The organism is Streptomyces sp. NPDC059009 (genome assembly GCF_042740175.1).
Taxonomy (GTDB): domain Bacteria; phylum Actinomycetota; class Actinomycetes; order Streptomycetales; family Streptomycetaceae; genus Streptomyces.
Genome location: NZ_JBHYJB010000027.1, coordinates 52,856 through 108,792 on the forward strand (window position 1 = coordinate 52,856; position 55,937 = coordinate 108,792).

A 55,937-nucleotide genomic window follows, 5' to 3' on the forward strand; every position below is an offset into this window, starting at 1 on the left:
CGCGCAGGACGTGGCGCGCGAGCTGACCGAGTCCGGCGCCCGTGCCCTCGCCGTACGCGTCGACGTCACCGACCCCGAGTCGGTGCGCCGCGCGGTCGAGGCCGGTGTCGAGGAGTTCGGCGGGCTGCACCTGGCCGTCAACAACGCGGGCATCGCCGGGGCCTCCGCGCCCACCGGCGAGTACAAGGTCCAGGACTGGCAGCGGGTGATCGACACCAACCTCAACGGCGTCTTCTATTCGCTGCGCCACGAGCTTCCGCACCTCCTGGCCGCGGGCGGCGGCGCCGTCGTCAACATGTCCTCGATCCTCGGCACCAACGGCTTCGCGGGCTCCCCCGCCTACGCGGCCGCCAAGCACGCCGTGGTCGGTCTCACCAAGACGGCCGCCGTCGAGTACGCCGCCCAGGGCGTCCGGGTCAACGCGGTCGGCCCCGGCTTCATCGACACCCCGCTACTCAAGGGGGACGAGGCGCAGCGCGCGCAGCTGGTCTCGCTGCACCCGCAGGGCCGCCTCGGCACCGCGGCCGAGGTCGCCGAGCTCACCCTGTTCCTGCTCTCCGACCGCGCCTCCTTCATCAACGGCAGCTACCACCTGGTCGACGGCGGCTACGCGGCCCGCTGACCGACTCCGCACCGGAGCGGACCGGACCACCAGCAGGAGAACGAGGAGGTATCCCAAGTGTCCACACCACACGTCGAGTTGCCCGCCGAGATGCGGGCCGTCCAGTACCGCTGCACGCGCGCGGCCGAGTTGGGGATCCGCCCGCCCGGTCTGGGGGCGCCCGGCGCCATCGCCGAGTACCTGCTCGTCGACGACGCGCGCCACCTCGTGCCGCTGGGCTCCCTCGACCCCGTGACCGCGGTGCCGCTCACCGACGCGGGCCTGACCCCGTACCACGCCATCAAGACGTCGCTGCCCAAGCTGACCCCGGGCAGCACCGCCGTGGTCATCGGCACCGGCGGCCTCGGGCACGTCGCCATCCAGCTGCTGCGCGCGCTCACGTCCGCGCGCGTGATCGCCCTCGACGTCAGCGACGAGAAGCTGCGCCTGGCCCGTGAGGTCGGCGCCCACGAGACGGTCCTGTCCGACGAGCGGGCGGCCGCCGCGGTGCGCGAACTGACCGGCGGCCTGGGCGCCGCGGCGGTGTTCGACTTCGTCGGCGCCCCGCCGACCGTGGCCACGGCGACGGCCTGCGCAGCCGTCGAAGGGGACGTCACCGTCGTCGGCCTCGGGGGCGGCGCCGCGGCGGTCGGCTTCGGCACCACGGCGTACGACGTCGCGGTCCGCTCCCCGTACTGGGGTTCGCGGTCCGAGCTGATCGAGGTGCTCGACCTGGCCCGCGCCGGGGCGATCCAGGTCCATGTGGAGACGTATGCGCTGGAGGACGCGCCCAAGGCGTACGAGCGGATGCACGAGGGGCGGATCAACGGGCGGGCGGTCATCCTGCCGAACGGCTGAGTTCGGCTGAGTTCGGCCGAGGACGGCCGAGGACGGCCGAGGACTGATGCGGACGGCCGAGGACTGATGCGGACTCATGCGGACCGATGCGAGCGGATGGTTAACAGCGACGAAATGTCCGATTCGCTTACGTTCTGAGGGTCAGCGCAGGACCCCCAGAGCAAAGGGAATTCCGATGAACATCAGCAAGCGCATCGCCCTCACCTCCGCCGTCGTCCTCGTCGGCTCGTTCGCCCTCGCGGGCGTCGCCAACGCGACGACCGGCGGCCACGACGGAGCGGGCCGGAGCCAGGGCCAGAACCAGAGCGACGAGAAGGGCACGGAGCACCGGTCCGGCAAGGCCGAGAAGGCCGCTCCCGGCGCCGAGTCCACGCCCACCAAGGACCTGCGGATCAGCAAGGACAGCAAGGGGAACCTGTACCTCGAGACCGTCGAGGCCCCCGCCGGCACCGACCACGTCCCCGCGCACCGGGCGACCCGGTGACGTACCCCACCGAGCTGCGCAGGCGCGCGGTGCGGAGGGTCGCCGAGGTGCGGCCGGAGCACGCCACGGAGTGGGCCTCGCTCAAGGCGGTCGCCGCCGAGCTGGGCATCGGGACGACGCAGACGCTGCGCAAGTGGGTCCGCCAGGACCTTCCCGCCGCCGGTGGCCCGTCCGGCGCACCCTCCCCGCAGGCGGCCGAACTCAGCCGCCTGCGCCGGGAGAACGCCGAGCTCCGGCGGGCCGTCGAGGCCCTCCGGGCCGCTTCGGTCACCCACCGGCTGTGACGATGACGGCTCAACTCCCCCGCGCACCACAGCGGTTGCCGCACAGGCGCCTGGACCAGCCGCTCGCGCCCCGGCTCAGCGCTCGTCCGCCAGGACGTCGTCGAGGTGGGGCAGGACGTGCTGCGTCCAGGCGTCGCCGTGGCCCCGGGCCGCGGTCTGGTTGTAGAACCCGGCGTGGGTCAGCCACAGCCGTGTGCCGCCGTCCGCGGCGGGCTCCAGCTTGACCGTGACGATGGTCTCGGCGCCGTCGGTGCCCAGGGCGCCGGTGACCCAGGTCAGCTTCACCAGGCGGTTCGGCTCCAAGGCCAGGAATCTGCCGTAGTGGGGGTGCAGGGCCTTCTCGTGGCGGGTGACGAAGACGAAGGGCTCCCCCACCACGGCCCGCATCCGGATCATGCCCGGCTCCGCGAACCAGGCGTCGACCTCCTCCGTCCACGCCCGGTACACCGCCTCGGGCGGCGCCTTCATCACGCGCTCCACGGTCACGCCGTGCGGGCGCGCCCCGAGATCGGGGGCGGGCAGGGGCACAGGGCTGCTGCTCTCGGCGTCTCTCACCCTTTCATGGTGCCCATCCGCGTCGAGCGGCGCGAGGTGGCGGGGGCAGCGGCTTGCGTACACCGGGGATGAGGAACGCTTGGGGGGACGTTGACCACGGCCAGGGGCAAGGTTGACCGCGGCCTGATCCAGTCCCCGCCCGTCCGTAACTAGCCTCGCGCACATGGCACTTCACCCCCCGCCGCTGCCCACGCTGCCCTACCGCAAGCCCACCCGCGGCCGCGACTACTGGATACTCGACGACGTCCTGCCGGACCCGGACGCCGTACGGGAGCGCTGTCTCGCCCGGGACGACTGGACCGAGGGGTATCCGCACCGGCCCGAGAGCTGGCCGGGTCTGCGCACCATGCCGGGTCTTGATGGCGGTGAACTCGCGCGGGTGGAGCGGCTGGTCGGCAGGGCGACGGGGGCGTCCCGGCTGTGGACGCGGCCCCCGGCGGGCGGTGGCACGTTCAACCACAACTGCGTGCAGGTCGTCGGCGCGGGCGAGTGCGAACCGCGGCCGCACACCGACTCCCGCAGCCTGTGCCGTTACGCGGCGGTGCTGTACCTCAACCCGCGGGTGCCGAAGGGATGCGGGACCAGCTTCTACCGGCAGCGCCTGCCCGGCGGGGCCCTGGGCGGCAATCAGGTGGCCGCCCCGCACAACAATCTCGTCGACGCCCTGGGCACGCGGTTCGTGTCTCCGGACGCCTTCGTCGAGGACGTCCGCGTCCCGCACCGCGCGAACCGGCTGCTCCTGTACTCCGCCAACCTCATCCACACGGCCTCCGCCTACTGGGGCCGGACCCTGGAGGAGAAGCGGATGACAGCTGTCTTCTTCTGGATGGCCTGACTTCGCCGTCCGCAACCTTCCGGACGGCGCGACCTCGGTCCCCGGCGCCCGGGCCCAAGTACCCTGCTGCGCATGCCGGACATGCCGCAGCACGCGCACATCGCCACGGCCGTCCGCTACCACGAGGCAGTGGCGCGCGGTGCCGTCGGCGAGGAGCTGGCCCGCTTCTTCCATGCGGACGCGGTGCAGCACGAGTTCCCCAACGCCCTGTTCCCGGACGGCGTACGGCGGGATCTGAGCGCCGTCCTGGAGAGCGCGGAGCGGGGCCGCGGCGTCATCAGCCACCAGCGGTTCGAGGTGCACAACGCGGTCGCGAGCGGGGACCAGGTGGCCCTGGAGGTGACGTGGACGGGCACGCTCGCCGTCGGCCTCGGCGGCCTGCCCGCCGGGCGGGTGCTGCGCGCCCACATCGCCGTCTTCCTCGAATTCCGCGACGGACGGATCGTCTCCCAGCGGAACTACGACTGCTACGACCCGCTCAACTCTCCCTGAACAGCAGCCCGCTGAGGGCGCGGAACACCTCCTCGGGGTCCCGGCCCCCCACGGGCCCTTCCAGATTGTGGCTCAGCAGCAGCGTGGCGAAGCCGTGGGCCAGGGACCAGGCGGCGGTCCCGGCAAGGCGGGCGTCGGTGCCGCGCTCCGCCGCGGCGAGTCCGCCGACCCCGGCACGCAGCCGGCCGCTCGCGCGCTCCCGTGCCGCGACGAGGTCCGCGTCGTCGGCGCGGAGCAGTTCCGGCGTGAACATCACCTGGAAGTGCGCGGGGTGGTCCAGGGCGAACCGCACGTAGCGCACGCCCTGTTCGCGGAATCCGGCGGCCTCGCCCAGGGACTCGGCGAGCAGCTCGTAGCCCTCCGCCGCGACGGCGGTGAGCAGGCCGGTGCGGTCCTTGAAGTGGTGGGCGGGGGCGGCGTGCGAGACGCCGGCGCGGCGGGCCAGATCGCGCATGCTCAGGGCGCCGGGGCCGTCGGCCGCGATGACGTCGAGGGCCGCCGCGAGCACGGCGCGGCGCAGGTCGCCGTGGTGATAGGTGCGCTGGCTGTCCATGCCAGGCACCTTACGCAGAATCTAGGCATTGACAAGTTCGCCTCGCGAGCGCAATCTAGCCAGTGACAAGTTGCGTGCCCGGCCGATGGCCGACCAGCGGCCGATGACCGGACCACCGGAGGGAACCGTCATGGCGCAAGGACAGGTACAGGAGCCCGGAGCGAACCACGCGGCAGCGCACGCACACGAGGTTCCGTCGGGGCGGGTGCGGCAGCTGTGGCACCTGCTGGAGCCGTTGCACGCCGTCCTCTACTACGCCCCCGAGGCCCTCGACGAGGCGGCGGCGCTCGGCTTCAAGACCGGGGAGCGGTGGCCGAGTTACTTCGCCTGGCGCGCGGCACCCCTGGGCGCGGCCAGCCGCGAACTGGTGACCGCCACGTTCTACAGCTTCCACCCGGACATGGTCGGCGCCCACATCCCCGCCGCCTGGGACCTCGCGGCGCCCGAGGCGGTGCTCGCCGCGCGCCTGCGTGCGGTCGACCGCACGTACCGCGCCGTGCTCGGCGACCACGTCGACAGCCCCGAACTCGCCGAGGCCGCCGCTCTCGCCCGTACGGCAGCGGAAGCGGCCGACACCGCGGGGCGGCCGATCGCCGCCGCCAACGCGGCGCAGCCCTGGCCCAGCGAGCCGCACCTGGTGCTCTGGCAGGCTGCGACGATCCTGCGCGAGCACCGCGGCGACGGACATGTGGCGGCGCTGCTCGCCGCGGGTCTCGACCCGGTCGAGTCGCTCGTCTCCTTCGCCGCCATCGGAGCCGCCCCGACCGAGGCGTTCGCCGGCCGCGCCTGGAGCGAGCAGGACTGGACCGCCGGGCGCCAACGGCTCCTGGAGCGCGGCCTGTTGAACGCCGAGGGCAACGCGACCGAAGCGGGCCGCGCGCTGCGCGCCGAGGTCGAGCTCCGCACCGACGAGCTGGCCGCCCGGCCGTGGCGGGCACTCGGCACGGACCGCGTCGAGCGGCTCTCCGAGCTCCTCGGCACGTACTGGGTGGCGGTTCTGGGCTCGGGCCTGCTGCCCGCGCAGAACACACTGGGCATCGGGAAGGTGTGAGGACAGGCCCCGTTCCCCTTTTGCCCTCCCTTTCTGCGCTCCCTTTCCGCCCTCCCGTCCCTCCCTCTGTGCCGCACCCGGCGCTGTGCGATGGTGGTCGGGTGACGTCGTTGGAAGACCTCGTCCGGCTGCGCCGGGCCCGTGACCTGATGGACCGCGAGTACGCGAAGCCCCTCGACGTCCCCGCCCTCGCCCGCTTCGCCCTCATGTCGCCCGGCCACTTCTCGCGCAGCTTCCGCGCCGCCTACGGCGAGACCCCGTACAGCTATCTCATGACGCGCCGCATCGAGCGCGCCAAGGCGCTGCTACGGCGGGGCGACCTGTCGGTGACAGAGGTCTGCTTCGAGGTGGGCTGTACCTCTCTGGGGTCGTTCAGTTCACGCTTCACCGAGCTGGTCGGCGAGAGCCCGAGCGCCTACCGGGCCCGTGACCACGAGGAGGGCGCGGCCATCCCGGCCTGCATCGCCAAGATCCATACGAGGCCGGTCAGGAATGGACCGGTCAGGAATGGAGAAGCGAAGTCCGACCCCCGCGCCTAGCGTGGAGCGCATGGACATCACACTCTCCACCTGCTTCATCGCCGTCGACGACCACGACAAGGCGCTCGCCTTCTACCGCGACGTCCTCGGCCTGGAAGTGCGCAACGACGTCGCATTCGAAGGGATGCGCTGGGTGACGGTCGGCTCGCCGTCGCAGCCGGACGTGAGCATCGTCCTGGAGCCGCCGCTCGCGGACCCGAACGCCTCGGACGCGGACCGGCAGGCCATGGCCGAGCTCCTGGCGAAGGGCCTGCTGCGCGCCGTCATCTTCACCACCGACGACTGCGACGCCACGTTCGAGCGCATCCGTGCCGCGGGCGGCGAGGTCCTCCAGGAGCCGGTCGACCAGCCCTACGGCGTCCGCGACTGCGCCTTCCGCGACCCCGCGGGGAACATGCTGCGCTTCAACCAGAAGCCCAAGGAGTGAGCCCACTCCGCTACGAGGACCAGCGCATTCAGGCCCCCTTCCTCCCAAGCTCCGTGCCACAACGGCACGTTGAAGGGAGAGAGGGGGCCTGAGGCCGACCAGAGTCCGACCGGAGGACGATCAGAACTCGGTCCGCGCTCGGTCAGCGCACGGTCACCGCGAAGACCGGCGAGTAGGTCTTGCCGCTGACGACCCGCAGCTCGTTCTTGCCCTTGAGGCCCAGCTTGACCCGCAGGCTGTAGGCGCCGGACTTGTTGACGGCCGTGCTCGCGGGCAGCGCCTTCCAGGTGCCGCGCTGCTTCTGCTGCAGGGTGACCTTGCTGCCCGCCTTGATGCCCGTCGCCTTGCCGTTGACGCGCAGCTCCTGCCACGCCTTCACCGTGGTGGCGGACGGCTTGGCGGTGAGCGCGGCCTTGGCCTTGGGCGCGGTGGGCTTGGTCTTCTGGGTGCCCAGCGACTTGCCGGTCTTCGCGTCCCAGATCGCGTACGGCACGCCGCCGCCCTGCGTCTTGCTGTAGACGCGCTTGCCGTCGGCGCTGTAGTAGACGTAGATGCCCTTGTCGTAGACCTGGCCGGGCTTCAGCGTCTTGCCGTCGAACGTGGCCTTGCCGCCCTTGACGGTCACGGACACACCGGCGCCGATGTCGATCGTGACCGGCTTGGCGGGCTTCGCGGGCTTGCTCGTCGCGGCGGCGACGCCGACGTGCGCGGCGGGGGCGTCCGCCATGGCAGCCGCAGCCGGGATCAACAGCGCCGATCCGGTGAGGGCGGCGATGGCGGCGGTACGCAGTGCTCCGTGGCGGTTGGTGGTACGCATGGCGGTGGTGGTCCCCTTCACTGTGTGGTCGTTCGCGCGCCTCCCCGTTGGCGCAGGAGGACAGCGAACCCCCTGCCCCGAGGAGGGGCGTTCCCCCTGCCCTGCAGGGAGGACATAAACGTATGCACCGGGCATTGCAGCCACTGCAAGATCATGTAACGGCCGACCATAGGTCCTTGCACGAGACGGCTACGCTGGGAATCGGTCATCGCGAGCAGGCGCGGGAGTGAGCCCGCCGACGGAGAGGAAAGGAGGCGGTATCGATGGGCAACAGTCCGAGTCCGAGTCCGACACCACGCACCCGACCGCCTCTTCCCGGTACGCACTGACGGCTTTCCAGGCATCCGCCTGTCCGTCCGTGCCGCCGCCCGAACTCCGGGAGGCCGCCATGGCTTTCACACACCAGACCCCCAAGGAGCCGGTCATCCGGCTCACCTTCGACGGCAACTCCACGACGTATCTGCTCGACACCCCGGACGCGCGGCCGGGCGAGAGCGAGTGCGCGGTCTACGACCCGCGGGTCCACGCCGCGTACGTTCTCGCCCAACAGGGCCACCGGACGAGCTGGTTGGCCGCCCACCTCGGTCTGCCGCGGACCGTGGTGCGGCAGATCGTCGCGCTGGCCCGCCCGACTCCCCCGCCCACTCCCCTCGCCGACCGGTCCTTCGGGGTCCACTACTGAGGCACCGGGGCCACGGTCCGCCGCAGCGCCAGCACGCCCCCGACCCCCGGGACGACGGCGCGCCATCGGGCGCCCGGCGCCGTGGCCTGCGGCAGGGCCCAGGCCGAAACGATCACGGCGAGGTAGGCGGTGCCGTGCAGCGGGCCCAACAGGGCGGAGAGGGACGGCACATGCGCGGTGAAGAGATTGACCAGGAGGGCCGCGAGGGACCCGGCCTCGGCAATAGCCGCGATGCGCAGGGGGCGTGGGGGCCGCAAGGTACGCGGGGGCCGCAGGGTGCGCACGGGATCACGCCCCCGTCGTGGAGCCGGGGCGGACGATCATCAGGACGACGACCACCGCCCAGAGGACGTTGAAGATCCCGGTCAGCATGGCGAGCCGGGCCGCCAGGGGCCGGAGCGCGACCGGCTCCGCCGTCGCACCCGGTCGCGGAGCCGCACCCGGCTGCGAAGTCGTACCCGCCTCCGCCGTCGCACTCGGCTCCGCCTTCCCCTCCTGCCCGCTCCCGGCCCGGCTCAACAGCCGCTCCTGCGCGGGCAGGACGCCCAGGCCGAGGAGCGCGGCGGCGACGGCGGTCAGGACGAGCGAGGCGATGAGCCACGCGTCCCCGAGCACGCCGAGCTGGACGGCGGTGGCCAGGCCGAACACCGGGACGGCGAGCCCGGCGACGGCGTACCCGCGGCAGACGCGGTGCAGCAGCGCCGCGATCCCGGCGGACCGCCCGTCCCCGTCGTCGGCCCCGGCGGCGCGCACCGCGTAGCGCGGAAACATCGAGGCGGCGACGGTGATCGAGCCGACCGCCAGGATCGCCACGAGGACATGCACGGACAACAGCAGCTTGGTCACTGCGGACCTCCAAGCCGGAACAGGAGCTGAATATGTTGGCTGCCAATACATACACTGCCTACACCCACCTTGTGTAGGCTGCCTACCCATGAAGGCGGATGCGGTGCGAGGGCACCTCGATGGACTGCTGCTGGCCGTGCTGGAGCCGGGCCCGCTGCACGGCTACGCGATCATCACCGCGGTGCAGCGCCGCAGCGGTGGCGTACTGGAGCTGCGCACCGGGACGATCTACCCGGCCCTGAACCGGCTCGAGCGGCTCGGCCTGCTGAGCAGCAGCTGGCAGTCCGAGGGCGAGCGGCGGCGCCGCGCTTACGAGCTCACGGACGCGGGGCGCGCTTCGCTCGCGGGCGAGCGGACGGCGTGGAGCGAGTTCACGCAGGCGATCGGCTCGGTCCTCAACCCCGGCGCGCAGCCCGGGAGTTCCGGCACCCGGCCCGGGCTCGCGACATGAGCGGTCCAAGGCCGGGGGCGGTCCCCATGAGCAAGCAAGCAGCGGACCCCGTCGAGGAGCACGTCGCGGCCCTGAGCGCCGCCCTGCACGGGCCGCCCCGCGCCAAGTCCCGGCTGGTCGAGGAGCTCCGCGACGGCCTGGTGGACACGGCCGCCGCCCACGCCGCCGAGGGCATGCCCCACGAGGCGGCGGCACGGGAGGCGGTACGGGAGTTCGGCGCCGTCGACGAGCTGGTGTCCAGCTGCCAGCGGGAGTTGACGATCGCCCAGGCCCGGCACACCGCCCGCGCCGTGGCCCTCACCGCGCCCTTCCTCGTCGGCTGCTGGGCCCTGGCCTGGAACGCCGGCCATCCGCAGGCGTCGCCACTACCGCGCACGGCTCAGCTGATGGCGGTGCACCTGGCGGGTGTCGCGCTGGTCGCCGCGCTGCTGGCGGCGGTGACCCTGGCCGTCACGGGCACGCTCGCCCGCCACCTCCCCACGCCGCGGGGGCTGCCGCGCGTGGTCGCCTGGGCCGGGACCACGGCCAGCACCGCCATGGCGGTCACGGCCCTCGTGCTCGCCACCGGCGCGGCCCTCGCCACCAACTGGCCGCTGCTCGCCTTCGCCGGGGTGCTCGCGGCGGCCTCGCACGCGGCGGTGGCGGCCTCCGCGCGCGCCTGCCGCCGCTGTGCACGGCTGCCCCAACTGCTCTGACGGCGGCGGACGGTCGGCCCGGGTCCCGTGATGCAACGGTTACGGGCCCGTGAGCGGTTCGCCGTCCCCACCTGCCAAGACTTGCTCCATGCCGGATGAAGATCGTCTCCACGGGAGCCATAGGAACCATGGGAGCCATGGGAGCCATGGGAGCCACGGAAGTCGCTGGGGCCAAGAAAGCCCTGGGAGCCTCCGGGACCGCTGGGCCCGGCGGACCTCGCGGCTCCAGCGGCTCCGGCGGCTCCGGCGGCTCCGGCGGCTCCGGCGGCTCCGGAAGCGTCTCCTCGTACCGAGCCTCGCGCTCCTCGCCGCCGGGGCACTGCTGCTCGCCTCCGGTTGCACGGGCGAGGGCGGGCACGGCGACGACCGGGGCGAGCGGACGGCCGCGCTCGGCCTCTGCAAGGCCACGCCGAGCGCACGCCCCACACCGACCGGCACGACCACCCCGGCCCGCGACCGGTCCGAGCCCCCACGCAAGACCAAACCCAAACCCAAGCCCAAAGCCGAAGCCGAGCTCAAAGCCGAAGCCGAGCTCAAAGCCGAAGCCAAACCCAAGCCGTTCAACCGGGACGACTTCAACGGCGACGGACGCGGCGACCTCCTGCTCGGCGAACTCGGCCCCGACACCGACCAGTTCATGCTGCTCGGCTCCCCCGCCGGTGCCGCCGCCGGTGCCGCCACCGACCGCCGTGTCCCCGTCACCGGCCGTTTCCCCGAACTGGACAAGACCTCGTCGGGCGACGGCGCGTACAGGTACGAAGTGGCGGAGACCGCCGACTGGGACGGCGACGGCAGCGCAGACATCCTGTACCGGGCGCAGATCAAGACTCGGGACGACGGCCGCCGCACCCCGTACAAGGAAGGCATCCTCTGGGGTGGCAAGGACGGCAAAGGCGGCAAGGAGGGCGTGAGCGGGTCCTTCACCCGGCTTCCCGTCTCGGACGCGCCGCCCGTCTCGGCGGGTGACTTCGACGGCGACGGCCACGCCGACCTGGCCTCCGGCCCCTTCGAGGCGACCAAGGATGCGGACAACGACGTGCGGTGCGCGGCCATCGACTACGGCCCGTTCGACCGGAGCGGCCGCCCCGCCGAGCGCCGGTACGTGGACATCACCCGGCGCGGCACGGTCTCCGCGTACACCTTCACCGCGGGCGACTTCGACGGCGACGGCCGGGACGAGTTCTTCACCACCGGATTCCGAGCCGTGGGCGAGGAGGTCACGGACGAGACGTCGCCCGACGTGTACGTCGACGCCTCGTACTACCGCGTGGGCACGGACCGTTCCGTCGAGCGCGTCGGGGACCTCAAGGCCCTCGGGCACGGCGCGGACACCCACTACGACCCGGAGGGCAGCGACGACGGGCCCGCCGCGCTGGGGCCGTCCGGCTCCCTCGACGCCTACCTCACCGCTGACTTCGGCGGCAACGGCCGCGCCGACGTCATGGTCCCCGGCAAGGACCGGCGGACCGGCAACCCGCACGTCCTGTACGGCGGCGCGGGCGGACCCGGCACCGGGCGCGCGGCCACCGAGGGTCCGCTGCACGACAGCGTGGCCGTCGGCGACGTGAACGGCGACGGCCGCGACGACCTCGTCACCGGCGACTTCGGCGACCCGCTCCACCAGGCCGGGAGTGTGAGCGTGTTCCTGGGCGGCGGGCGTGGCCTCGCCCGGCAGGCCGCGGTCACCTTCGACCGTACGGATGTGGGCATGGCCGACGTCCGCCCGCAGGGCGACGCCGACCGGGACCGGTTCGGCAGCGGACTGCGACTCGCCGACCTGGACGGCGACGGCTGCGACGAACTGGCCGTCCACACCGCTGACTTCAAGGGCCGCAGCGGGCAGCGCGGCTACTACGTCATCCCCGGGAGCGAGGACGGGCTCCGCGTCGAGCGGGCCCTGCACGTGCCGAGCTGAGCCTCTCGGGCAGGCGCCCGGCCACCACCCCTGCCACCACCCCTGTCGCCGCCCCTACCTGCGCCCGCCGAACTCCCAGTCGTGGACCTCGATGTCGGCGTACCGCTCCGGGGTCAGGACGGCACGGGCCGCCCGCGCGTCCGGAGCCTCGACGAGGGCGGCCGTGCCCAGCCAGGCCGTGCCGTCGTCCGACAACAGCGGGCCGTACGCGATGAGTTCAGCGCGGCCGTCGGGCACCTCGACGTCAGCGGGCTCGCCGGAGCCGAGGCCCAGCACCAGGTACCGGTTGCCGCCGGTCGGGCCCCCGGGGAAGTCCCACATGGTGCGCCCCAGGAGGTTCCGCCACCGGCGCACGAGCACGTCCCGGTAGGCGCCGGCCTGGTAGTTGGGCTCGTCGAAGGCGAATGCGCGGGCGGCGGCGGGGTCCGGCAGGTCGACGATGTGCACGCTGCCCGAGGGGGTCTCGCCGTCCTCGGCGAAGGTCGGGCCGCGCGCGATCAGCTCCTTCGCGTACCGGTCCATATAGGACCAGTGTTCCTCGATCAGCTCCTCGCGCAGCGCGAGCGAATCGGGGCGGTCACGGTGGTAGCAGAGGAACTCCATGGCCAGACTGTCGCCGACGTGCCCCGCGAGCACAACTCATATCCGGCGCCCGCCCCGTCCGTGCCTCCGCCACCGGCCCCGCACCGCTGCCTAGAGTGTCCGGAATGTGGCACGACATGATGACCTCCGGCATCCCGTACGCCGAGAAGGCCGCCCGCACCGTCCTCGTCTACCTGGCCCTCGTCGTGCTGCTGCGCATCGTGGGCAAGCGCGGCATGGCGCAGCTCAACACCCTCGACCTGGTCGTCATGCTGCTGCTGTCGAACGTCGTGCAGAACGCCATCATCGGCGACGACAACTCCCTGGTCGGCGGCCTGTTCGGGGCCGCGGTGCTGCTGGCCGTCGACGCGCTGCTGGTGCGCTGGGCCGCCCAGTTCGACTGGGTGTTCCGGCTCCTGGAGGGCACCCCGACCGTCCTGGCCCGCGACGGGCACTATGACGAACGGGCCGTACGGCACCAGGGCCTGCGCCGCGGCGACCTCGACGTCGCGGTGCGCTCGCAGGGCGGCGACAGCATCGCCGAGACGTCCCTCATGGTCCTGGAGCCCGGCGGCACCCTGGTCGTCGAGCTGAAGCACGGCGACCAGGTCGCCGACAAGGCGGACATCGCGCAGCTGCGCGCCGAACTGGCCCGCCTGGAGCGGCGGTTGGGATGACTCCTCACCCGCGTGCGGGTGAGGTCAGCCCGTCGAGCGCGAGGTCAGTCCGTCGAGGATGAGGCCGAGGAGGCGATCGGCCTGGTCGCGCCGGTCCGGATCCGACGAGGTGAGGGCGATGCCGGCGAGCGCGGCGAACAGGTCGGTGGGGCGGATGTCGGTCCGGAAGGCGCCGGATTCGGTCCCGGCTTCCATGAGAGCGACGATGGCCTTCTGGATCAACTCCCGACTGTGGCCGTACGGATCGCCCCCGGAGGCGACGACGGCGCGCAGGGCGTCGGCCATGCCGCGCTTCGCGGTGGCGTAGTCGACGAAGCGGCCCATCCAGGCGCGCAGGGCCTCGCGGGGCGGCATGGCTGCCAGCAGTTCGGGGGCGGCGTCGCAGAGCCGCGCCACTTCATTGCGGTAGGCCGCCTCGATCAGGGCTTCGCGGGTGGGGAAGTTGCGGTAGAGGGTGCCGGTCCCCACGCCCGCTTCTCTCGCGATGCGTTCGAAGTGCGCGTTCAACCCCTCCTCGGTGAACACGCGTACCGCGGCGGCCAGGATCTTCTCCCGGTTGCGCTGCGCGTCGGCCCTCAGCGGGCGTCCCGTCTCCCGTGCCATCGGCGGCCCGCTCCCTCGCTCCCTCGCCTCCTTGCTAAGTGGAGGGTACTCCACTTACGGTGAGGCTAAGTGGCGGCGCCTCCACTTTCGCGCTGTCCACCCCACGCGAAGGAACACAGTCATGTCAGAGATCGAGGAAATCGCGGGCGTCAAGGGCATCGAGAGCACCAAAGGCATCGACGGCATCGAAGGCATCGAAGGCATCGAGGGAAAGGTCGTCGCCATCACGGGCGCCGGGAGCGGCATCGGCGAGGCGACGGCCCTGTTGCTCGCCGAGCGCGGTGCGAAGGTCGTGCTCGGTGCGCGGCGGCCGGACCGGCTCGAAGCCGTGGCCGCCCGGATCGAGAAGGCGGGCGGTCAGGTCGCCCACGTCCCCACGGACGTGACGCGCCGCGACGACCTGACCCGGCTCGTCGACGTGGCCCGTGAGCGGTTCGGCCGGCTCGACGTCCTGGTCAGCAACGCCGGGGTCGGCCTGATCTCGCCGCTGGACGAACTCCGCGTCGAGGACTGGGAGGAGATGATCGACGTCAACTTCAAGGGCGTCCTGTACGGGATCGCCGCGGCTCTCCCCGTCTTCCGCAGCCAGGGCTCCGGGCACTTCGTCCACACCGTCTCCACCGCCGGGCTGCGCATCGTGCCGCTCCAGTCGGTGTACGCCGCCACGAAGAACGCGGTGCGGACCGTCTCCGAAGGGCTGCGCCAGGAAGCGGGCGACAGCCTGCGCGTCACGGTCGTCTCGCCCGGCGTCACGCGCACGGAGTTCGCGGACCGCATGGCGCCCGAGGTACGGGACCAACTCGGCGCGGCCATGGGCGACATCGGCATCCCGCCCGAGGCCGTCGCCCGCGCCGTCGCGTTCGCGATCGAGCAGCCCGCGAGTGTCGATGTCGGGGACATCGTGGTGCGGCCGACGGCGCAGGGCTAGGGCCTGCGTGCTTCTGTCCCTGGCGAGCCTTACGGGACCTACAGGCCGAGTTCGACCTCGAACTCGCCGGCCTCGAGGATCTGCTTGACCGTGGTCAGGTAGCGGGCGGCGTCGGCGCCGTCGACCAGGCGGTGGTCGTAGGACAGGGTCAGGTAGACCATGTCGCGCACGGCGATGGTCTCGCCGAGGTCCGGGTGGTTGATGACCACCGGGCGCTTGACGGTGGCGCCGATACCCAGGATGCCGACCTGGTTGGGGGGCACGATGATCGTGTCGAACAGGGCGCCGCGCGAGCCGGTGTTGGAGATGGTGAAGGTCGCCCCGGACAGCTCGTCCGGGGTGATCTTGTTGCCCCGGACCTTGCCGGCGAGGTCGGCGGTGGCCTTGGAGATGCCGGCCAGGTTCAGGTCACCCGCGCCCTTGATGACCGGGGTCATCAGGCCCTTCTCGGAGTCGACGGCGATGCCGATGTTCTCCGAGTCGTGGTAGGTGATGGTGCCCTCGTCCTCGTTGATGCGGGCGTTGACGACCGCGTGGGCCTTGAGTGCCTGGGCGGCGGCCTTGACGAAGAACGGCATCGGGGACAGCTTGACGCCCTCGCGGGCGGCGAAGGAGTCCTTGGCCTGCGCCCGCAGCTTCATGATCTTGGTGACGTCCACCTCGACCATGGAGGACAGCTGCGCCTGGCCGTGCAGGGCCTTCATCATGTTGTCGCCGATGACCTTGCGCATGCGGGTCATCTTGACGGTCTGGCCGCGCAGTTCGGACGCCTGGATGGCCGGAGCCTTCGAAGCAGCGGCCGGAGCCTTCGCGGCGGCCGGGGCCGGGGCGGCGGTCTTGGCGGCCTCGGCGGCGGCCAGCACGTCCTGCTTGCGGATGCGGCCGCCGACACCGCTGCCCTTGACCTGGGCGAGGTCCATGCCGTTCTCGGTGGCGAGCTTGCGCACCAGCGGGGTGACGTAGGCGCCGTCGTCGGCCGGGGTCACCGCGGCCGGAGCAGCTGGAGCAGCCGGAGCAGCCGGAGCAGCCGGGGCCGCGGGGGCGGCCGGGGCCGCGGGAGCCGCCGGAGCCGGGGCGGCGGGCTGAGCCGGGGCCGGGGCAGCGGCGGCGGGCGCGGCCGGAGCAGCCGGAGCCGCGGGGGCGGCGGGCTGGGCCGGAGCGGCCGGGGCAGCGGCGGGCGCGGCCGGGGCAGCCGGAGCGGCACCGGGAGCGCCGATGACGGCGAGCTTGGCGCCGACCTCAGCGGTCTCGTCCTCGCCCACGACGATCTCGAGCAGCACGCCCGCGGTCGGGGCGGGGATCTCGGTGTCGACCTTGTCCGTGGAGACCTCGAGCAGCGGCTCGTCCTCCGCGACCTCCTCGCCGACCTCCTTCAGCCAGCGCGTCACCGTGCCCTCGGTGACCGACTCGCCCAGGGCGGGCAGGGTCACGTCGGTGCCGGAGGCGCCACCGGCCGGAGCGGCGGCGGGGGCGGCGGGGGCGGCGGGGGCGGCCGGAGCCGCGGGGGCCTCGGCGGCCGGGGCCGGAGCAGCCGCGGGGGCGCCGGAGCCGTCGTCGATGACGGCCAGCTCGGCGCCGACCTCGACGGTCTCGTCCTCGGCGACCTTGATGGAGGCCAGGACGCCGGAAGCGGGGGAGGGGATCTCGGTGTCGACCTTGTCGGTCGACACCTCGAGCAGCGGCTCGTCGGCCTCGACGCGCTCGCCTTCGGCCTTCAGCCAACGGGTGACAGTGCCCTCGGTGACGCTCTCGCCGAGCGCCGGAAGGGATACGGAAACCGCCATGGTTTCTGTTGCTCCTTACGAAAGATCAGGTATGTGGTCGTCGCGCCCGTGTGACTGAAGGTCAGTCGTGGGAGTGCAGAGGCTTGCCCGCGAGGGCGAGGTGCGCCTCGCCGAGCGCCTCGTTCTGCGTCGGGTGAGCGTGGATGAGCTGCGCGACCTCGGCGGGCAGCGCCTCCCAGTTGTAGATCAGCTGCGCCTCGCCGACCTGCTCGCCCATGCGGTCGCCGACCATGTGGACGCCGACCACGGCACCGTCCTTGACCTGGACGAGCTTGATCTCGCCCGCGGTCTTGAGGATCTTGCTCTTGCCGTTGCCCGCGAGGTTGTACTTCAGAGCGACGACCTTGTCCGCGCCGTAGATCTCCTTGGCCTTGGCCTCGGTGATGCCGACGGAGGCGACCTCGGGGTGGCAGTACGTCACCTTCGGCACGCCGTCGTAGTCGACCGGGACGGTCTTGAGACCGGCCAGCCGCTCCGCTACCAGGATGCCCTCTGCGAAGCCGACGTGCGCGAGCTGGAGCGTCGGGACCAGGTCGCCCACGGCCGAGATGGTCGGGACGTTGGTCTGCATGTACTCGTCGACCAGGACATAGCCGCGGTCCATGGCGACGCCCTGCTCCTCGTAGCCGAGACCGGCGGAGACCGGGCCGCGGCCGATGGCGACGAGCAGCACCTCGGCCTCGAAGGTCTTGCCGTCGGCGAGGGTCACGCGGACGCCGTCCTGCGTGTACTCGGCCTTCTCGAAGAAGGTGCCGAGGTTGAACTTGATGCCGCGCTTGCGGAACGCGCGCTCAAGAAGCTTGGAGCTGTTCTCGTCCTCGACCGGGACGAGGTGCTTGAGGCCCTCGATGACGGTGACGTCGGTGCCGAAGGACTTCCACGCCGAGGCGAACTCGACGCCGATGACGCCGCCGCCCAGGATGATCGCGGACTGCGGGACGCGGTCCAGGGTCAGGGCGTGGTCCGAGGAGATGATGCGGTTGCCGTCGATCTCCAGGCCCGGCAGCGACTTCGGCACGGAGCCGGTCGCGAGGAGCACGTGGCGGCCCTGGACGCGCTGGCCGTTCACGTCCACCGAGGTCGGGGAGGAGAGCTTGCCCTCGCCCTCGATGTACGTCACCTTGCGGGAGGCGACGAGACCCTGCAGGCCCTTGTAGAGGCCCGAGATCACGTCGTCCTTGTACTTGTGGACGGCCGCGATGTCGATGCCCTCGAAGGTGGCCTTGACGCCGAACTGGTCGGCCTCGCGCGCCTGGTCGGCGATCTCGCCGGCGTGCAGCAGGGCCTTCGTGGGGATGCAGCCGTTGTGCAGGCAGGTGCCGCCGAGCTTGTTCTTCTCGATCAGTGCGACGTCCAGGCCCAGCTGCGCTCCGCGCAGGGCCGCGGCGTAACCGCCGCTACCACCGCCGAGGATCACTAGGTCGAAAACGGTGCTGGCGTCGTTCGCCACGTCACGTCCTCCATGCATGTGCGCCGTACGCCGGACCGCTCTCCCCGGGGGTTGACCGGTCGGTCGGCTGGTATTCGGCCGCTCTTGTTTCGGCCCTGTGGTGGGGGCCCTGTCCTGCCGAGAACCCATCTTCGCACTTGTCGGCGAGAGACGGGACGCCGGGCCGGGCTGTGAGATGGCTGATCGCCTGGTGCAGGGGGTTACTCCTGCGTGTGAACCTACGGATTTCGTTCAGGGCGAAATCACCGCGGGCCCGGACAAGGTGTGAGACACGACGTGAGGCCCCGGGCGTCGTCGTCCGGGGCCTCACAGCGTGCGGTGAGTCCGTATCAGCCCAGGTCACCGGAGGCGGTACGTTCCGCCAGCCGGACCAGGGTGCGGACCGCCGAGCCGGTGCCGCCCTTGGGGGTGTAGCCGAAGGGGGCGCCCTCGTGGAAGGCCGGGCCCGCGATGTCCAGGTGAGCCCAGGTGATGCCCTCGCCCACGAACTCCTGCAGGAACAGGCCGGCCACCAGGCCGCCGCCCATGCGCTCGCCCATGTTGGCGATGTCGGCGGTGGGGGAGTCCATGCCCTTGCGCAGGTGCTCCGGCATCGGCATCGGCCAGGACGGCTCGCCGACCTCCTCGGCGATCTCGTGGACCGCGGTGCGGAAGGCGTCGTCGTTGGCCATGATCCCGTACGTGCGGTTGCCGAGGGCCAGCACCATGGCGCCGGTCAGCGTGGCCACGTCGACGATGGCGTCCGGCTTGTCCTCGGACGCCTTGGCGAGCGCGTCGGCCAGGACCAGGCGGCCCTCGGCGTCGGTGTTGAGGACCTCGACGGTCTTGCCGCTGTACATCCGCAGGACGTCGCCGGGGCGGGTCGCGGAGCCGGACGGCATGTTCTCGGCGAGCGCCAGCCAGCCCGTGACGTTCACGTCGAGCTTGAGACGGGCGGCGGCGACGACGGCGGCGAACACGGCGGCGGCGCCGGCCATGTCGCACTTCATCGTCTCGTTGTGCCCGGCGGGCTTCAGCGAGATGCCGCCCGAGTCGTACGTGATGCCCTTGCCGACGAACGCGAGGTGCTTCTTCGCCTTGGAAGACGTGTACGAGAGCTTGACCAGGCGCGGCCCGGCCGCCGAGCCGATGCCGACGCCGAGGATGCCGCCGTAGCCGCCCTTGGCGAGCGCCTTCTCGTCGAGCACCTGGACCTTGATGCCGTGCTCCTTGCCGGCGGCCTGGGCGACGGCGGCGAACGCCTCGGGGTTGAGGTCGTTCGGCGGGGTGTTGACCAGGTCGCGGGCGCGGTTGAGCTCCTCGGCCACGGCGATCGCGTTCTCGACCGCCGCCTTGTACGCCTTGTCGCGGGGCTTGCCGCCGAGCAGGGCGACCTCGCCGAGCGGGCCCTTGGCGTCCTTGGCGCCCTTCTTCGCGGACTTGGCGCCGATCTGGTCCTTGTACGCGTCGAAGGAGTACGCGCCGAGCAGCGCGCCCTCGGCGATGGCGCCGGCGTCGTCGGCGTCCTCGAGGGGCAGCGCGAACGCGGCCTTCTTGGTGCCGGTGAGGGCGCGCGCGGCGGTGCCGGCGGCGCGGCGCAGGGCGTCCGTGCCGTACGTCTCGTCCTTCTCCGGGACCGTGCCGAGACCGACCGCGAGGACGACCGGCGCCTTGAACCCGGTGGGCGCGGGCAGCTTCGTCACCTCACCCTCGCCGCCGGTGGCGCCGAGGGTCTCCAGGACGGAAGCGAGCTTGCCGTCGTACGCCTTGTCCACGGACTCGGCGCCGGGGGCGACGACCGGGGCCCCCTTGGAGCCCTTCGCGACACCGACGACGATCGCGTCGGCGCGCAGCCCGGACGCGGCCGCGGTGCTGAGAGTCAGAGCAGTCACGGTGGTGAGGTCCCTCTTTCGGTGAGTTTCTGGCGGGCTGGGGTGGGAGCCCGTCGCGAGCCTACGCCCGTAAGCGCTGCGGTGCGCCTCACGGTCCGTGTTCGGCGCGGTGCACCGGCCGCGGTCAGGCGGCGGCCAGAGGCCGGGCCGGCAGGCCGAGACCGGTGACCGCGGTCCCGGCCACCCGGTCGGCGAGGGAGCGACCGGTCGGCGTGAGCGCGGCGAGGGCGTTGGCGAGGAAGACGAACACCGCGATGAGCCAGCACAGCACGGACAGCAGGAACTCGCCCTCCACCAGCAGGCAGCAGGCGAAGGAGTACACCGCCACGTCGGCCGCGGTCGACACCCCGGCCCGCAGCGCGGCCCGGCTCGGTGTGCTCGGCGCGACGCGCATGCCCGCCAGGGCCTTGCCGAGCGTGCGCCCGATGAGCGTCAGGCACAGCCACTGGTAGAGGAACGTGGCGAGGACCAGGATCCCGAACGCCTGCTCCACGTAGAGGACCGATTCGTTCCACACGTGCCGGGCCGTGTCGATGACGTCGCCGCGCGAGGTGAGGATCCACCAGGCGGACTTGTCGCCGAGCTCGGGCACGTCGGTGACGAGGGCGGAGATGCGGTGGAAGGTGAACACGGCGAGTCCGATCGCCGCCGCGAACACCAGCGCGAAGTCGATGAGCCAGGCCACGGCGCGGCGTAGTTTCGGCATGAACATCCCTATGGTGAGCGGCAGTTGAGTCAGCCGATCAGCGTAGCGAGGGACCCGGCACGCGCCCCAGTGATCCGTTCAACTGCTCAGCCGAGCGCGAGGACCACCAGCGCCGTGGTCGCGGCGGTCTCGGCGAGGCCCCCGAAGACATCCCCGGTGATGCCGCCGAACCTGCGCACGCAGTGGCGCAGCAGGAGCTGGGCCGCCCCGCAGGCGGCGAGCACGGCGAGGACGCAGCGCCCGATGTCGTACGGGCCGAAGAGCGCGCCGGTGCCCGCGGCCGCGCAGCCGGCGGCGGTGAGCACGAGGAGCGCGGCCCGCGTCGGCACGGTGCCCGCGACGGCGGCTCCGAGGCCCTCGGGGCGGGCCGGGGGAACTCCGCTGCGGGCGGCCAGGGTCAGGGCGAGCCGGGCCGCGGTCGCGGAGAGCGCGGCGGCCGCGGCGCCGCGCGCCCAGCTCTCCTCGTACAGCTGGAAGAGGACGGCGACCTGGGCGAGCAGCACGAACAGGAGCGTGAGGACGCCGAACGGGCCGATGTCCGACTGCTTCATGATGCGCAGCGCGTCCTCGGCGGGCTTGGCGCTGCCGAGCCCGTCGGCGGTGTCGGCGAGCCCGTCGAGGTGCAGCCCCCGGGTGAGCGCGGCGGGCACGGCCGCGGTGGCCACCGCCGCGAGCAGCGGCCCGGCCCCGAGCGCGAGCAGCACCCCGCCGACGGCGGCCGCGCACAGCCCGACGACGAGCCCCGCGACCGGAGCGCAGAGCATGCCCCGGCGGGCGGCGTCGCGGTCCCAATAAGTGACCGTCACGGGGAGCGCGGTGAGCGTGCCGAAGGCGAACCGGATCCCCTCGGGAAGGGGGGAGCGACGGGGGGAGCGGGGCATCGCGGAAGGGTACCTCCGGGGCCCGTGGCCCGAGGGCCGGTGGGGGCTCCCGGACTGCGAGCGGCGCCCGGGGAACGCAGGATGGCCCCATGGATTGGTGGCAGCGGAACGTCATCGAGCCGGGCAAGCTGCCCTTGCTGCTCGCGCTCGCCGCCTTCGTGCTGTCGTTCGTCGTGACGCGGACCATCACCCGGCTCATCAAGGCGGGCAAGGGGCCGTTCCGCAACATCACCACCGGGGACGTGCACGTCCACCACGTCGTGCCCGGGATCTTCCTCATGCTCGTCGGCGGGTTCTGGGCGGTGGCGGCGGGGCGGCACAGCACGGGCGCGATGGTGGCCGCGGTGATCTTCGGCATCGGGGCGGGTCTTGTGCTCGACGAGTTCGCGCTGATCCTGCACCTGGACGACGTGTACTGGAGCGACCAGGGCCGCAAGAGCGTGGAGGTGGTGATCCTCACGGCGGCCCTGATCATCCTGATCCTCACCGGCTTCTCGCCGTTCGGGATCGAGGACATGTCGGCCTCCGACCGCCGCAACCGGCCGGTGTTCGCCTTCAACGTCGCCCTCAACTGCTGCTTCGCCCTGGTCGCGCTGATGAAGGGCAAGCTGCGCACGGCGCTCATCGGGATGGTGGTGCCGTTCGTCGCGATCATCGGCGCGGTCCGGCTGGCCCGGCCCGGTTCGAACTGGGCGCGGCGCTTCTACGCCAACCGGCCGCGCGCCCGGGCCCGCGCGGGGCTGCGCGCCTACCGGCACGACAAGCGCTGGGCGGGCCCCAACCGCCGGCTTCAGAACTGGATCGGCGGTTTCTCCTCGGACCCGCCCGCGGAGCCGGCGTCCGAGCCGGGGGAGGGGCGCGACCGGGACACGGCGTCGCCCCGCCGGTGACGCCAGGTGGAGACCAGGCACACCGCCGCCACCGCGGCGATCGCCGCGATGTGCTCGCGGCCCGCGAGGTTGTTCTTGACGAGCACCTCGCCCACCATCACCACGGTCACGAGCGCCGCCGTGAAGTACGCCCGGTAGCGCCAGCACACGAACACCGCGAGCCCGACGACGGCCGCCGACGGTCCGGTGTCGACGACCTGCGCGTCCGACGCGGGCAGGCCCACCGGGTTGTCGGGCCCGAGCGCGATGCCGATCCGCGCGTACAGCGTCCCGGCGAGCGTCGCCGCGTACCCGATGACGAGCGTGCGCCACCAGCCGAGGCAGATCTCCGCGATGCCGAAGACCAGCAGGATCTGTGCGAGCGCGCCCCACACGGGCAGATCGAGGGCCGGTACGAAGAGGGAGAGCGGGGTGCGGACGAGGGCGAGCCAGAGGGGCTCCTCGGCGCGCACGGAGCCGATGTTCTGGACGAACTGGTAGCCCCAGGACTGGTTCTGGGTGAACTGCAGCAGCGCGGTGAGGCAGACCGCGCCGAGCGTCATCGGGACCGCCCGCCACTTCCGGGCGACGAGCCCGTCGCGCACCGTCGAGAAGAGCGGGCCCCATTCGGCGCGGGCGAGGCGGGCGATGGTGCTCATCGGGGGGACTCCAGGTGTTTTCGGTGCAGCCACTTCGGCAGGCCGGGAGCTTCCAGGAAGCCCTCGGCCCGGGCGGACGCGACGCCGATGCGCAGCAGGTCGCCGCTCTTCTCGAAGAGGAGGAAGCGCGGTTCCCAGATGGGCCGGTACTTGGCGTTGGCGCGGTACAGCGACTCGATCTGCCACCAACGCGAGAAGAAGCTGAGCAGCGACCGCCACAGGCGGAGGACCGGGCCCGCGCCGAGTCGCGAGCCACGTTCGAAGACGGAACGGAACATGGCGAAGTTGAGCGAGACCTGGGTGATCTTGATCTCGGCGGCCCGCTGCAGGAGTTCGATCACCATGAACTCCATCAGGCCGTTCTCGGAGTCCCGGTCACGCCGCATCAGATCCAGCGAGAGCCCGTTCGGCCCCCACGGCACGAACGAGAGCAGCGCCCTCAACTGCCCCTCGCCATCGGTGCATTCGAGCATCACGCAGCGCCCGTCGGCCGGGTCGCCGAGCCGCCCGAGCGCCATCGAGAAGCCCCGCTCGGTGGCCCCGTCGCGCCAGTCGTCGGCGAGCTTCACGAGCTGCGCCATCTCGTCGTCGGGGATGTCCTCGTGCCGCCGGATGCGGACTTCGTAACCGGCGCGCCTGACGCGGTTGTACGCCTGCCGGACGGTCCGCATGGCCCGCCCCTCCAGCGTGAACTCCGCAGTCTCGACGATGGCTTCGTCCCCCAGCTCCAGCGCGTCGAGGCCGTGCCGGGCGTAGATGGTGCCCGCCTCCTCGCTCGCGCCCATCACCGCCGGGATCCAGCCCTGCACCCGGGCCTGCGCCAGCCACGGCTCGATCGCGCCCGGCCATGCCTCGGGGTCGCCGATCGGATCGCCGGAGGCCAGCGAGACGCCGCTGACCACGCGGTAGGCGACCGCGGCCTTGCCGGTCGGCGACCACACCACGCTCTTCTCGCGGCGCAGCGAGAAGTAGCCCAGCGAGTCGCGCTCGCCGTGCCGTTCGAGCAGCTCGCGCAGCCGGGCCTCGTCCTGTGGGGTGAGCGGGTCGACGGCCTTGCGGGAGCGGAACGCCGCGTACAGGACGGCCAGGAGCAGCAGCGTGCTCAGGACGTTGATGGTGACGTTGACCCAGCCGGGGGTGGTGATGCCGGGGAAGCGGGAGTCGTCGGCGGCGAGCGAGACCAGGCGCATCGTGCCGTAGCGCCAGCGGTCCAGGAAGGTCGAGCGGTGGTCGTCCTGCGCGTGGTTGGTGACGGTGACCAGGAGCGCGGCGAGCAGCGAGGTGACCAGGAGACCGCCCACCGCGACGGCCGCCGCGAGCTTGGGGTTGGAGCGGTCGCCGCGGGCGTAGAACTCGCGGCGGCCGAGCAGCAGCGCGCCGAAGAAGCCCGCGGTCAGGGCGAGCGAGATCCAGTTCTGCGCGTACTGGTTGATCTCCGGGAAGAACATCGCGAACGCGAAGAGCAGCAGGAAGAGGCCGCTCAGCACGGTGTTGAGGATCCAGGCGGCGCGCTTGCGGCGGCGCATGGTGATGGCCAGGAACATCGTGAAGACGCCCGAGGCGAACCCCGCGGTCAGCAGATACGGGGTGAAGTAGTTCTCGGTGTTGTGCCGCCGCAGGTCCTGGCCGAGCGAGACCCAGACCGCGCTGAGGAAGTTGATGAACGTGACGGCGCGCAGATACCAGACGGAGAGCGCGGCGGCCCTGCGTGAGGTGGGGCTGCTGTGAGGTTGTATTGCGTGTGCGGCGCCAAGGCGTTCATCTCCCATGAAAAGGGATCATATGGGGCTAGATGAACCATCAGCCCGTCCGGCGTTTGCGGACGAGGCCGTTCAGGTCGATGGGGGTCCAGGGGCGAAGCCCCGGGGAGGGCGCCGCACCGAGAGGGCTCCGCCTACGCCGCGTCGCCCGCCGCAGGCGCCCGTTCGGGCAGTTCCGCCGCCAGCGCCGCGGCGCTGCGCACCAACGGCAGCGCGAGCAGCGCCCCCAGGCCCTCGCCGACCTTCACGCCCTGGTCGAGCAGCGGCTCGAGCGCCATCCGGTCAAGTGCCTTGGCCTGCGCGGGCTCCCCGCTGTTGTGGCCCGCGAGCCACCAGTCGGGGGAGCGGAAGGCGACCCGCTGGGCCACCAGGGCCGCGGCCGACGTCACCACGCCGTCGAGGATGACCGGCGTGCGCCGCACCGCGCACTGCAGCAGGAAGCCGGTCAGCGCCGCGATGTCCGCGCCGCCCACCGCGGCCAGGAGCTGCAGCTGGTCGCCGAGGACCGGGCGGGCCCGGCGCAGCGAGTCGCGGACGGCGGCGCACTTGCGCATCCAGGTCAGGTCGTCGATGTGCTCGCCGCCGCGGCCGGTCACCACGGACGCGTCCGTGCCGCAGAGCGCCGCGATCAGCGTCGCGGCGGGCGTCGTGCCGCCCACGCTGATGTCGCCGAGCACCACGAGGTCGGTGCCGGAGTCGGCCTCCTCGTCGGCGACCTTCATGCCAGCCCGTACGGCCTGTTCGGCCTCCTCCAGGGTGAGCGCGTCCTCGATGTCGGTCCGCCCGGAGCCGCGCCGCACCCGGTGCCCCGCGACCTCGGCGGGCAGCGCGTCGGGCGCGCAGTCCAGGGCCAGGTCCACGACGCGCACCGGCACGTCCAGGCGGCGGGCGAGCGTCGCGACCGGGCTCGCCCCGGACAGCACCGCGCGCACCAGCTCGGCGGCGCTCCCCGCGGGCCGCGCCGAGACGCCGAGCTCCGCCACCCCGTGGTCGCCCGCGAACAGCACCACGCGCGGGCGCTCGACCGGCCGGACGGGCACCGCGGACTGAGCCGCCGACAGCCACTCGCCCAGCTCGTCGAGACGGCCGAGCGCACCGGGCGGCACGGTCAGGCGCGCCCTGCGCTCCTCGGCGTCGCGGCGCACACCGCCGTCGGGCCGCTCGATCAGGTCGGTGAAGTCGTCGAGAATCAGCGAGCTCATTCGCCAGACAGTAGCTTGCGCCTGGCCGTACGGGAGTGGGTGCCCCGTCGTCTCCCGTGCCGCCTCCGCGGGTGGGGCGCCGGCCCCTTCACGCGTGACGACCCGTCAGTTACGCCATGTGATGCATCGACTCCATAGCGTCATTGCACCTGCGTCGATGATCCCTTACGTTCCCGTCTGTATCGGATTGTCGTACCACTCGCCTCTCCGCAGAGGAGTCCTCTCCCGTGACGCACCCGCGTGCCGCCGTCATCGGCGTCAGCCCGTTCGGAGAGCCGGACGCCCGGCTCGCCGCCGCCGTCAGCCGGGCCGGCGGACTCGGCATCCTCGACCTCGGCACCGGCGACCGCCGCGCCCGCGAGGCCCTCGCCCTTGCCCGTGCCTGGTCACCGGGCGACTTCGGTGTCCGGATCTCCGCCGACTGCGCCCTGCACCCCGACGAGTTGCACGCCCCCGACGGCACCGGACCCCACACCGTCCTCCTCGCCCCGGACGCCCCCTGGCGCATCGCTCACGTCCAGGCGCCCACCGTGCTCGCCGAGGTGCGCAGCGCCGCCGAGGCGCGGGCCGCCCTCGCCGAGGGGGCCGCCGGACTCGTGGTGCGCGGCAGCGAGAGCGGCGGGCCGTGCGGGGAGCTCTCCACCTTCGTGCTGCTCCAGCAGGTGCTGGCCGAGGCCGGGAACGCCGGTGCCGGGGGCGTGCCCGTCTGGGCGTGCGGCGGCATCGGGCCCCGCACCGCGGCCGCCGCCGTCCTCGCCGGCGCCGCCGGTGTCGTCCTCGACGTGCAGCTCGCCCTGCTCGACGAGGCCCAGCTGCCGCCCGCCGTCGCCACCCTGCTGCGCACCGCCGACGGCACCGAGACCGTCCTCGTGGGCGGCCGCCGCGTGCTCGACCGGCGCCGTCCCGGCACCCCCGCCGAGCTCCGCGAACGTCTCCTCCCGCTCGGGCAGGACGCCTTCCTCGCCGCCCGGTTCGCCGAGAAGTACGGCAGCGTCAGCGACGCCGTGCGGGCCGTGCGGGAAGCCGTCGACGGGTGTCTGCGGGCGGACGGCCATGTCGCCGCCGCGCTGCGCGGCGGCGACGCCCAGCCGATGTGCCGGGCCCTCGGTACCCGCCTTCCCATCGCGCAGGGGCCCATGACCCGCGTCAGCGACCAGGCGCGGTTCGCCGCCGCCGTGGCCGACGGCGGCGGGCTCCCCTTCATCGCGCTCGCCCTCGCCGCCCCCGCCCAGACCCGCTCGATGCTGGAGCAGACGAAGGCCGCGCTCGGCGACCGCCCCTGGGGCGTCGGCATCCTCGGCTTCGCGCCCGAAGAGGTGCGCACCGCTCAGCTGGAGGCCGTACGGGAGCTGCAGCCCAGCCACGTGATCATCGCGGGCGGGCGCCCCTCGCAGGCCGCCGACCTGGAGGCCGACGGGATCAGGACCTTCCTGCACGTGCCCTCTCCCGGGCTGCTCGGACAGTTCCTCGGGGCGGGCGCGCGGCGCTTCGTCTTCGAAGGCGCCGAGTGCGGCGGGCACATCGGGCCGCGCAACAGCTTTCCGCTGTGGGAGGCGCAGCTCGCCGTCCTGGACGACTTCCTCGACGCCCACGGGGACGTCGACCCCGGTGACGTGCAAGTGCTGTTCGCGGGCGGCATCCACGACGAGCGGTCCGCCGCCATGGTCGCCGCCCTCGCCGCCGGGCTCACCACGCGCGGGGTCGCCACCGGCGTCCTGATGGGCACCGCCTACCTCTTCACCGAGGAGGCCGTCGAGTGCGGGGCCATCCAGCCGCTCTTCCAGCGCCAGGTCATCACCGCCGAGTCGACCGCCCTGCTGCACACCGCCCCCGGGCACGCCACCCGCTGCGTGCCCAGCCCCTTCTCCGACACCTACCAGGCCCTCAAGGACGAGCTGCGCGAGCAGGGCGTGCCCGACCGGCAGGCGTGGGAGGAGCTGGAGCGGCTCAACGTCGGCCGGCTGCGCATCGCCAGCAAGGGCATCGAGCGCGTCGGCGACGAACTCTGCGACGTCGACGAGCAACGCCAGCTCGGCGAGGGCATGTTCATGGCCGGGGAGGTCGCCGTCCTGCGCGGCGCCACCACCTCCGTCGCCCGGCTGCACGCGGGCGTCACCGACGGGGCCGCCGCATTCTACGAGCGGCGCGTCGCGGAGCTCTCAACGCCCGTGCAGGACACGGGCGTTGCCGTGCCCGAGCCGCTCGACGTCGCCGTCGTCGGCATGGCGGGCATGTTCCCGCAGGCCCCCGACCTCGCCACCTTCTGGGCGCACGTCCTCGACGGCGTCGACTCCGTCACCGAGGTGCCCGCCGAGCGCTGGGACCCCGCCCTGCACTACGGGGACGACGCCGAGGCGCACGACGTGTCGGCGTCCCGCTGGGGCGGCTTCCTGCCCGACATCCCCTTCGACCCGCTCGCCTACGGCATCCCGCCCACGTCCCTCGCCAGCATCGAGCCCGTGCAGCTGCTCGCCCTCGAGGCCGCGCGCCGGGCGCTCGCCGACGCCGGGTACGACCCGGCCGCCAAGGGCGCGCGGGACTTCCCGCGCGAGCGCACCTGCGTCGTCTTCGGCGCGGAGGCGGGCAGCGACACCTCGAACGCGACGACGCTGCGCACCGTCCTGCCCTCCTACCTCGGCCGCCTGCCCGACGAACTCGCCGAGCAGCTCCCCGAGTTGACCGAGGACTCCTTCCCGGGCGTGCTCGCCAACGTCATCTCCGGCCGCATCGCCAACCGCCTCGACCTGGGCGGCGCCAACTACACCGTCGACGCGGCCTGCGCGTCCTCCCTGACGGCCGTGGACGTCGCCTGCAAGGAGCTGGCCTCCGGCGCCGCCGACGTCGCCCTGTGCGGCGGCGCCGACCTGCACAACGGCATCAACGACTACATCCTCTTCTCCTCCGTGCACGCCCTGTCGAAGACCGGGCGCTGCCGCACCTTCGACGCCGAGGCCGACGGCATCGCGCTCGGCGAGGGCGTCGCCTGCGTGGTCCTCAAGCGGCTCGCCGACGCCGAGCGCGACGGGGACCGCGTCTACGCCGTCATCAAGGGCGTCGGCAGCGCCAGCGACGGCCGCTCCCTCGGCCTGACCGCGCCCCGCCCCGAGGGCCAGCGCGCCGCCCTCGACCGGGCCTACGCTCAGGCCCGCCTCTCACCCGCCGACGTGGGTCTCGTCGAGGCGCACGGCACCGGCACCGTCGTCGGCGACCGCACCGAACTCGCCACCCTGTCCGGGGTGTTCGAGGAGGCGGGCGCGGCACCCGGCGGCTGCGTCGTCGGCTCCGTCAAGTCGCAGATCGGGCACACCAAGTGCGCCGCCGGGCTCGCGGGCCTCATCAAGACCGCCCTCGCCCTGCACACCGGCGTCCGCCCCGCCACCCTCCACGTCACCGAGCCCAACCCGGCCTGGACGCCCGACGGCCCCTTCGCGCTGCACGACCGGGCCCTGCCGTGGCCCGCGCCCGCCGCCGAGCGGATCGCCGGGGTCAGCGCCTTCGGCTTCGGCGGCACCAACTTCCATGTGGTGATGCGGGGGCACGAGGGCGGGGCGCCGCCGCGCAGAGGCGCCGACGCCTTCCCCGCCGAGCTGTTCCTCTTCCGCTCCGACGGCGCCGCCCGGGACCTCCTTGACCTGTGCACGGGCGAGGGCCACTCCTGGCGGCTGCGGGACCTGGCGCTCACCGCGGCCCGCCGGGCGGAGCAGAGCGCGGCGGCGGGCCCCGTGACGGCCGCCGTCGTCGCCGAGTCGACCGACGAACTCGCCGTCCTTCTACGGAAGTTGCTCGCCGGGGAGTCCGGTCCCGGCATCCACCGGGCGGCCGAAGAGAGCCATGAGCCCGGCGGCCAGGTGGCCTTCCTCTTCCCCGGGCAGGGCAGCCAGCGGCCCGGCATGCTCGCCGAGCTCTTCGCCGCGTTCCCCGAGACGCAGCGCCATCTGCGCGACGCCCCCGCCGACGCGATGTTCCCGCCCGCCGCCTTCACCGACGCCGAACGCGCCGCCCAGCGCGACCGGCTCACCGACACCCGCCGCGCCCAGCCCGCGCTCGGGGCGGTGTCCCTGGCCGCGTACGACATCCTCGGCGGCCTCGGCGTGCACCCCGACATGGCGGCCGGACACTCCTACGGCGAACTCGTCGCCCTGTGCGCCGCGGGCGCCCTCGACCCGGCCGGGCTCGGCGCCCTCAGCCGCGAGCGCGCCGCCGCCATCCTCGACGCCACCGGCGACGACCCCGGCACGATGGCCGCCGTGGCCGCCTCCGCCGAGGAGGTGGAGCGCGTCCTCGCCGAGGAGCACCTCGTGCGCGAGGTCGTCGCCGCCAACCACAACGCCCCGCAGCAGACGGTCGTCTCGGGCCCCACGGACGCCGTCGCCCGCGCCGTCGAGAAGCTCACCGGGGCCGGGTTCGGCGCCCGCCCGCTCCCGGTCGCCTGCGCCTTCCACAGCCCGCTGGTCGCGGGCGCTGTGCCGCGCTTCGCCGAGCGCCTCGCCGCACAGCGCGTGCGCACCCCCGAGTTCCCGGTGTGGTCCAACCTCACCGGCACCCGCTACCCGTCCGCCCCCGACGACGTACGCGGCCACCTCGCCGAACAGATCGGCGCCCCCGTCCGGTTCGCCGAGCAGATCGAGGCGATGTACGACGCGGGGGCCCGGGTCTTCGTCGAGGCGGGCCCCGGCACGGTCCTCACCGGCCTGGTCGGCAAGGTCCTCGGCGACCGCCCGCACACGGCCGTCCCCTTCGAGCCCCGCCCCGACGCCGGGGTCCGCGGCCTCCTCGACTGCCTGGCCCGGCTCGCGGTCGCGGGCGTTCCCGTCGCGGCGGCCCGGCTGCTCGCGGGCCGCGACGCGGTGCCCGCCGACGCGGCGGCCGCGCCCAGGCGGCCCGGCTGGACGGTCAACGGCCACCTGGTCCGCACGGCCGACGGCGCCCCCCTGCCGGGCGCCCTGGGCCCGGCCCGCCGGATCTCCCTCCTCCCCGGCTCCCCGGCCTCTTCCTCCACCTCTTCCTCTTCCTCGGTCACGACGGAGACGAGCACTGTGAACGACGACTTGCTCCAGGAGTTCCTGCGCAACAGCCGCGAGATGGTCGCGGCCCAACGGGACGTGCTGCTCACGTACTTCGGGACGGGTGCGGCGGTGCCTGCGGCGCCCGCGGCCCCGCCGGTCGCGGCGGTCGCGGCGCCCGCCGTCGTGCCCGCGGTGCCCGTGGAGATCCCGGAGCCGGGGCCGGAGGTCGCGGCCGTGGAGGTCCAGGCGGCCCCACAGGCTCAACTCGACGTCCTCGGAACGGTGTTGAGTGTCATCGCCGAGCGGACCGGCTATCCGGTGGAGATGATCGAGCCGGATCTGGATCTGGAGGCGGATCTGTCCGTCGATTCGATCAAGCGGACTGAGATTGCCGGGGAGTTGGGGAAGCGGCTGCTGGGTTCGGGGGTGGATCTGAGGTCGTTGCCGGACGCGGAGCTGGAGGAGCTGACCCGGGCCCGTACGGCGGCCGGGATCGCCGAGTGGCTCGGCGCGCGCGTGGTGGGGGAGGCGCCCCCGCCGACACCTCCGCCCGTGGCCGAGGCCGCGCCGGACGTTCAACTGAACGTTTTGGACACCGTGCTGAACGTGATCGCCGAGCGCACGGGCTATCCGGTGGAGATGATCGAGCCGGATCTGGATCTGGAGGCGGATCTGTCCGTCGATTCGATCAAGCGGACTGAGATTGCCGGGGAGTTGGGGAAGCGGCTGCTGGGTTCGGGGGTGGATCTGAGGTCGTTGCCGGACGCGGAGCTGGAGGAGCTGACCCGGGCGCGCACGGCGGCAGGGATCGCCGAGTGGCTCAAGGCCAAGACGGCTCCGGCCACGGAGACGGCCCCGGTTCCCGAGACGGCCGCCATGACTCCCGTACGAGAACAGGAGCCTGCCGTACGCGAGCAGGGGCCCGCCGTACGCGAGCAGGAGCCCCTCGTACAAGAAGAAGCTCCCGACGCCCCCGAAGAGGCCGCGGCCCCCCTCGTCGCCGCCCCCACCCGCCACCTCCTGACCCCCACCCCCCTCGACCCGGCCCCCGCCCCCGGCGCGGTCGCGCAAGATCTGCGGGGGAAGCACTTCCTGGTCGTCGGGGACGGGACGCCCGTCGCCCAGGCGCTGGTCACGCGGCTGACCGTGCTCGGGGCGAGCGCCGTGCGCGGGAGCGGTGACCTCGAGGGGCACGAGGGGCCGCTCGACGGCGTCGTGCACGTCGGGGCGCTCTCGCCCGTGGGGGAGCCGGTCCTGCCGGGGCAGTTCCCGGTGTTCAAGGCGGTGCTGCGGCGCGCCCCGCGCTGGCTGCTCTGCGCCCGCTACGGCGGCGACGCCAACGGCCTCAGCGGCTTCTTCCGCACCGTCGCCCGCGAGTACCCCGACACCGTGGCCCGCGTCGTCGACCTCGACGGCTCCTGGTCGCCCGCCGACCAGGCCGAGGCCCTCGTGGAGGAACTGCTCGCCCCGGACCGGGAGCCGGTCGTGCTGCGCACCGACGGCAGCAGGCGCGGCCTGGAGACGGTCGCGCGGCCGCTCGGGCTGCTCGGCGGGGGTGGGGCCGGACCCGCCGGGGACGGGTCGGCCGAAGCCGCCGTGCTCGGGCTCGGCCCGGAGTCGGTCGTGGTCCTTGCCGGGGGCGCCCGCGGCATCACCGCGCGCCTCGCGATCGCCCTGGCCGCCGCGTCCCGCTGCCGGGTCGAACTCCTCGGCCGCACTCAACTCTCGGAGCACGGAGACGAGTTCGAGGAGGCCCGCGACAAGGTCGCGCTGCGTGCCGCGCTCGCCGCGCGGGGCGGGCTCCGCCCCGCCGAGATCGAGCGGGAGGCGGCCCGCATCCTGGCCGCCCGCGAGGTCGGCGAGACGCTCGCCGAGATCCGCGGCGTCGGCGGCACCGCCGGCTACCGCTCCGTCGACCTGCGCGACTCCGAGGCCGTCCAGCAGGCCGTCAAGGACATCTACGCCCGCTACGGCCGCGTCGACGGCGTCGTGCACGCCGCCGGGGTGATCGAGGACCGGCTCATCGAGGCGAAGGACCCCGAGTCCTTCGCCCGGGTCTACGGGACCAAGTTCGAGGGCGCCAAGACCCTCCTCGCCGCCCTGCACCGGCTGCCCGAACTCCCGCGCTTCACCGTCCTGTTCGGCTCCATCTCCGCCGTCTACGGCAACCGCGGCCAGATCGACTACGCCGCCGCCAACGACGCGCTCGCCGGTCTCGGCCGCCGCTGGCGCGACGCCACCGGACGCCGCGCCCTCACCGTCCACTGGGGCCCGTGGGCGCCGACGGGCCCGCACGGCGGCATGGTCTCGCCGGAGCTCGGCCGCGAGTACGCGCGCCGCGGCATCTCCCTCATCGACCCCGAGGAAGGCGTGCTCGCCGTGCTGCGCGAGCTCGCCTGGGGCGACGCGGACACCGACGAGGTCGTCTACACCGCATCGGCCTGGTGACATGAGCAGATCCCGGACGCAGCAGGCCGCCCCGCCGGTCGCGATCGTGGGGATGGCGGTGACCCTGCCGGGCGCCGGCGACCTCGACACGTACTGGCACAACGTCCGTACGGGCGCCGACGCCATCTCCGAGGTGCCGAAGGGCCGTTGGGACCCCGAGTACTACCGCCCGGACGCGCCGGACCGCGGGGACGGGGGGACAGGGAGCCCGGACGCGATCTACTGCCGCCGCGGCGGCTTCGTCGACGGGCTGCCCGCGCTCGCCGAGTTCGACCCGACGGCCTTCGGCATCATGCCGGGCTCGGTCCCCGCGACCGAGCCGGACCAGCTCATCGCGCTGCGCACCGCGGCCGCCGCCATCGCCGACACGGGCGGCCGCCTGCCCGACCCCGCACGGGTCGGCGTCGTCCTCGGCCGCGGCGGCTATCTGACGGCCGGCATCGCCCGCCTCGACCAGCGCGTCCGCACCTCGGGCCAACTGATCCGCACGCTGCGGGAGTTGCTGCCCGAGCTCGACGAGGACCGCCTCACCGACATCCGTACGGCGTTCAGCGACGCCCTCGGCGGCCCGCAGACCCCCGAGTCCGTGATCGGCCTCGTGCCCAACTTCGCGGCGTCCCGCATCGCCAACCGCCTGGACCTGCGCGGCCCCGCGTACACGGTCGACGCGGCCTGCGCCTCCTCGCTGGTCGCCGTCGACCACGCGGTGGCCGAACTCGCCTCCGGCCGCTGCGACATGATGCTGGCCGGGGGCGTCCACCACTGCCACGACATCACCCTCTGGTCCGTCTTCTCCCAGCTGCGGGCCCTCTCCCCGTCGCAGCGCATCCGCCCCTTCCACCGTGACGCGGACGGCGTCCTGATGGGCGAGGGCACGGGCGTGGTCGCCCTCAAGCGCCTGGACGACGCGGTTCGCGACGGCGACCGGATCTACGCCGTCGTGCGCGGCGTCGGCGTCGCGGGCGACGGCCGGGCCGCGTCGCTGGTCAACCCCGACCCGGGCGGCCAGGCCCGGGCGGTCCGGCTCGCCTGGCAGGCGGCGGGCCTCGACCCGGCCGCCCCCGGATCGCTCGGCCTCCTGGAGGCCCACGGCACGGGCACGCCGAACGGCGACAGCGCCGAACTGACCACGCTGGCCGAGGTGTTCGGGGCCCCGGCCGGCCGCCCGGACGCGGTGATCGGCTCGGTCAAGTCGATGATCGGCCACACGATGCCCGCGGCGGGCGCGGCGGGCCTCATCAAGGCGGCCCTCGCCATCCACCACGGCGTCCTCCCCCCGACGCTGCACTGCGACGACCCCCACCCGGACCTCCTCCCCACCCGCTTCCGCCCCCTGAACGAGGCGCGGGAGTGGGAGGGGGAGGTCCGCAGAGCGGGCGTGAACGCGTTCGGCTTCGGGGGGATCAACGGCCATGTGGTCCTGGAGTCGTTCGACTGTGGCGGGCAGGCGTCCCGCACGGCGGGTCCCGTCCCGGGCGACACGGTCGCCCACGTGGCGGAGCCGGACGTCCTGCTGCGCGTGGCGGCGAGAACCCCGGCGGAGCTGGCGCAGGTGCTGGACGCGGACGACGCGGACATCCGGACCCGGGTGGACGATCCGGGCGAGGGCGGAGCCCGAGTGGCGATTTTGAACCCCACCCCCAAACGCCTCGCCCTCGCGCGAAAGGCCGCGGCAGCCCCCAGACACTGGGGCGGCAGAAGCGACGTCTGGCTGGCCCCCGAGCCCCTCCTCGGCCCCGGCCCGGGGCAGGGCAAGGTCGCCTTCCTCTACCCCGGCCTGGAGGCCGACTTCACCCCCCAGGTCACGGACGTGGCCGCCCACTTCGGCCTCCCCCGGCCGGAAGGGCTGGACGCCGAGGTGGGCCACGTCGCCGAGCACGGCGCCGCCGTGGTCCGCGTGGGCCGCTTCCTGACGGAGGCCCTGCGCCACCTCGCCGTCACCCCCGACGCCGTCGCGGGCCACAGCGTCGGCGAGTGGACCGCCATGGTCGCGGCGGGCATCTTCGCGGACGACGAGGTCGACGCGTTCCTCAGGGACTTCGACCCCGCGACCCTCCGCGTCCCCGGCCTCGCCTTCGCCGCCTTCGGCGCCCCCGCCGCCCAGGTCTCGGCCGCCCTCGCGGACCACCCCGGCGTGGTGCTCTCGCACGACAACGCCCCCCGCCAGTCCATCGCCTGCGGCCCGTACGGCCAGGTCCAGTCCCTCGCGGAGAGGCTGCGCGACGACGGCGTCCTGGGCCAGGTGCTGCCCTTCGAGTCCGGCTTCCACACGCCGATGCTGGCGCCCTACCTCGGTCCCATCGAGGAGGCCACCGGCCGCTTCCGGCTGCACCGGGCGAAGGTCCCGGTGTGGTCCGGCACCACCGCGTCGGTGTTCCCCGCCGAGGAGCGGGCGGTGCGCGAGCTCTTCGTGCGGCACCTCCTGGAACCCGTGCGGTTCCGGCAGCTCACCGAGGCGCTGTACGCGTCCGGGGTACGGGCGTTCGTCCAGCTCGGCACGGGCCAGCTCCCGGCCCTCGTCGGCGACACCCTCGACGGCCGCGACCACCTCGCGGTGAGCGCCAACTCGGCCCGCCACAGCGGGATGCCGCAGCTGCGCCGGGTGGCGGCCGGCCTGTGGGCGTGCGGGGCGTCCCCGGACTTCTCGCGGCTGACTCCGTCCAGGGACACGTCCAGCGGCACCTCCAGGGACACCTCCAGCGATACGGGTTCCAGGGGCGCCGCCTCCCACACGGTGCCGCTGGACCTCGGGGCGGGCCTGGTCTCGCTCGACTCCGAGGTGCGGGACCGGCTCCGCGAGAGCCTGCGCGGGGGCGCCCGACGGGATCAACTGGCCGCCGTTTCAGCCCAGTTCCCCGCGGCTTCGGAGCTCCGGACACTCCTCGACGACACCGCCGCCGTCGCCGCCGAACTCTTCGCCGCCCGCGGCGCCTCTCCCGCCCGTCCACCCGTCGCCCGGCGCCTCCCCGCCCCCGAAGCAGCCGTGGCGGCCCCACCGGTCCCCGCGGCCCCACCGGTTCCCGCGACCCCGCCCCAGGAACCCGTACCCCCTCAAGAACAGCCGACCACCCTCGACATCAGCATCGACGCGATGCCCTACCTGCGCGACCACTGCTTCTTCGCCCAGCCCGCCGACTGGCCCGACATCGCCGACCGCTGGCCCGTCGTCCCCGCGACGACCATCGTGCAGCTGATGGCGGACGCCGTCGCCGAGCGCACCGGACAGGTGCCCGTCGGCGTGCGGGACGCCCGGTTCCTGGAGTGGGTCGTCGCCGCGCCCGCCACCACCGTGGAGCTCGACGTCACCGAGTCCGCCGAGGCCCCCGGCCGGTACGCCGTCTCCTTCGGCCGCTACGCCCGCGCCACCGTCGAGACCGCCCCGGCCCACGGCCACCGGCGGCCCCCCGCCCCCTGGCCGCCGGTCACCCCCGAGTGGACGCCCGCCACCACCGCGCAGGAGATGTACGACGAGCGGTGGATGTTCCACGGGCCCCTCTTCCAGGGGGTGACCGGTGTCGAGGCCGTCGGTGACCGGCACGTGCGCGGCACCCTCGTCGCGCCGCCCGCGCCCGGTGCCCTGCTCGACAACGTCGGGCAGCTCCTCGGGTACTGGCTGATCGCCACGCACACGGACCGCACCGTCGTCTTCCCGGTGGGGATCCGGCACGCCCGCTTCTTCGGGCCGCACCCGGCGCCCGGCGCCGAGCTCGACTGCCGCATCCGGATCACGGCGCTGACCGAGACCGTCCTGGAAGCCGACGTCCAGCTGGTGCAGGACGGCACCGTCTGGGCCGAGCTGACGGGCTGGCAGGACCGGCGCTTCGACTCGCCCGCCCGCGTCGACCCGGTCAAGCGCAGGCCGCAGGAGAACACCCTCTCCGACGAGCAGCCGGGCGGCTGGCAGCTGGCCTTCGAGTACTGGCCCGACCCCGCATCCCGCGACCTGATGATGCGCAACCAGCTCGCGGGCGAGGAGCGCGCCCAGTACGCCGCCCACCCGCCGCGCGGCAAGCGCCAGTGGTTCCTCGGCCGGATCGCCGCGAAGGACGCCGTGCGCCGCCACCTGTGGGTGCACCACGGCGCCGGGCCGCTGTACCCGGCCGAGGTGCGCATCGGCAACGAGGAGAGCGGACGCCCGTACCCGGAAGGCGTCAACGGGCTTGAACTCCCGCCGCTCTCCCTGTCGTTGGCGCACTGCGCCGAGGCCGCGGTGGCCCTCGTGCGGCCGAAGTCGGGGTCGGGGACGGAGGCAGGGACGGGGGCGGGGGCCGGTGTCGGCATCGACATCGAAGAGATCACCGAGCGCCCCGACGCCACCTACGACGCCGTCCTCGCCCCCGCCGAACAGTCCCTCTTCGACGTGCTCGCCGAGGCCGACGGCGACCGGACCCGCGTCCTGACCCGCTTCTGGGCCGCGAAGGAGGCCGCCGCCAAGGCCGAGGGCACCGGCATGGGCGGCCGCCCCCGCGACTTCACGGTGACCGCCGCCCCCGACGGCGGTCTCAGCGTGCGCACTCCCACGGGCCGCACCCACCACGTGCGGCTCACCGAGACCGCCAACCCGCCGGGTCTGCCGCCCCGCGCCTATGTCGTCGCCTGGACCGAACCGATCGACTCCCCACAGGAGACCGCACCATGACCAGCCCCGCCCGCCCCACCACCGCTCCCGTCGACGAGACCACGATCCTCGCCGACCTCACCGACGCCCTGCGCAGCGTCCTCGACGACGCCGAGCTGGAGGCCACGCCCATCACCCTGGAGACCCGGTTCGTCGAGGACCTCGACCTGGAGTCCATCGACCTGGTCACGCTCACCAGTGAGCTCCGGCAGCGGTACGGCGACCGCGTGGACTTCCCGGCGTTCTTCGCCTCGCTCGAACTCTCCGAGATCATCGGGCTCTCGGTGGGCCAGGTCGTGACGTACGTCAGCGGGCAGCTGCGATGACCGCCGTCGAGGCGGGCGGTGCGCGCCTCAACGTGGAGCGGCTCGGCGCCCCGGGCGGCGAGCCGGTCGTCCTGGTGCACGGCATCGCCACCGACAACCTCACCAGCTACTACTTCACCGTGGCCCCGGCCTTCGCGGCCGCCGGATACGACGTCGTCATGTACGACCAGCGGGGCCACGGCCGCAGCGCCCGGCCCGAACGGGGCTACGGCATCGAGGAGTTCACCGCCGACCTCGGCGCGCTCCTCGACGAGCTCGGCATCGACCGGCCCGCCCACCTGATCGGGAACTCCTTCGGCGGCACCGTCGCCCTCGACTTCGCCCTGCACCACCCGCATCGCGTCGCCAGCGTCCTCGCCGTCGAGTCGGAGCCGCCGACCGCGCCCTGGGCACAGAAGATGAGCCGCCTGCTCGCCGGATCCGCGTACCAGCTGCGCGACGAGCGCACCCTGCCGTGGATCGAGGAGCGCTACGGACGCCACGAGGCCCGCCTGGTGCGCTGGGCGCAGCGGCTGCTGCACGGCACGAGCATCGCCGACGACATCGCCGCGAGCCGCATCCCCGACGAGGAGCGCTGGCGCGGCCTGGACCTGCCCGTGCTCGCGATGTACGGCGCCGACTCCGACCTCGCGGTCCTCGCACCCTGGCTGGAGGGGCTGCTGCCGCGCTGCCGCACCCTCCTGGTCGAGGGCCACGGCCACTCGGTCCTCGTGGGCACGCCCGAGACCGTGGAGCCGATGCTCCTGGAGTGGGTGCGCACCGGGCACCGGGAGCTCGCGGGGGCGGCGACGTCATGAGCCGCTTCCTGTTCGTCGTGCCGCCGCTGGTGGGGCACATCAACCCGCTGGTCGGCGTCGCCGCCGAGCTCACCGCGCGCGGCCACCGGGTCGCCTGGGCGGGCCTGCCGCGCGTCGTCGAGGAGCTCACCCCGGCCGAGACCGAGGTGTACGCGTGCGCGGTCCCCGAGAACGTGGAGCGGCCGCCCGAGCTGCGCGGGGTCGCCGCCCTGCAGTTCCTGTGGCAGGAGTTCTTCGGGCCGCTCGCCCGGACCATGGCGCCCGGCGTCGAGGCGGCGGCCCGGGAGTTCCGCCCCGATGCCGTCGTCGCCGACCAGCAGGCCCTCGCGGGCGCCCTCGTCGCCGAGCGGCTCGGCGTCCCGTGTGCCACGTCGGCGACCACGTCCGCCGAGTTCAGCGGGGCGCTGGAGAGCATGCCGAAGGTCGAGGAGTGGATCGGCTCGCTCCTCGGCGGGCTGCGCGCCGAGCTCGGGGACGCGCGGCGCACGCACGACCCGCGCTTCTCGCGCGACCTCGTCCTCGCCTTCACGACAAGGGAGCTGGCGGGGGAGTGCCGCCACGAGAGCCCCGTGCAGTGGGTGGGGCCCGCCATCGCGGAGCGGCCCGCGCCCGACTTCCCGTGGGAGTGGCTCGACCCCGGGCGCGCCCTCGTCCTGGTCTCGCTCGGCACCGCCAACGCCGACACCGGGGCCCGCTTCCTCGCCGAGTGCGCCGCCGCCGTCCGCGAGCGCGCCCCCCGGCTCCAGGCCGTCGTCGCCGACCCCGGTGGCGTCCTCGACACCGGCTCCGACGCCGACGTCCTGATCGCCCACCGGGTGCCCCAACTCCCGCTCCTGGCCCGGGCGTCCGCCGTCGTCTGCCACGCCGGGCACAACACCGTCGCCGAGTCCCTGTGGCACGGCGTCCCGCTCGTCGTCGCGCCCATCCGGGACGATCAGCCGGTGGTCGCCGCGCAGGTCACCGGGGCGGGCGCGGGGGTGCGGGTGCGGTTCGGGCGGGCCGGGCGCACCCAGCTGGGCGCCGCCCTCGACGCCGTCCTCACCGAACCCGCGTACGGGGCCGCCGCGCGCCGCGTCCGCGACTCCTTCCGCGCCGCGGGCGGGGCCGCCGCGGCCGCCGCCCACCTCGAAAAGCTCGCCGTCTGAACCCCGCCGCCCCCACAGTCCGCCGCCCCCACAGTCCGCCGTCTGACACCCGCCGTCCGCCCCACGGCGCGCCCCCACCCCGTACGCAGACCCAGGAGTACGACCATGGACCTCGCCCAGCAGGTCGCCGAACGCCGCCCCGCCTACCTCTCCGAACTCGCCCAGGGCACCGACCGGTTCCACGAGCCGCGCCGCGCCGACTGCCCCTGGTGCGGCTCGCGACGGCTGCGCACCCGGTTGCGCACCACCGACCTCCTCCAGCACAAGCCGGGCCGGTTCGTCGTCGACGAGTGCCGCGACTGCGCGCACTCCTTCCAGAACCCCCGCCTGAACCTGGAGGGCCTGGACTTCTACTACCGCGACTTCTACGACGGGATCGGCGCGAAGAACGCGGAGCGGACCTTCGCCAACGGCGGCAGCCGCAAGCGCTACCTCGCCAGCGCCCGCGCCCTGCGCGTCCACGACGAGCCGGAGAGCTGGCTGGACGTCGGCACCGGCCACGGCCACTTCCCCGGTACCGCGAAGGAAGTCCACCCGTACACCGCCTTCGACGGCCTCGACCTGAGCGACGGCGTCGAGAACGCGAAGCGGGACGGGCGCATCGAGGAGGCCCACCGGGGGCTGCTGCCCGAGCTCGCCGCCTCCCTCGCGGGCCGCTACGACGCGATGAGCATGTTCCACTACCTGGAGCACTCCACGGACCCGCGGGCCGAACTGGTCGCCGCCCGCACGGTGCTGCGCCCCGGCGGCCACCTGATGATCGAAGTCCCGGACCCCGACTGCGGGTTCGCGAAGCTGCTCGGCAAGTGGTGGGTCGCGTACATGCAGCCGCAGCACCTGCACCTCATGCCGCTGAAGAACCTCCGCCGCGAACTGGAGTCGCTCGGTTTCACGGTCGTCGCCACCGACCGGCGCGAGGCCCACGTCCCCGCCGATCTGACGGCCGCGCTGCTGCTGGTCCTCAACCACGTCCTGCCGCACGGCGACGACCCCTGGCGCCCGCGCCGCCCCTCCAAGCTGCACCTCAGGGCGCGGGCCGCGCTGTTCTGGTGCGCCGTGCCCGCGCTGCTCGCGACCCAGGTGGTGGACCGGCTGCTCGCCCCGCTCCTCAGCCGCCACGGCTTCGCCAACGCCTACCGGGTGATCGCCCGAAGGGATGCCGACGCGTGAACGGCCCCTATGCGGAGCGGGAGTTCGCGGGCCGCACGGCCCTGGTCACCGGCGCCGCCTCCGGCATCGGCCGCGCCGTCGCGCGCAGGCTGGCCCAAGGGGGAGCGGCCGTCGCCGTCGCCGACCGCGACGAGGAGGGTGCAGCCAAGGCCGCGGCGGAACTCACCGCGACCGGCGCGCACGCCATCCCGGTGCCGGCCGACGTCACCGACCCGGACCAGGTGCGCACCGCCGTGGAGACCACGGTCTCCGTCTTCGGCGCACTGCACCTCGCGGTGAACAACGCGGGCGTCGCGGGCCCCACCGCGCTCACCGCCGACGTCGAACTCGCCGACTGGCGCCGGGTGGTGGACGTCAACCTGCACGGCGTCTTCCACTGCCTGCGCGCGGAGATCCCGGCGCTGCTCGCGGCGGGCGGCGGCGCCATCGTGAACATGTCGTCGGTGCTCGGCGCGAACGGCTTCATGGGCTCGGCCGCGTACAGCGCCGCCAAGCACGCCGTCGTCGGCCTCACGAAGACCGCCGCCATCGAGTACGCCGCGCAGGGCATCCGCGTCAACGCGGTCGGCCCCGGCTTCGTCGACACCCCCCTGCTCGCGGACGCCGACACCGGCGTACGCGACCTGCTGACCTCCCTCCACCCCGCCGGCCGGCTCGGCACCCCCGAGGAGGTGGCCGAGCTGACGGCGTTCCTGCTGAGCGACAGGGCGTCGTTCCTGCACGGCGGGCACTACCTGGCGGACGGCGCGTACGCGGCGCAGTAGAGGGGGCGACCCGCAGGGGCGCCCTTCAGAGGCGCGGGGGAACTGCGCGACCGGCCACAACGGACCCGCAGTTCCCCACCGGCCTCACCCGAAGCGAATCTGAGTGACCGCAGGCGAAATGGACCGGAACACGGGCACCCGGTGCTGATGCTCGATCAGCCGCCCGAGCCGCCCCCGCCCGCGGGGCATGGTCAGAGCCCGCACGTCCCGCACCGTGGGATGCGCCGACCGCAGCTTCCCCCGCTCATCGGCCGCCATCGACCACCGCATGGGCGGAATGGTCAGATCCCCGACCTTCAACTTCCCCTCGCGCGTGGCCTTGGTGACCCAGCGCGGCATGGAGTCGAGCACCAACTCCCCACCGGGCAGCGCCTGTGCGCACCCGGCGATGATGTCCCGCACCTCGCCCGGGCGCAGATACATCAGCAGGCCCTGCGCCGTGACGATGACGCCGTTGTCCCGGTCCCTGACCCGGTCCAGCCAGCTCAGATCGGTCGCCGAGCAGGCCACGACGTGGTGGCGCGGGCTCGCGGGCAGCAACTGCTCGCGCAGCGCGGCCACTTCGGGCAGCTCGACGCTCAGCCACTGCAGGCGGCCGTTGTCGGTGCGCCAGAACCCGGTCTCCAGGCCCTCGCCGAGCGCCACCACGGTCGCGTACGGATGCTCGGCGACATACTCCTCGACGGCCCGGTCGAAGGTGACCGACCTGAGCCCCTGCACCTGCGAGAAGAGCGGGTGCGGGGGCCCGAGCCGCTCCTCGAAGGGGTAGTCGATGGCGTCCACGAGCTCCAGGGCCATGGGGTCGTGCAGCACGGAGTCGGGGCGCCGGGCCTCACAGGCGCGGTTCCACAGGGTCCACAGCAGGGTCTCCGGAACCCCGTCGAGCCGGGGTCTGACTCTGGCGTCGGCTGTCTCGGCCGCGTCGGGCCGCTCTTCGGCGATGGTCATAAGAGCAGCTCAGGGCAGACGCCCCGGCCGGGCAAGGCGACACGAGGGGCAGCACGAGGGGCGTACGGGGATGTCAGCCACGTAGCGGCAGGGCCTGCCCCGCGACGACCAGCAGGACGTGCTCGCACTCCGCGGCGAAGGCCGCGTTCAGGCGGCCGAGTTCGTCCCGGTACCGCCGCCCCGAGGCCGTCGCGGGCACGATCCCGGAGCCCACCTCATTGGAGACGGCCACGACGGTGCGCCGCGTCGCCCGCACCGCGTCCGTCAGCTCCTCGACCCGCTTGCGCAGCGCCCGCTCCCCGCCGCCCGCCCACTCGGCGTCGTCCCAGGCGCCGACCTCGTCCATGGCGTGGGTCAGCCACAGCGACAGACAGTCGATGAGCAGGGGCGGCCCGTCCTCACCGAGCAGCGGCACCAGGTCGCAGGTCTCGGCGGTCCGCCAGGAGCCGGGCCGCCGCTCCCGGTGCAGGCTGACGCGCTGCGCCCACTCGGCGTCCCCGCCGCGCGTCCCGCCCGTGGCCACGTACAGCACATCGGGGAAGGACTCGAGGCGCCGCTCGGCCTCCACGGACTTCCCGGACCGGGCGCCGCCGAGGACGAGGGTGCGGCGCGGCACGTCCGGTACGTCCTCGTAGGCGCCGACCTGGAGCGTCGCCCCGTCCGGCACGGCCCGCGCCCCGGCCGCCGCGAGCCTGCGCGACAGCTCGGCCCCCGGCGGCACCTCGTGGTCGAGGTGCACGGCGATCACGTCGGTGGTCGGGCCGATGTCCCCGGCGGCCCGCAGCCGCGCGATCCCGTCCGGCCGCCCGACGACGTCGGCGACGACCATCTCGTACGGGCGTCCGCCCTCCGCGGGCCCCGCGAGCCCGGCGGGCGCCCCGCCGGGCGGCAGATACAGCAGCCGCTCGCCCTCGGGCCCCGTGACCTCGTACCCGGTCCCCGGCGCGTCCATCGCCACCGCCCGCACCCGGTGCCCGGTCAGCAGCGCCAGCTCCCGCCCGTCGGGCACCCGCCCCGGCTGCGGCAGGCCCGCCGGTACGTCGACGGCGGGCCCGTCGTGCGGATGGGAGAGCAGCACCTGCCGCACCCCGCCGAGCGAGTGCCCCGCCCGGGCCGCCGCGAAGGCGGCCCCCGGCGTCAGATCGAGCAGCAGCACCCCGTCGATCAGCAGCGCGGTGGCGGCCCGCGCGGCCGGACCGAGCGCGGTCGCGCACACCGCGCAGGGGCAGCCGGGTCGGGGCAGTCCTTCGGGGGCTCCGGTGCCGAGCAGAGTCAGTTCCACGGGAAGATCCTCCCGCGTCGGCCGCGCGGGCGCGCGCCCGGATAGGCTTCTGGGCAGTTCGTTGGACGTGAACGGACGTGAACGCACGTGAACCGGTGACCGGGCGCTCGGGAGGCTGACATGACGGCATGGACGTGGCGGTTCGAGACGGCGGACGGGACGGAGGTCCAGCCCGCGGTGCAGCCCGAGGAGTTCACCACGCAGGGCGACGCGGAGTCCTGGGTCGGTGAGAACTGGAAGGCCCTCGCGGAGGGCGGCGCCGACCAGGTGACCCTGTTCGAGGACACCTCGGAGATCTACGGGCCGATGAGCCTGCACGCGTCGTAGGACCCGCCCCTCAGGAACAGACCGAGGCGCCCGGCGAGCACGATGCCGGGCGCCTCGTCATGCGACTGCTCGCGGGATGCAGGAATGCGGGGGTGCAGGAACGCGGGGATGCAGGAACGCGAGGACGCGAGGGCGCGCTACATCTCGCCCAGCGTCACGTCCGCGCTCTTCTCGGCCCCGTCCCGCACATAGGCCACCTTCACCTTGTCGCCCGGCTTGTCCGCGGCCAGCGCTTCGGAGAGCGAGGTGATCGTGGTGATCTCGTCGTCGCCGAGCCGGGTGATGATGTCGCCTGCCTTGAGCCCCGCCTTGTCCGCGGCCCCGCCGTTCTTCGCCTCGACGACCGCGACGCCCGCGGGCTTGTAGTCGTCGCCCAGCACCGTGCGGCCGGTGATGTCGAGCGCGGCCCGCCCGGAGTCCGTGACCTTGCCGTCCTTGACGATCTGGCCGGCGACCGTCGTCACCATCGACGAGGGGATGGCGAAGCCGATGCCGGGCGCGGCGCTGTCGCCCATGTCCGGGTCGGTCGCGGCGAGCGTGGGGATGCCGATGACCTCCCCGTCGAGGTTCACCAGGGCGCCACCGCTGTTGCCCGGGTTGATCGCGGCCGAGGTCTGCACCATGTTGGCGATCGTCGCGCCGGTGCCCCCGCCGGAGCGCCCCTCGCTGACGGTCCGCCCGGTCGCGGAGACGATGCCCTGCGTCACGCTGGACGACAGCCCCAGCGGCGAGCCCATCGCGAGGACGATCTGCCCGACCTCCGCCTTCGTGGAGTCCCCGAACTTCGCGGCCTTCAGCCCGCTCGGCGGGTTGTCCAGCTTGATGACGGCGAGGTCCTGGTCGGGGTAGGCGGAGACCAGCTTCGCGGCGAGCGGCTCCTTGCTGGTGGCCGTCGTCACCTTGAAGTTCTTCTCGTCGCCCACGACATGGGCGTTGGTGACGATGTGCCCCTTGTCGTCGTAGACGACGCCGGAGCCGAGGCTGTCGGCCGCGTCGATCTGCACGACCGACGGCAGCACGTCCTTGATCACTTTCTGGTAGTCGTCCTGCAGATCGCTCGCCGCCATCGGCGCGGCCTGCGTGGTCGACGAGGAGGAGCTGTCCGAGCCGCCGCCGGCGCATCCGCCGACCAGCGCTACGGCGCAGACGGAGGCGGACAGCGGCAGCAGCAGGGAGCGACGCATACGAGAGGGCTTCATGCCCCGAGTGTCGGGTTTGTCCGCTCGCGCCGCCTTGCGATAGAGGGCCGATCAGGGGGTGACGGCCGGGGCGGCCGGGCGAGCGGCCGATCGGGGCATTGCCCTTTCGTTCAATGGTGGAGCGCGATCGCCGGTCCCTACGGTGAGGAGGGTTCGACGCACGCCTCAAGTAGATGGGAGACGAGTGTGACGTTCACTCGTCGTGTCAGCACTCACGTCTGTGCACTCGCCGTCGGAGCCGCCGTCCTGACGCCGCTCGCGGGCGCCGGTTCGGCCCAGGCCGACACCGGGGACACGGCCACGGCCGGCACCGCCGAGAAGTCGGCCGTGGCCGCCAAGGCGGGCGGGTTCCACTCGAAGAAGGGCAAGCTCACCTGCCGCAAGAAGGGCGAGACGGCCTGGATCTGGGACTCGGCCGCGGGCGCCTCGCGGGTGTCGTGGAAGCCGAAGGGCGGCCACCTGGTGTCCCGCGTGTGGCGGCACACGCCCGACGGCATCTCGACGCGCACCATCCCGACCTGGCGCAAGAACGTCACGTGGAAGGTCACCTCGCACTACGGCAACGGCAAGAACCTGAGCAAGGTCTACGGCTACTGCAGCAAGACGGGCTGGCGGGTCGGCAAGAAGTCGAGCGGCCTCGGCCAGAAGAAGACCGGCGTCAAGCGCTGCCCCGCGGGCAAGACGGTCTACATCTCGTCCGGCGGCATCGGCAACATCGTGCACAAGTTCAAGCCGGTGGGCGGCGGTTCGGTGCGCACCCACGCCTTCGGCGGCTCGCAGCAGATCCTGGTGACGGAGCGCGCCACCCCGACCGAGCTGCGCGCGGTGAAGTACTCCGCGCAGGCGTACAACATCAAGCACGCCGTGCCCAACGCCAAGATCGGGCGCGTCGAGCTGAAGTGCATCAGTAAGTACTGACGGCCCGCATCAGTAGGTACTGACGGCCCGGAATCCGTCGCCGTCCTGGCCGTGGGGGCAGGGGCGGCGACGGCGCCGGCCGGGCGGTGCCGGCCGGCGGGCGTGGGGCTCGGCCCCGAGCGCTCGGCCTCGCAGGCTCAGCCCCGAGAGCCAGGCCCCGCAGGCCCAGCCCGCAGGCTCAGCCCCGCACCCCGCACAGATGCAGCAGCGCCGCCACCCTCCGGTACGGGTCCGTGCGCCCGGCCCGCTCCTCGGCGGCGATCAGCAGCTCCAGGTCGCGCTCCGAGGGCGGCGCGGCCCCGTCGGGCTCGGTGTCGGTGAACACCCGCACCCCGTACCAGGCGTGCAGGGGCGCCGCGATCCCCGCGAGCGTCGAGGTCAGCGTCCCGAGCCGGTCGGCCCTGGCCTGCAGGCCGAGCCGGTTGGTGTAGGTGTCGCCCTCGAAGGCGGACAGTGCCCCCGCCCAGTCGCCGCTCAGGCCCGGCCGCATGGCCAGCGCGTCCCCGTTGCGCACCAGGACGGACAGCAGGCCGCCGGGCGCCAGCATCCGGGCGAGCCCCGCGAGCAGCGCGTCCGGCTCCTCGACGTACATGAGCACCCCGTGGCACAGCACCACGTCGAAACTGCCCGGCAGGAAGTGGACCCCGGTCTCCCGGCCGTCCCCCTCGACGATCCGCACCCGGCTCCGGATGCCCTCGGGCTCCTCGGCGAGCGCGGCCCGCGCCGCCGCGACCATCTCCACGTCCTGCTCGACGCCCGTCACCTTGTGCCCGGCCCGGGCCAGCCGCAGCGCCTGGGTGCCCTGCCCCATGCCGACGTCGAGCACCCGCAGCCGCTGCCCCACGGGGTAGCGCGCCACGATCTGCTCGTCCAGCTGCCGGGCCACCAGCTCCTGGCGCACGACATTGCGCACCCCGCCAAGCCCGCCGAGCCAGGTCGTGGCCGCCCCGCCCCCGAAACCGTCCGGCGCCGTCAGGGCCGCTCTCCGCGCTTGACCTGCGGCTTCGGCAGGCGCAGGCGACGCATCTGGAGGGTGCGCATGAGGGCGTACGCGACGGCGCCCTTCTTCGGCTGGTCCGGGAAGCGCTCGTTCAGGCGCTTCTTCAGACGGAAGACCGTGGCGACGGAGTCGACGATGATCAGGACGATCACGGCGAGCCACAGCAGCAGCGCGATGTTCTGCAGCTGCGGGACCCGGACCATGCTCAGGACGAGGATGATCACCGCGAGCGGCAGGAAGAACTCGGCGATGCAGAACCGCGAGTCCACGAAGTCGCGCGCGAACTTGCGCACGGGACCCTTGTCGCGCGGCGGCAGATAGCGCTCGTCCCCGCTGGCCAGGGCCTCGCGCTGCTTGGCCATCTGCACGCGCCGCTCGTCGCGCTGCCGCTTCGCGGCCTCCTTGCGCGTCGTCGGCGTATTGGCCACGCTGCGGCGCTGCGACTGGGCCTCGCTGCGCTTGGGGGTGGGGCGGCCCTTGGGGGCCTGCGGGTCACGGGGCTGGTTGGAGTCGGTCACCGGCGCCTTGTCGGCCGGGGCCTTCTCTTCCTTGGATCGGCTACGGAACACAAAAGCCAAGGGTACGGGGTGCACAGGCATGGACCCCCTCCCCGCGGGGAACGATCCGGCAACACCGGGCGTCTTCACTAGGTGTCCCATACACACCAAAGGGGCGTCGGGGCAGGTATGCCTCCCTGTTACAGGGGTGCACCTACTCCCTACGCCGGAGCAGGGCCGGACGCAGTCGTCCTTGGGGATGAGCGCATCCGCTCGCGAACAGTGCGGTAATGGATGCAGACCCCGTACCGTGGGTTCTGTTGCAGTACCTGGAGCTGGAAGTCCGTCAGAAGGGGGCGCGCGAAGCCCATGAGCGGTGTCATGAAGCGTATGGGGATGATCTTCCGCGCGAAGGCGAACAAGGCCCTTGACCGGGCCGAGGACCCGCGCGAAACCCTCGATTACTCGTACCAGAAGCAGCTTGAGCTCCTGCAGAAGGTGCGCCGCGGCGTCGCCGACGTGGCGACCTCCCGCAAGCGCCTGGAGCTGCAGCTGAGCCAGCTCAACAAGCAGTCCTCGACCCTCGAGGACCAGGGCCGCAAGGCCCTCGCGCTCGGCCGCGAGGACCTGGCCCGCGAGGCGCTCTCCCGCCGCGCCGCGCTCCAGCAGCAGGTGACGGACCTGGAGACGCAGCACCAGACCCTCCAGGGCGAGGAGGAGAAGCTCACCCTTGCGGCCCAGCGCCTCCAGGCCAAGGTCGACGCCTTCCGTACGAAGAAGGAGACGATCAAGGCCACGTACACCGCGGCCCAGGCGCAGACCCGCATCGGCGAGGCGTTCTCCGGCATCTCCGAGGAGATGGGCGACGTCGGCATGGCGATCCAGCGCGCCGAGGACAAGACCGCGCAGCTCCAGGCGCGGGCGGGCGCGATCGACGAGCTCCTCGCCTCCGGCGCCCTCGACGACCAGTCGGGCATGGCCAAGGACGACATCCAGGCCGAGCTCGACCGCCTCTCCGGTGGTACGGATGTAGAGCTGGAGCTGCAGCGCATGAAGGCCGAGCTGGCCGGGGGCTCCACCCCGAAGCAGGCCATCGAGCCCGGCCAGGGCGCGCCGCAGACCCAGCAGCCGCAGGACACCCCGCGCTTCGACAAGCAGTAACGCGTCCGAGGAGGGCGACATGATCGTACGGATCATGGGGGAGGGGCAGGTGAAGCTGGCCGACAGCCACTTCGCCGAGCTGAACAAGCTGGACGACGAGCTCCTGGAGGAGATGGAGAACGGCGACGGACCAGGCTTCCGCCGCACGCTCTCCGCACTCCTCGACAAGGTCCGCGAACTGGGCGAGCCGCTCCCCGACGACGCCCTCGAACCCTCCGAGCTGATCCTTCCGTCGCCCGACGCGACGCTGGAAGAGGTCAGGGAACTGCTCAGCGACGACGGCTTGATCCCCGGCTGACGAGGCCGACGAGGCGACGAGTGTCGGCAGGGCCCCTGCGCCACCACCCAGGGGCGATACTCCGCTGCGACGCCCACCCACCCGCGACGTCGGCCGACCCCGCGTCGCCGAGCAACGGGTGGGCGGGTGGGAGAAATCGAGCCGCGAAGCGGCGAGGATGGCACCCACTCCCCGGGAGCGGGAACAACAACGCAAGCCCCGACGCAGCCGGGGGGCACCCACCCACCACGGCGCCCCCCAAACGCAACAGTGCCCCAACTCCCCATCGCCGGGCGCCCCGAGCCCCCCGTAACGTTGGCGGCGTGACCAACATTCAACGAGTCCGCTGCGCGGCCAAGGCGCACCCCCACGCCGTGGACGCCGCCCTCGCGCTCGGCGTACTCGTCTGCATGGTCATCGGCTCCTTCGTGGGCCCCTACGGACAGCACGGCCCCACCTGGGGCACCCACACGCCCGACGCCTTCAGCCTGACGCTGATGGTGCTCGGCGCCGGCGCCCTGGTGTACCGGCGCCGCGCCCCCTGGCCCGTGCTCGCCGCCACTGTCGCCGTCTCCCTGGTGGAGCTGTTCACCGAGGGCAGCCAGCAGCGCGCCCCCGTCGTGATGTGCGCGGTCATCGCGCTCTTCACCGTCGCCTCCACCACCGACCGCCCCACCACCTGGCGGGTCGGCCTCATCACGATGACCCTGCTCACCGCGGTGGCGATGCTGGTCGGGCCGCTGCCCTGGTACGCGCAGGAGAACCTCGGCATCTTCGCCTGGACGGGCATGGCCGCGGCCGCCGGCGACGCCGTGCGCAGCCGCCGCGCCTTCGTCGACGCCATAAGGGAGCGCGCCGAGCGAGCCGAGCGCACCCGCGAGGAGGAGGCCCGCCGCCGGGTCGCCGAGGAGCGCCTGCGCATCGCCCGCGACCTGCACGACGTGGTCGCCCACCACATCGCCCTCGTCAACGTCCAGGCGGGCGTCGCCGCGCACGTCATGGACAAGCGCCCCGACCAGGCCAAGGAAGCCCTCGCCCATGTGCGCGACGCCAGCCGCTCCGCACTCGGCGAACTCCGCGCCACCGTCGGCCTGTTGCGCCAGACCGGCGACCCCGAGGCCCCTACCGAACCCGCCCCGGGCCTGGAGCGCCTCGACGAACTCGTGGACACCTTCCGTAACGCGGGCCTTCCCGTCGAGGTGGCCCGCGGCGACGGCGGCCCCGCCCTGCCCGCCGCCGTGGACCTGGCCGCGTACCGGGTCATCCAGGAGGCCCTCACCAATGTGCAGAAGCACGCGGGCCCGGACGCCAAGGCCGAGGTGAGCGTCGTCCACGTGGGCCCGAACGTGGAGATCACGATCCTCGACGACGGCCCCGCCGAGAAGGACGGCCCCGCCGAGAAGCCGGACGGGCCGCACGAGGAGGACGGCGAGGACAGCATCGGCGGCGGCCACGGCCTCATCGGCATGCGCGAACGCGTCGCCGCCCTCGGCGGCCGCATCACCGCGGGCCCCCGCTACGGCGGCGGCTTCCGCGTCCATGCGATCCTGCCCGTCGCCACGGACAAGGCGGCCCGGTCCGCCGACCCCCGCTCCACACCCCCCAGTTCCACCGACCCCCGCCCCACACCCCCAGGAGACACCGCGTGACGATCCGCGTCCTGCTCGCCGACGACCAGGCCCTGCTGCGCAGCGCCTTCAAGGTCCTCGTCGACTCCGAGCCCGACATGGAGGTCGTCGGCGAGGCGTCCGACGGCGCGGAGGCGGTCCGGCTCGCCAGGGCGGGGCGGGCCGACGTCGTCCTGATGGACATCCGCATGCCGGGCACCGACGGACTCGCCGCGACCCGCATGATCAGCGCCGACCCCGAGCTCGCCCACGTCCGCGTGGTCATGCTGACCACCTTCGAGGTCGACGAGTACGTGGTGCAGTCGCTGCGCGCCGGGGCCTCCGGGTTCCTCGGCAAGGGGGCGGAGCCGGACGAACTGCTCGGCGCGATCCGGGTCGCCGCGGCCGGTGAGGCGCTGCTCTCGCCCGTCGCGACGAAGGGGCTCATCGCCAAGTTCCTCGCGCAGGGCGAGAGTTCGCAGGAGGCGGACCCGGCGCGCGCGGAGCACCTCGGCGCGCTCACCGGCCGCGAGCGCGAGGTCCTCGTCCAGGTCGCGGGCGGCCACTCGAACGACGAGATCGCCGAGCGCCTGGAGGTCAGCCCGCTCACCGTGAAGACCCATGTGAACCGGGCGATGGCGAAGCTCGGCGCCCGCGACCGGGCCCAACTCGTGGTGATCGCATACGAATCGGGCCTGGTACGTCCAAGGGTGGAGTGAGCGGCGGACATGCGTACTGCGCCCGCAGTAGGCGCCCCATAAGAACCGGACCTGGGTGCGACGTGGGCGCCCGCATCGATGGCTGAAGGTGTACGGGGCGGGCCTTCCTCGACGGACCGCCACCTGCCGCGTCCGCGAAGCACGGCGCACCCCACACGCCACAGAGAGAGACCCCCCATGTCCTGGCTGTCCCGGTTCAGCCTCGCCCAACGGGCCCTGGTCGGGCTGATGTCGATCATCGCGATCGTCTTCGGCGCGATCGCCATCCCGCAGCTCAAGCAGCAGCTGCTGCCCTCCATCGAACTGCCGATGGTGTCCGTCCTGGCCCCGTACGAGGGCGCGTCCCCCGATGTGGTCGAGAAGCAGGTCGTCGAGCCGCTCGAGGACAACATCGACGCCGTCGACGGCATCAAGGGCATCACCTCCACGGCGAGCGAGGGCAACGCCGTGATCATGGCCCAGTTCGACTACGGGGACGGCTCCAAGCAGCTCGTCGCCGACGTCCAGCAGGCCGTGAACCGCGCCCGCGCCGAACTCCCCGACGACGTCGACCCGCAGGTGGTCGCGGGCTCCACCGACGACATCCCGACCGTCGTCCTCGCCGTCACCTCGGACAAGGACCAGCAGGCCCTCTCCGACCAGCTGGACAAGACGGTCATACCGACCCTGAAGGACATCGACGGCGTCGGTCAGGTCACCGTCGACGGCGTGCGCGACCTCCAGGTCGACGTCACCCCGGACGACCGGAAGCTGGCCAAGGCGGGCCTGACCCCGGCCGCGCTCGGCCAGGCGTTGCAGGCGGGCGGCGCCACGCTCCCGGCGGGCTCCTTCGACGAGGACGGCAAGAACCGCACCGTCCAGGTCGGCGGCGGCTTCACCTCCCTGAAGCAGATCGAGGACCTGCGCGTCACCCCGGAGCCCAAGTCCGGCGGCGCCGGGCAGCCCGGCAAGCCGGTGCGCGTCGGTGACGTCGCGACCGTCGAGCAGCAGCCCGCGACGGCCACTTCGATCACCCGCACCAACGGCGCCCCGAGCCTCGCCGTCGCCGTGACCATGGACCACGACGGCAGCGCGGTCGCCATCTCGGACGCGGTCAAGGACAAGCTCCCCGAGCTCCGCAAGGACCTCGGCTCCGGCGCGCAGCTCACGGTCGCCAGCGACCAGGGCCCGGCCGTCGCCAAGTCCATCGAGGGCCTGACCACCGAGGGCGCCCTCGGCCTGGTCTTCGCGGTCCTGGTGATCCTGGTCTTCCTGGCGTCGATCCGCTCGACCCTGGTCACCGCGGTCTCGATCCCGCTCTCCGTGGTCCTCGCCCTGATCGTCCTGTGGACGCGGGACCTCTCCCTGAACATGCTCACGCTCGGCGCCCTGACCATCGCGATCGGCCGCGTCGTCGACGACTCGATCGTGGTCCTGGAGAACATCAAGCGCCACCTCGGCTACGGCGAGGAGCGCCAGGAGGCCATCCTCAAGGCGGTCCGCGAGGTCGCGGGCGCCGTCACCTCCTCGACCCTCACCACCGTCGCCGTCTTCCTGCCCATCGGCCTGGTCGGCGGCATGGTCGGCGAGCTCTTCGGCTCCTTCAGCCTGACCGTCACGGCGGCGCTCCTCGCGTCCCTGCTGGTCTCGCTCACGGTGGTGCCGGTCCTGTCGTACTGGTTCCTGCGGCCCCCGAAGGCGATCCGCGGGGCCGACCCGGAGGAGGCCCGCCGCAAGGCCGAGGAGAAGGAGGCGAAGAGCCGTCTTCAGCGGATCTACGTCCCCGTGCTCCGCTTCGCGACCCGGCGCCGCCTCACCAGCCTCGCCCTCGCGATCGTGATCCTGGTCGGCACCTTCGGCATGGCCCCCCTGCTGAAGACCAACTTCTTCGACCAGGGCGAGCAGGAAGTCCTCAACATCAAGCAGGAGTTGAAGCCCGGCACCAGCCTGTCGGCGTCCAACGCCGCCGCGAAGAAGATCGAGAAGATGCTCGCGGGCGTCGACGACGTCAAGGACTACCAGGTCACGGTCGGCTCGTCCGGCTTCATGGCGGCCTTCGGCGGCGGCACCGACACCAACCAGGCGTCGTACACGGTGACGTTGAAGGACAAGGCCGACTACGAGAAGGTCCAGGACCGCATCGAGGAAGGGCTCGACGGCCTCTCGGGCGTGGGCCGGACCACGGTCTCCGCGGGCGACGGCTTCGGCAGCCAGGACCTCAGCGTCGTGGTGAAGGCCGCCGACGGGGACGTCCTGCGCAAGGCGTCCGAGGAGGTCCGCACCGAGGTCGCGAAGATCGACGACGTCACGGACGTCACCAGCGACCTCTCGCAGTCCATCCCGCGCATCTCGGTGAAGGCCAACGCCAAGGCGGCCGAGGCCGGGTTCGACGACACCACGCTCGGCCAGGCCGTCGCCCAGGCCGTGCGCGGCACCACCAGCGGCAAGGCGATCCTCGACGACACCGAGCGCGACGTCGTGGTGAAGTCGGCGAAGCCGGCCAAGACGCTGGCCGAGCTGCGCGACCTCAAGCTCGGCCAGGCCAGGCTCGGCGACATCGCCGAGGTGAAACTGGTCGACGGTCCGGTCTCGATGACCCGCATCGACGGCGCCCGCGCCGCGACGATCACGGCCAAGCCGACCGGCGACAACACGGGTGCCGTCAGCGCCGACCTGCAGAAGAAGATCGACGCCCTGGACCTCCCGAAGGGCGCCACGGCCGACATCGGCGGCGTCTCGCAGGACCAGGACGAGGCGTTCGCCTCGCTGGGCCTCGCGATGCTCGCGGCCGTCGCGATCGTCTTCATGCTCCTGGTCGCGACGTTCCGCTCGCTGGTCCAGCCGCTGATCCTGCTGGTCTCCATCCCGTTCGCGGCGACGGGCGCGATCGGCCTGCTGGTCGCGACCGGCACCCCGATGGGCGTCCCGGCGATGATCGGCATGCTGATGCTCATCGGCATCGTGGTCACCAACGCGATCGTCCTGATCGACCTGATCAACCAGTACCGCAGGCAGGGTTACGGCACGGTGGAAGCGGTCATCGAGGGTGGCCGCCACCGCCTCCGCCCGATCCTCATGACGGCCCTGGCGACGATCTTCGCTCTCCTCCCCATGGCCCTGGGCATCACGGGCGAGGGCGGCTTCATCGCCCAGCCGCTCGCGGTGGTGGTGATCGGCGGCCTGATCTCGTCGACGCTGCTCACGCTGCTCCTCGTGCCGACGCTGTACGCCATGGTCGAGCTCCGCAAGGACCGCAGGCGCGCCAAGCGCGAGGCGAAGCGGGCGAAGAAGGCGGGCACCGTCCCGGCTCAGTCGGACACCGACTCGGGCGACCCCGAGCCCGCCCAGGTCTGATCGCGCGCGACCGTCACGCCCGATCGCGCGCGACCTCCACGACGGGGCGCTCCTCCACCGGAGGGGCGCCCCGTCCGCGTACGCCCAGGGCCAGCGCGAGCAGCGCCGCGACGCCGCACCCGCTCATCCCCAGGAACAGCGGCACCGCCGTCCCCTCGCCGCCGAGCCCCACCAGCGGTGCGACCACCGCGCCGAGCCCGCTCTGCGCCGTGCCGAGCAGCGCCGAGCCCATGCCGGACGCCCCCGGCACCCGGGCGAGCGCGAGGGCCGCCGCATTGGCCACGACCAGCCCGAGCCCCGCGCACACCACGGCGAGCAGCACCAGGACCCCCACCACC

50 protein-coding genes and 1 pseudogene (2 of these 51 running past the window's edge) are annotated in these 55,937 nt (G+C 73.2%); 30 read left to right on the top strand and 21 right to left on the bottom strand.

Annotation, left to right across the window (positions count from 1 at the left end):
• The 4 genes and pseudogenes from ACFWYM_RS25655 to ACFWYM_RS25670 form a co-directional block, all read left to right on the top strand.
• Nucleotides 1-622: the 3' portion of an SDR family NAD(P)-dependent oxidoreductase gene (locus tag ACFWYM_RS25655; RefSeq protein ID WP_384841675.1), read on the top strand. 215 nt of this gene lie to the left of the window's left edge; the window shows 622 of its 837 coding nt (coding positions 216-837); its start codon lies beyond the left edge, outside the window; it ends in the stop codon at nucleotides 620-622.
• A 111-nt stretch (nucleotides 623-733) separates the two neighbouring features.
• A pseudogene (locus tag ACFWYM_RS25660) lies at nucleotides 734-1,459 on the top strand (zinc-binding dehydrogenase); the annotation flags it as partial.
• Nucleotides 1,460-1,634: 175 nt separating this feature from the next.
• A complete protein-coding gene (locus ACFWYM_RS25665; RefSeq protein WP_384841678.1) occupies nucleotides 1,635-1,943 on the top strand; it encodes a hypothetical protein in 309 nt (102 codons plus the stop codon).
• Nucleotides 1,940-2,227: a transposase gene (locus ACFWYM_RS25670; protein ID WP_384841681.1), complete on the top strand. Its 288-nt coding sequence runs from the start codon at nucleotides 1,940-1,942 to the stop codon at nucleotides 2,225-2,227. The genes ACFWYM_RS25665 and ACFWYM_RS25670 overlap by 4 nt, the downstream gene beginning before the upstream one ends.
• A 75-nt stretch (nucleotides 2,228-2,302) precedes the next feature.
• On the opposite strand, the gene ACFWYM_RS25675 is transcribed toward ACFWYM_RS25670, so the two are convergent.
• Nucleotides 2,303-2,782 carry an SRPBCC domain-containing protein gene (locus ACFWYM_RS25675; protein ID WP_384841684.1) on the bottom strand — a complete coding sequence of 160 codons (480 nt, stop codon included), beginning with the start codon at nucleotides 2,780-2,782 and terminating at the stop codon, nucleotides 2,303-2,305.
• Between the two features lie 163 nt (nucleotides 2,783-2,945).
• Here ACFWYM_RS25675 and ACFWYM_RS25680 point away from each other — a divergent pair, with 163 nt between their 5' ends.
• Together ACFWYM_RS25680 and ACFWYM_RS25685 are read left to right on the top strand one after the other, a co-directional pair.
• Nucleotides 2,946-3,617, top strand: a complete 672-nt coding sequence (locus ACFWYM_RS25680) for a DUF6445 family protein (RefSeq protein ID WP_384841688.1) — start codon at nucleotides 2,946-2,948, stop codon at nucleotides 3,615-3,617.
• A gap of 72 nt (nucleotides 3,618-3,689) precedes the next feature.
• Nucleotides 3,690-4,109 (top strand): nuclear transport factor 2 family protein, encoded by a 420-nt coding sequence (locus tag ACFWYM_RS25685; RefSeq protein ID WP_384841691.1) that lies wholly within the window; start codon nucleotides 3,690-3,692, stop codon nucleotides 4,107-4,109.
• On the opposite strand, the gene ACFWYM_RS25690 is transcribed toward ACFWYM_RS25685, so the two are convergent.
• On the bottom strand, nucleotides 4,096-4,662 hold the full coding sequence (locus ACFWYM_RS25690) for a TetR/AcrR family transcriptional regulator (protein WP_384841694.1): 567 nt from the start codon (nucleotides 4,660-4,662) through the stop codon (nucleotides 4,096-4,098). The genes ACFWYM_RS25685 and ACFWYM_RS25690 overlap by 14 nt on opposite strands.
• A gap of 130 nt (nucleotides 4,663-4,792) precedes the next feature.
• Here ACFWYM_RS25690 and ACFWYM_RS25695 point away from each other — a divergent pair, with 130 nt between their 5' ends.
• From ACFWYM_RS25695 to ACFWYM_RS25705, 3 genes are all read left to right on the top strand, one after another.
• The gene (locus ACFWYM_RS25695) at nucleotides 4,793-5,713 is read left to right on the top strand and encodes a hypothetical protein (RefSeq protein WP_384841697.1); all 921 of its coding nucleotides are present in this window, start codon (nucleotides 4,793-4,795) and stop codon (nucleotides 5,711-5,713) included.
• 101 nt (nucleotides 5,714-5,814) lie between these two features.
• The gene (locus tag ACFWYM_RS25700; RefSeq protein ID WP_384841700.1) at nucleotides 5,815-6,252 is read left to right on the top strand and encodes a helix-turn-helix transcriptional regulator; all 438 of its coding nucleotides are present in this window, start codon (nucleotides 5,815-5,817) and stop codon (nucleotides 6,250-6,252) included.
• A 10-nt stretch (nucleotides 6,253-6,262) separates the two neighbouring features.
• A complete protein-coding gene (locus tag ACFWYM_RS25705; protein WP_384841703.1) occupies nucleotides 6,263-6,679 on the top strand; it encodes a VOC family protein in 417 nt (138 codons plus the stop codon).
• Between the two features lie 142 nt (nucleotides 6,680-6,821).
• Here the strand turns inward: ACFWYM_RS25705 and ACFWYM_RS25710 are convergent, their stop codons facing one another.
• Nucleotides 6,822-7,496 carry a hypothetical protein gene (locus ACFWYM_RS25710; RefSeq protein WP_384841706.1) on the bottom strand — a complete coding sequence of 225 codons (675 nt, stop codon included), beginning with the start codon at nucleotides 7,494-7,496 and terminating at the stop codon, nucleotides 6,822-6,824.
• Nucleotides 7,497-7,884: 388 nt separating this feature from the next.
• Here ACFWYM_RS25710 and ACFWYM_RS25715 point away from each other — a divergent pair, with 388 nt between their 5' ends.
• Entirely contained in the window at nucleotides 7,885-8,178 is a 294-nt protein-coding gene (locus tag ACFWYM_RS25715; protein ID WP_384841709.1) for a hypothetical protein, read from the top strand.
• Here ACFWYM_RS25715 and ACFWYM_RS25720 read toward each other — a convergent pair.
• On the bottom strand, nucleotides 8,172-8,462 hold the full coding sequence (locus ACFWYM_RS25720) for a hypothetical protein (protein WP_384841712.1): 291 nt from the start codon (nucleotides 8,460-8,462) through the stop codon (nucleotides 8,172-8,174). The two genes, ACFWYM_RS25715 and ACFWYM_RS25720, sit on opposite strands and share 7 nt — an antisense overlap.
• Before the next feature lie 4 nt (nucleotides 8,463-8,466).
• Nucleotides 8,467-9,024, bottom strand: a complete 558-nt coding sequence (locus ACFWYM_RS25725) for a hypothetical protein (RefSeq protein WP_384841715.1) — start codon at nucleotides 9,022-9,024, stop codon at nucleotides 8,467-8,469.
• An 88-nt stretch (nucleotides 9,025-9,112) separates the two neighbouring features.
• Here ACFWYM_RS25725 and ACFWYM_RS25730 point away from each other — a divergent pair, with 88 nt between their 5' ends.
• The 3 genes from ACFWYM_RS25730 to ACFWYM_RS25740 all read left to right on the top strand — a co-directional run bounded on the left by ACFWYM_RS25730 (nucleotide 9,113) and on the right by ACFWYM_RS25740 (nucleotide 12,085).
• Nucleotides 9,113-9,475, top strand: coding sequence for a PadR family transcriptional regulator (locus ACFWYM_RS25730; RefSeq protein ID WP_384841718.1), 363 nt, complete (start codon nucleotides 9,113-9,115; stop codon nucleotides 9,473-9,475).
• A gap of 26 nt (nucleotides 9,476-9,501) precedes the next feature.
• Nucleotides 9,502-10,170 (top strand): permease prefix domain 1-containing protein, encoded by a 669-nt coding sequence (locus tag ACFWYM_RS25735; RefSeq protein WP_384841721.1) that lies wholly within the window; start codon nucleotides 9,502-9,504, stop codon nucleotides 10,168-10,170.
• Nucleotides 10,171-10,258: 88 nt separating this feature from the next.
• Nucleotides 10,259-12,085, top strand: coding sequence for an FG-GAP repeat protein (locus ACFWYM_RS25740; protein WP_384841724.1), 1,827 nt, complete (start codon nucleotides 10,259-10,261; stop codon nucleotides 12,083-12,085).
• A 54-nt stretch (nucleotides 12,086-12,139) separates the two neighbouring features.
• On the opposite strand, the gene ACFWYM_RS25745 is transcribed toward ACFWYM_RS25740, so the two are convergent.
• Entirely contained in the window at nucleotides 12,140-12,688 is a 549-nt protein-coding gene (locus ACFWYM_RS25745; protein WP_384841727.1) for a YciI family protein, read from the bottom strand.
• A gap of 104 nt (nucleotides 12,689-12,792) precedes the next feature.
• Between ACFWYM_RS25745 and ACFWYM_RS25750 the strand changes: the two genes are divergently transcribed.
• Entirely contained in the window at nucleotides 12,793-13,344 is a 552-nt protein-coding gene (locus ACFWYM_RS25750; protein WP_384841730.1) for a DUF421 domain-containing protein, read from the top strand.
• 24 nt (nucleotides 13,345-13,368) lie between these two features.
• Here the strand turns inward: ACFWYM_RS25750 and ACFWYM_RS25755 are convergent, their stop codons facing one another.
• Complete coding sequence (locus tag ACFWYM_RS25755) at nucleotides 13,369-13,947, bottom strand: TetR/AcrR family transcriptional regulator (protein ID WP_384841733.1); 579 nt, start codon at nucleotides 13,945-13,947, stop codon at nucleotides 13,369-13,371.
• A 193-nt stretch (nucleotides 13,948-14,140) separates the two neighbouring features.
• Between ACFWYM_RS25755 and ACFWYM_RS25760 the strand changes: the two genes are divergently transcribed.
• Entirely contained in the window at nucleotides 14,141-14,875 is a 735-nt protein-coding gene (locus tag ACFWYM_RS25760; protein WP_384841903.1) for an SDR family oxidoreductase, read from the top strand.
• Between the two features lie 38 nt (nucleotides 14,876-14,913).
• On the opposite strand, the gene sucB is transcribed toward ACFWYM_RS25760, so the two are convergent.
• The 5 genes from sucB to ACFWYM_RS25785 form a co-directional block, all read right to left on the bottom strand.
• Nucleotides 14,914-16,659, bottom strand: coding sequence for a 2-oxoglutarate dehydrogenase, E2 component, dihydrolipoamide succinyltransferase (gene sucB, locus ACFWYM_RS25765; protein ID WP_384841736.1), 1,746 nt, complete (start codon nucleotides 16,657-16,659; stop codon nucleotides 14,914-14,916).
• A gap of 61 nt (nucleotides 16,660-16,720) precedes the next feature.
• A complete protein-coding gene (gene lpdA, locus ACFWYM_RS25770) occupies nucleotides 16,721-18,109 on the bottom strand; it encodes a dihydrolipoyl dehydrogenase (protein ID WP_384841739.1) in 1,389 nt (462 codons plus the stop codon).
• Nucleotides 18,110-18,438: 329 nt separating this feature from the next.
• A complete protein-coding gene (locus tag ACFWYM_RS25775) occupies nucleotides 18,439-19,980 on the bottom strand; it encodes a leucyl aminopeptidase (RefSeq protein ID WP_384841742.1) in 1,542 nt (513 codons plus the stop codon).
• Between the two features lie 124 nt (nucleotides 19,981-20,104).
• Nucleotides 20,105-20,686, bottom strand: coding sequence for an RDD family protein (locus tag ACFWYM_RS25780; RefSeq protein WP_384841745.1), 582 nt, complete (start codon nucleotides 20,684-20,686; stop codon nucleotides 20,105-20,107).
• An 86-nt stretch (nucleotides 20,687-20,772) separates the two neighbouring features.
• Nucleotides 20,773-21,567: an adenosylcobinamide-GDP ribazoletransferase gene (locus ACFWYM_RS25785; protein WP_384841748.1), complete on the bottom strand. Its 795-nt coding sequence runs from the start codon at nucleotides 21,565-21,567 to the stop codon at nucleotides 20,773-20,775.
• Between the two features lie 89 nt (nucleotides 21,568-21,656).
• Here ACFWYM_RS25785 and ACFWYM_RS25790 point away from each other — a divergent pair, with 89 nt between their 5' ends.
• Nucleotides 21,657-22,457 carry a hypothetical protein gene (locus tag ACFWYM_RS25790; protein WP_384841751.1) on the top strand — a complete coding sequence of 267 codons (801 nt, stop codon included), beginning with the start codon at nucleotides 21,657-21,659 and terminating at the stop codon, nucleotides 22,455-22,457.
• On the opposite strand, the gene ACFWYM_RS25795 is transcribed toward ACFWYM_RS25790, so the two are convergent.
• From ACFWYM_RS25795 to cobT, 3 genes are all read right to left on the bottom strand, one after another.
• Nucleotides 22,358-23,095 carry a hypothetical protein gene (locus ACFWYM_RS25795; RefSeq protein WP_384841755.1) on the bottom strand — a complete coding sequence of 246 codons (738 nt, stop codon included), beginning with the start codon at nucleotides 23,093-23,095 and terminating at the stop codon, nucleotides 22,358-22,360. The two genes, ACFWYM_RS25790 and ACFWYM_RS25795, sit on opposite strands and share 100 nt — an antisense overlap.
• Nucleotides 23,092-24,864, bottom strand: a complete 1,773-nt coding sequence (locus ACFWYM_RS25800) for a phosphatidylglycerol lysyltransferase domain-containing protein (RefSeq protein ID WP_384841758.1) — start codon at nucleotides 24,862-24,864, stop codon at nucleotides 23,092-23,094. The genes ACFWYM_RS25795 and ACFWYM_RS25800 overlap by 4 nt, the downstream gene beginning before the upstream one ends.
• A gap of 125 nt (nucleotides 24,865-24,989) precedes the next feature.
• On the bottom strand, nucleotides 24,990-26,057 hold the full coding sequence (gene cobT, locus ACFWYM_RS25805) for a nicotinate-nucleotide--dimethylbenzimidazole phosphoribosyltransferase (RefSeq protein ID WP_384841761.1): 1,068 nt from the start codon (nucleotides 26,055-26,057) through the stop codon (nucleotides 24,990-24,992).
• A 227-nt stretch (nucleotides 26,058-26,284) separates the two neighbouring features.
• Between cobT and ACFWYM_RS25810 the strand changes: the two genes are divergently transcribed.
• From ACFWYM_RS25810 to ACFWYM_RS25840, 7 genes are all read left to right on the top strand, one after another.
• Complete coding sequence (locus ACFWYM_RS25810) at nucleotides 26,285-33,511, top strand: SDR family NAD(P)-dependent oxidoreductase (RefSeq protein WP_384841765.1); 7,227 nt, start codon at nucleotides 26,285-26,287, stop codon at nucleotides 33,509-33,511.
• 1 nt (nucleotide 33,512) lies between these two features.
• Nucleotides 33,513-38,150 carry a beta-ketoacyl synthase N-terminal-like domain-containing protein gene (locus ACFWYM_RS25815; RefSeq protein ID WP_384841768.1) on the top strand — a complete coding sequence of 1,546 codons (4,638 nt, stop codon included), beginning with the start codon at nucleotides 33,513-33,515 and terminating at the stop codon, nucleotides 38,148-38,150.
• Nucleotides 38,147-38,455, top strand: coding sequence for a phosphopantetheine-binding protein (locus ACFWYM_RS25820; protein WP_384841771.1), 309 nt, complete (start codon nucleotides 38,147-38,149; stop codon nucleotides 38,453-38,455). Before ACFWYM_RS25815 ends, ACFWYM_RS25820 begins: the two co-directional genes overlap by 4 nt.
• Nucleotides 38,452-39,252, top strand: a complete 801-nt coding sequence (locus ACFWYM_RS25825; RefSeq protein ID WP_384841774.1) for an alpha/beta fold hydrolase — start codon at nucleotides 38,452-38,454, stop codon at nucleotides 39,250-39,252. The genes ACFWYM_RS25820 and ACFWYM_RS25825 overlap by 4 nt, the downstream gene beginning before the upstream one ends.
• A complete protein-coding gene (locus ACFWYM_RS25830; RefSeq protein WP_384841777.1) occupies nucleotides 39,249-40,397 on the top strand; it encodes a glycosyltransferase in 1,149 nt (382 codons plus the stop codon). The genes ACFWYM_RS25825 and ACFWYM_RS25830 overlap by 4 nt, the downstream gene beginning before the upstream one ends.
• A 105-nt stretch (nucleotides 40,398-40,502) precedes the next feature.
• Nucleotides 40,503-41,567 carry a class I SAM-dependent methyltransferase gene (locus ACFWYM_RS25835; protein ID WP_384841780.1) on the top strand — a complete coding sequence of 355 codons (1,065 nt, stop codon included), beginning with the start codon at nucleotides 40,503-40,505 and terminating at the stop codon, nucleotides 41,565-41,567.
• Nucleotides 41,564-42,331, top strand: a complete 768-nt coding sequence (locus tag ACFWYM_RS25840) for an SDR family NAD(P)-dependent oxidoreductase (RefSeq protein ID WP_384841784.1) — start codon at nucleotides 41,564-41,566, stop codon at nucleotides 42,329-42,331. The genes ACFWYM_RS25835 and ACFWYM_RS25840 overlap by 4 nt, the downstream gene beginning before the upstream one ends.
• An 84-nt stretch (nucleotides 42,332-42,415) precedes the next feature.
• Here the strand turns inward: ACFWYM_RS25840 and ACFWYM_RS25845 are convergent, their stop codons facing one another.
• Complete coding sequence (locus tag ACFWYM_RS25845; RefSeq protein ID WP_384841787.1) at nucleotides 42,416-43,279, bottom strand: class I SAM-dependent methyltransferase; 864 nt, start codon at nucleotides 43,277-43,279, stop codon at nucleotides 42,416-42,418.
• A 73-nt stretch (nucleotides 43,280-43,352) separates the two neighbouring features.
• A complete protein-coding gene (locus tag ACFWYM_RS25850) occupies nucleotides 43,353-44,561 on the bottom strand; it encodes a bifunctional adenosylcobinamide kinase/adenosylcobinamide-phosphate guanylyltransferase (protein ID WP_384841790.1) in 1,209 nt (402 codons plus the stop codon).
• A 120-nt stretch (nucleotides 44,562-44,681) separates the two neighbouring features.
• Here ACFWYM_RS25850 and ACFWYM_RS25855 point away from each other — a divergent pair, with 120 nt between their 5' ends.
• Entirely contained in the window at nucleotides 44,682-44,888 is a 207-nt protein-coding gene (locus tag ACFWYM_RS25855; protein ID WP_384841793.1) for a hypothetical protein, read from the top strand.
• Nucleotides 44,889-45,025: 137 nt separating this feature from the next.
• Here ACFWYM_RS25855 and ACFWYM_RS25860 read toward each other — a convergent pair whose 3' ends face one another.
• Nucleotides 45,026-46,087 carry a S1C family serine protease gene (locus tag ACFWYM_RS25860; RefSeq protein ID WP_384841796.1) on the bottom strand — a complete coding sequence of 354 codons (1,062 nt, stop codon included), beginning with the start codon at nucleotides 46,085-46,087 and terminating at the stop codon, nucleotides 45,026-45,028.
• A gap of 186 nt (nucleotides 46,088-46,273) precedes the next feature.
• Here ACFWYM_RS25860 and ACFWYM_RS25865 point away from each other — a divergent pair, with 186 nt between their 5' ends.
• Nucleotides 46,274-47,005, top strand: coding sequence for a hypothetical protein (locus tag ACFWYM_RS25865; RefSeq protein WP_384841799.1), 732 nt, complete (start codon nucleotides 46,274-46,276; stop codon nucleotides 47,003-47,005).
• A gap of 178 nt (nucleotides 47,006-47,183) precedes the next feature.
• Here ACFWYM_RS25865 and ACFWYM_RS25870 read toward each other — a convergent pair whose 3' ends face one another.
• A complete protein-coding gene (locus ACFWYM_RS25870) occupies nucleotides 47,184-47,891 on the bottom strand; it encodes a class I SAM-dependent methyltransferase (RefSeq protein WP_384841906.1) in 708 nt (235 codons plus the stop codon).
• Nucleotides 47,892-47,977: 86 nt separating this feature from the next.
• Entirely contained in the window at nucleotides 47,978-48,604 is a 627-nt protein-coding gene (locus ACFWYM_RS25875) for a DUF3043 domain-containing protein (protein ID WP_384841802.1), read from the bottom strand.
• Nucleotides 48,605-48,871: 267 nt separating this feature from the next.
• Here ACFWYM_RS25875 and ACFWYM_RS25880 point away from each other — a divergent pair, with 267 nt between their 5' ends.
• The 5 genes from ACFWYM_RS25880 (at nucleotide 48,872) to ACFWYM_RS25900 (ending at nucleotide 55,599) form a co-directional block, all read left to right on the top strand.
• Nucleotides 48,872-49,663, top strand: a complete 792-nt coding sequence (locus ACFWYM_RS25880) for a PspA/IM30 family protein (RefSeq protein ID WP_384841805.1) — start codon at nucleotides 48,872-48,874, stop codon at nucleotides 49,661-49,663.
• A gap of 19 nt (nucleotides 49,664-49,682) precedes the next feature.
• Complete coding sequence (locus ACFWYM_RS25885) at nucleotides 49,683-49,961, top strand: hypothetical protein (protein WP_384841808.1); 279 nt, start codon at nucleotides 49,683-49,685, stop codon at nucleotides 49,959-49,961.
• A 302-nt stretch (nucleotides 49,962-50,263) separates the two neighbouring features.
• Entirely contained in the window at nucleotides 50,264-51,589 is a 1,326-nt protein-coding gene (locus ACFWYM_RS25890) for a sensor histidine kinase (protein ID WP_384841812.1), read from the top strand.
• Entirely contained in the window at nucleotides 51,586-52,266 is a 681-nt protein-coding gene (locus ACFWYM_RS25895; protein WP_384841815.1) for a response regulator, read from the top strand. The genes ACFWYM_RS25890 and ACFWYM_RS25895 overlap by 4 nt, the downstream gene beginning before the upstream one ends.
• Nucleotides 52,267-52,443: 177 nt before the next feature.
• Complete coding sequence (locus ACFWYM_RS25900) at nucleotides 52,444-55,599, top strand: efflux RND transporter permease subunit (RefSeq protein WP_384841818.1); 3,156 nt, start codon at nucleotides 52,444-52,446, stop codon at nucleotides 55,597-55,599.
• Between the two features lie 13 nt (nucleotides 55,600-55,612).
• Here ACFWYM_RS25900 and ACFWYM_RS25905 read toward each other — a convergent pair whose 3' ends face one another.
• Nucleotides 55,613-55,937, bottom strand: partial view of a multidrug effflux MFS transporter gene (locus tag ACFWYM_RS25905; protein WP_384841821.1) — the 3' portion only. It continues 896 nt past the right edge of the window; 325 of the gene's 1,221 nt are visible here — the last part of the coding sequence; its start codon lies beyond the right edge, outside the window; its stop codon occupies nucleotides 55,613-55,615.

Coding starts and splice junctions, on each gene's coding strand:
- ACFWYM_RS25665 (WP_384841678.1), top strand. CDS start 1,635: ATGAACATCAGCAAGCGCATCGCCCTCACCTCCGCCGTCGTCCTCGTC.
- ACFWYM_RS25680 (WP_384841688.1), top strand. CDS start 2,946: ATGGCACTTCACCCCCCGCCGCTGCCCACGCTGCCCTACCGCAAGCCC.
- ACFWYM_RS25685 (WP_384841691.1), top strand. CDS start 3,690: ATGCCGGACATGCCGCAGCACGCGCACATCGCCACGGCCGTCCGCTAC.
- ACFWYM_RS25690 (WP_384841694.1), bottom strand. CDS start 4,662: ATGGACAGCCAGCGCACCTATCACCACGGCGACCTGCGCCGCGCCGTG.
- ACFWYM_RS25695 (WP_384841697.1), top strand. CDS start 4,793: ATGGCGCAAGGACAGGTACAGGAGCCCGGAGCGAACCACGCGGCAGCG.
- ACFWYM_RS25705 (WP_384841703.1), top strand. CDS start 6,263: ATGGACATCACACTCTCCACCTGCTTCATCGCCGTCGACGACCACGAC.
- ACFWYM_RS25710 (WP_384841706.1), bottom strand. CDS start 7,496: ATGCGTACCACCAACCGCCACGGAGCACTGCGTACCGCCGCCATCGCC.
- ACFWYM_RS25715 (WP_384841709.1), top strand. CDS start 7,885: ATGGCTTTCACACACCAGACCCCCAAGGAGCCGGTCATCCGGCTCACC.
- ACFWYM_RS25730 (WP_384841718.1), top strand. CDS start 9,113: ATGAAGGCGGATGCGGTGCGAGGGCACCTCGATGGACTGCTGCTGGCC.
- ACFWYM_RS25735 (WP_384841721.1), top strand. CDS start 9,502: ATGAGCAAGCAAGCAGCGGACCCCGTCGAGGAGCACGTCGCGGCCCTG.
- ACFWYM_RS25740 (WP_384841724.1), top strand. CDS start 10,259: ATGCCGGATGAAGATCGTCTCCACGGGAGCCATAGGAACCATGGGAGC.
- ACFWYM_RS25745 (WP_384841727.1), bottom strand. CDS start 12,688: ATGGAGTTCCTCTGCTACCACCGTGACCGCCCCGATTCGCTCGCGCTG.
- ACFWYM_RS25750 (WP_384841730.1), top strand. CDS start 12,793: ATGTGGCACGACATGATGACCTCCGGCATCCCGTACGCCGAGAAGGCC.
- ACFWYM_RS25755 (WP_384841733.1), bottom strand. CDS start 13,947: ATGGCACGGGAGACGGGACGCCCGCTGAGGGCCGACGCGCAGCGCAAC.
- sucB (WP_384841736.1), bottom strand. CDS start 16,659: ATGGCGGTTTCCGTATCCCTTCCGGCGCTCGGCGAGAGCGTCACCGAG.
- ACFWYM_RS25780 (WP_384841745.1), bottom strand. CDS start 20,686: ATGCCGAAACTACGCCGCGCCGTGGCCTGGCTCATCGACTTCGCGCTG.
- ACFWYM_RS25785 (WP_384841748.1), bottom strand. CDS start 21,567: ATGCCCCGCTCCCCCCGTCGCTCCCCCCTTCCCGAGGGGATCCGGTTC.
- ACFWYM_RS25790 (WP_384841751.1), top strand. CDS start 21,657: ATGGATTGGTGGCAGCGGAACGTCATCGAGCCGGGCAAGCTGCCCTTG.
- ACFWYM_RS25795 (WP_384841755.1), bottom strand. CDS start 23,095: ATGAGCACCATCGCCCGCCTCGCCCGCGCCGAATGGGGCCCGCTCTTC.
- ACFWYM_RS25800 (WP_384841758.1), bottom strand. CDS start 24,864: ATGGGAGATGAACGCCTTGGCGCCGCACACGCAATACAACCTCACAGC.
- cobT (WP_384841761.1), bottom strand. CDS start 26,057: ATGAGCTCGCTGATTCTCGACGACTTCACCGACCTGATCGAGCGGCCC.
- ACFWYM_RS25815 (WP_384841768.1), top strand. CDS start 33,513: ATGAGCAGATCCCGGACGCAGCAGGCCGCCCCGCCGGTCGCGATCGTG.
- ACFWYM_RS25820 (WP_384841771.1), top strand. CDS start 38,147: ATGACCAGCCCCGCCCGCCCCACCACCGCTCCCGTCGACGAGACCACG.
- ACFWYM_RS25825 (WP_384841774.1), top strand. CDS start 38,452: ATGACCGCCGTCGAGGCGGGCGGTGCGCGCCTCAACGTGGAGCGGCTC.
- ACFWYM_RS25830 (WP_384841777.1), top strand. CDS start 39,249: ATGAGCCGCTTCCTGTTCGTCGTGCCGCCGCTGGTGGGGCACATCAAC.
- ACFWYM_RS25835 (WP_384841780.1), top strand. CDS start 40,503: ATGGACCTCGCCCAGCAGGTCGCCGAACGCCGCCCCGCCTACCTCTCC.
- ACFWYM_RS25845 (WP_384841787.1), bottom strand. CDS start 43,279: ATGACCATCGCCGAAGAGCGGCCCGACGCGGCCGAGACAGCCGACGCC.
- ACFWYM_RS25855 (WP_384841793.1), top strand. CDS start 44,682: ATGACGGCATGGACGTGGCGGTTCGAGACGGCGGACGGGACGGAGGTC.
- ACFWYM_RS25860 (WP_384841796.1), bottom strand. CDS start 46,087: ATGAAGCCCTCTCGTATGCGTCGCTCCCTGCTGCTGCCGCTGTCCGCC.
- ACFWYM_RS25875 (WP_384841802.1), bottom strand. CDS start 48,604: ATGCCTGTGCACCCCGTACCCTTGGCTTTTGTGTTCCGTAGCCGATCC.
- ACFWYM_RS25880 (WP_384841805.1), top strand. CDS start 48,872: ATGAGCGGTGTCATGAAGCGTATGGGGATGATCTTCCGCGCGAAGGCG.
- ACFWYM_RS25885 (WP_384841808.1), top strand. CDS start 49,683: ATGATCGTACGGATCATGGGGGAGGGGCAGGTGAAGCTGGCCGACAGC.
- ACFWYM_RS25900 (WP_384841818.1), top strand. CDS start 52,444: ATGTCCTGGCTGTCCCGGTTCAGCCTCGCCCAACGGGCCCTGGTCGGG.